The organism is Novosphingobium sp. IK01, from assembly GCF_033242265.1.
Lineage (GTDB): Bacteria > Pseudomonadota > Alphaproteobacteria > Sphingomonadales > Sphingomonadaceae > Novosphingobium > Novosphingobium pituita.
This window is the reverse complement of the sequence record NZ_BTFW01000001.1, coordinates 1-57,040: the sequence shown is the minus strand read 5'-3', so window position 1 is coordinate 57,040 and position 57,040 is coordinate 1. Positions and strand designations below refer to the sequence as shown.

Sequence of the window (57,040 nt, the reverse complement as noted above, 5' to 3'; positions counted from 1 at the left end):
CCCCCGGCGCGTTCAGCCGATCGCCAGCGCCCGCGCCCGCCCGTCCCCGAACCAGCGGGCATTGACCCCCCAGACCTGATGCAGCACCTCGGGCGAAAGTGCGACATGGGGCGCGCCCGAGGCCGCCACTGTCCCGCGCTCCAGCACGATGACATGATCGGCATGGTTCATCGCCAGCGACAGATCGTGCATCACCACGGCCACACCCACACCCTGATCGGCCAGACGGCGGAAATGGGCCATCAGCGCCTGCTGGTGGGCCAGATCGAGCGCGGCAAACGGTTCATCGGCCAGAACCCAGCGCGGCTGTCCGGCCAGAACCCGTGCCAGCAGGGCCCGTGCGCGCTCCCCCCCCGAGAGCGTGCCCACCTCGCGCGCGGCCAGCGACTGGAGATCGAGCGCCCGGATCGCGGCAGCGGCGGCCGCTGCGTCGAGCTTGTCGGACGTGCGATGCGGCAGGCGGCCCAGCCGCACCAGTGTCTCGACCGTCACGTTCCAGGCCACTTCGCCGGCCTGTGGCAGATAGCCCACGGCCATGGCCCGCTCGCGCGGGGTCAGGTCGGTCAGGCGATTGTGGCCGAGCACGACACGGCCCGCATCGGGCGCCTGCAAGCCGGCCAGAACCGCCAGCAGGGTCGATTTGCCCGCCCCGTTGGGCCCACAGACCACCGTGACGCGCCCGGCGGCCAGCCCCACGCTCACCTCGCGCAGGCGCCCCACCACGGTTACAGCTTCGGCCATCAGATCCATATGCGGTTCCCGTCGGGTCAGATCACGCCAGACCGCGCCGCAGGCGCAGCAGGAGATGGAGGAAAAACGGCGCGCCCATCAGGCTGAGCGCAATGCCCAGGCGCAGTTCGCCACCCGCCAGCGGCAGGCTGCGACACAAGGCATCGGCCACCAGCAGCAGCAGGGCCCCGGCCAGCGCGCTGGGCAGGATCAGGCTCGACGGGCGCCGGTCGGTGAACGGGCGCACGATATGGGGCACCATCAGGCCGACAAAGCCGATCACCCCCGCCGCCGAAACCCCGGCGCCGACCACCAGCCCCACGCCCGCCACCATCATCCAGCGCAAGCGCCCCGGATCGAGCCCCATCGAACGCGCCGCCAGTTCGCCCAGCGTCAGCGCATCGAGCGCGGGCCCCGCCCGCCAGAGCACCACCAGCCCGGCCAGCGTCAGCGGCGCGGCCACCGCCACGTCGCGCCACGAGCGATCGGTCAGCGCGCCCATCAGCCATGTCACGATCTCGGTCAGCGCAAACGGGTTGGGGGCAAGGCTGATCGCCAGACTGGTCAGCGCGCCTGCCAGACTCGACAGCATCATGCCCGCCAGCGTGAACAGCGCCACCCCGCCCGCCAGCCCCGTGCGCGGCCCTGAAGCGATCACCGCCAGCAGGACCATCCCCGCCGCCGCCCCCGCCAGCGCCATGGCCGGAAGCGCGAAAGGCTGCACCGCATAGCCGGTGAACAGCGAAAGCACCGCCCCCAGCGCAGCCAGCGGCGCCACCCCGAACAGGCCCGGATCGGCCAGCGGATTGCGCAAGTAGCCCTGCATGGCCGCGCCCGCCGCCCCCAGACCGCCCCCCACCACCACGGCCAGAACCGCGCGCGGCAGGCGCAACTGCGCCAGAATGACCATCGCGTTGTTGCCCGTGTGGCCGAAGGGGTTGATCCACACCTGTCCGGCCATCAGGCTGAGCGGCAGCGCGAACAGGAGGGCCACCCCCAGCACGATCGGGAGGGTTGCGCGGTTCGTGGCGCGGTTCATGGCCTGATGTCCTGTTGATGCTGGTCCAGTTGGTGGCGCACCGCCACCAGCCGCGCCAGCATGCGGGGGATGGTCGGCCCGCCGCAGTAGATGAGATTGGGCGCCAGCGTGGCGCGCGCGGTGTGCCCGAGTGCGGCCAGCGCCGGATGGAACAGCAGGCGGTCGTCTTCGGGAATGGGGCCGCGCGCATGGCCGACTGCCAGAATGACCCTTGGCGGATCGGCCAGCATGCGTTCGAGCGGCAGGCGCTCGGATTGCCCGAGCCCGCGCTGAGCACTGAAATTGGCGAACCCGGCCTGGGCCATCAGTTCGGCCACGAGCGTTGCCTGGCCGGGCACGGTGCCGCCCGGCTCCCACAGCACGGCGGGGATCGGCTTGCTTCCGGGCGCTGGCGCGGCTTCGGCCATGGCACGGTCGATCTGGCGCACGAGGGCTTCGCCGCGATCCACGTGCCCGGCCAGCCGCGCCAGATCGCGCACTTGCGCGCGCGACTGGGCGACCGAATTGGCAATCGCGAACGTCTCGACATGCAGGCCCACCGCGCGCATGGCCGCCAGACTGGCCGGATCGGTATATGTGCTGGCCACCAGCAAATCGGGATGAAGCGCCAGCACGGTTTCGACCGCGCCATTGGTCGCCGGAAACCGCCGCGCCAGCGCCACATCCATCGAGCTTTGTTCAGGATCGCTGCTGTAGGCAGACAAGGCGCGGATCTGGGCCGGATCGGCCACCTGCGCAAGGATCGCATCGGTACACGGGTTGAGCGAGACAATCGTAGGCTGGTGGTGGGGCGTAGGCTGATGGTGTGGGGAACCCTGTTCATGCCCCCCCTTCCCCTCGCCCCCCGGCGCCAGCGCATCCGGGCTACAGGCCGAGAGGACCAGCCCCGCAGCCAGAGCCCCCAAAGCCAGAATCCGGCACACGCGCGACCGCCCGCCCGTCCCGCCCAGACGCGCCGGGAGAGTGGGACAGACTGGGCGGAAGGCCGCGCGCGGGTTCACCGGGATGTCACCCGCCCCATCAGTAGCGGACGCGCAGGCCGCCGAAGACCGACCGGCCCAGCGCCCCATAGCCCGCCGCCGTCACCAGCGGATGATCGAACAGGTTCTCGATCCGCCCGAACAGTTCGACATCGTGGCGAACCGGCAGGCTGGCGCGCAGCGTGGTCACGCCGCCGCCCTTGAGCCTGGTGGTATTGGCTGCATCGTCATAGGTTTCCGACTGGAAGCGCTGGTCGACCCCCAGGGTGAGGCCTGCCCAGGGCGTTGTCCAGTCAAGCACGGCAGTCAGCGCGTTGCGCGGACGGCGGGCGAGCGTCTTGCCATACAGAGCGCCGCCCGGCGTGCGGTCGACCGCCTCGGTATAGGCATAGAGCAGCTGGCCGCTCACCCGCGGGCTGAGCTTGGCGGCCAGTTCGAATTCGGCCCCCTGCGAGCGCGCCTTGCCGACATTGTCGTAGAAGCCATAAGAATGGGTATCGCACAGCGGGCTGGTGACCGAGAAGCACGAGACATAGTTGACGAGATTGCGCGTGTCGCGGCGGAAGAACGTGAGCCCGGCGCGGAACGTGCCCTCGGGGCTGACATAGCTGATCCCCGCGTCATAGCTGCGGCTGCGCTCGGGGCGCAGGTCCGGGTTGCCATAGTCGGGCGAGAGCAGCTGATAGAGCGTGGGCGCGCGGAAGCCTTCGCCATAGCTGGCGTTCAGGCGCACCCCGCGCACGACCTCGACCGTGCCGTTGGCGCCCAGGCTCCAGTTGCCGCCGAACCGGCTGTGGCTGTCGTAACGCCCGCCCACGGCCAGGCTGGCCTTCTTGCCATACCAGCCGAGCAGCGCATGGCCGCTGGTCAGGCTGGCGGTCTGGTGGCTGTCATACGTGCTCGAAAAACTGGTCCATTCGTTGTCGGCGCCGAAATCGAGCGCGAAGTCGGCAGGCAGGTCATAGCGCCCGGTCATTTCGACGCGCTGGCTGCGGCCATTGTAGCCATATTCGAACGTGTCGTCGGCCCCGCCGGTGAACGTGCGGCGGTGAGTGATCGCGGTGCTGTAGCCGCCATCGAGGGTCAGTTTGCTGCCCGCATAGTGAAACCCGGCATGGCCGAAGAACTGCCGCGTGAGCGCATATTCGCTGGTGTCGCCAAAGTTGAAGTTGGCGTCATAGCCGTCGATGTCGGTCCGGCCGTCGGCATAGCGCGCATTGGCGACCAGCGAGAACGTGTCGGTCAGGTTGACGCGGGCCTTGCCGCCCACGCGCCACTGGTTGTAGCCGTCGCGCTCGGTCCCGCTCGACGCGGCCGAGATGCCGTTGGTGCCCACGTAGCCGCCATCGAGCGAGATCGCATAGCCATCGCGCTTCACGCCCGCGATTGCATCGACATCATAGCTCCCGCGCGAGCCTCCTTCGGCAGACACTTCCGCGCCATTGATCTCGCGCGTGGTCAGCGCGATCACGCCGCCCATCGCCGCGCTGCCCCAGATGATCGAGTTCGAGCCGCGCAGAACCTCGACGCGCCCGATCGAGCCGCTCGACAGCGTGCCGAAATCGAACCCGCCCGAAGGCAACGAGGTATCCTCGACGCGTACCCCGTCGACGAGGACCAGCGTGTGCTGGCCTTCATCGCCGCGCAGGCGCACCGCCGTCTGCGAACCCAGCCCGCCCGTGCGCGAGAACGTGAGGCCCGGCACGCGTTCGAGCACACGGGTCAGGTCGGGGCCCTGCACCGACTGGATCGTTTCGAGCGGAACGACAGTGATCGCCTGGCCGGTCTGGTCGAGCGGGCGGTCGCTGCCGGTGCCCAGCACGGTGATCTGCTGGCCGATCTGGCCCGGATCGATCGCAGACGCATCAGGGGCCGGAGCGTCAGGGGCCCCGGCACCGGGAGCAGGCGCCTGCTGGGCGAGCGCGCTTCCCTGTGGCACGGCCTGTGCCAGCGCCAGCCCGCAGGCCAGCGCGATCAGTGATGTCTTCATGTCTTTTCCTCCCGGCCCATGGACTTGTTGCCGTCCATGGCGGGAGGTCCGCCGGGCCAATGGCGGAAAGACTCACCACGCTTGCGTCCGGTACACCCCGCCCGGCCGCGGAACGACCACACACCGGCAGGTTTCCTGGCTCTCCGGGTCATCGCGACACACCGGCCTTCCCGACCCTGTAACCGGGCCAGTGGCACACGAGGGTGCGGCGCTCGTCCGGATACAGTTGCGGGGGCAGCGCCGGTGGTCCGGCTTCCCTCTTAGCCTGCACGCAAAGGCAGGCACCGGTGGCGTCTGTCCGAGCCGATAGCGCCGCGCACCCACCACGGCAAGAAAAAGCCGTTAACCTGCATCGGATAAGCCGTTAACGCCCGGACCGGGGCCTGTGTCTATTCGGGACGCAGGCAATTGTCCGGGTGCATTGCCCGCCCATGGTGCTAGCGGCAGGCAGACCAAGAAGGCTTCTTTCCCGTTTCATGACCCAGCCCTTTCCCCTGCTCCCGCCCGAAGCGCTCGTGCCGCCGCTGGCGCCGCGCGCCCGCGCGGATCAGGCTGCGCTGCGGCAGGAAGCCGGGGAAAGGCTCGCCACGCTGGTCCTGCCCGAAGTACCGCCCCGCGACTTCACCGGGCGCATCCGCCGCCGCGACATGGTCTCGTGGCGCCACCAGCATCGCCGGGCCGGGGTCATCCGCGCCCGCGCGGGGGGCATTGCCGCCATCGGTGCGCTCGGCCTCGTGCTGGGCGCGCTGGGCTGGGGCGAGCCGGGGATCGACCGCGCCGCCGCCGCGCAAAGTCGCGACGACAGGCTGCAAGCCATGGCGGCCCCCGACCAGCCCGCCACGCAACCGAGGCCCACGCGCGATGGCACGCAGGCCGATCCACGCAGCGCGCAGAACAGCCCCGAGGCCTCCGGCAACTGGGCCAGTCGCCTGTGGAACGAACACTTCGCCGCGATCCACTCCGACGCCGCCGCCTCGCCTTTCGCGTCAGGGCCTTTCGCGTCAGGGCCTTCCGCGACAGGTTTTCCCGCAGCGCCGGGCGTCGCCCGTCCGCTGTTCGCCGCGGGCGACGCGCAGGATCGCTGGCGCGCGCTGCAATGCCTGACCGCCGCGATCTATTACGAGGCCGCCTCCGAGCCGGAAAACGGACAGCGCGCGGTCGCCCAGGTCGTCCTCAACCGCGTGGCCCATCCCGCCTTTCCGAAAACCGTGTGCGGCGTGGTCTATCAGGGCTCCGAGCGCCCCGGCTGCCAGTTCAGCTTCGCCTGCGACGGGGCCATGGCCCGGCGCCCGATGCCCGTGGTGTGGGACCGTGTGCGCCGCATCGCCGCACAGGCGCTGGACGGACAGGTCTATGCCCCGGTGGGGCTGGCCACCCACTATCACACCAGCGCGGTCCACCCCGGCTGGGCCGACAGCCTCGCCTTCATCGGCACGATCGGTGCCCATCGCTTCTACCGGTGGTCGGGCGCCGCCGGGCTTCAGGCCGCCTTCCGGGGCATCTATCACGGGGGCGAACCCCTCGCCGCGCCCCATCCGCGCAGCTGGACCTCGGTCGCAGCCGACATCGCCGATCCGCTGACCCTCGAACAGGCCTTCGAACAAGGCCGCATGGCCGCCCTCGACAAGAGCCTTCCGGCCCAACCCGCGCTCGCCCCGTCTCATGCCCCGCTTCATGCCGGCACCGCGCACGAAGGCATGAGCGGACGCAGCCCGGCAGCCTCCGCTCCGCTGCCGCAAGCGGGGCCCGCCGCTCCCGCCCTGCGCCCCGAAGCCAGCGCGATCTACGAGAACGCCGGCAAGTGGATCGCCCAACCCGGCAGTTGACGTGCGCCCTTTCCCGGTGACGCCCCTTTTTGGGGTGACGGCCCTTTTTGGGTAGCTGATCGTCACGAAACGGCAGGGCAACAGTCAACAGGATATTTACCGTCTCGTCTCACGCCCTGTTAGCGCGTGCAAAAGTATCAGGACGGAAGCGGCCGTGCAGATTTCATCCCGATCCGCCCGGCGCTCCACGAAAACAGACCATACAAAAACAAACCATCAGCCGAAAATCGGCGTCGCACACACAATTCGGAGACCCCGCGCATGCTGCGCTTTGCCCCCCGATATGGCATGATCTCGCCCTGTCTCCGCCGCCCTGCCGGCCGGGTGCCGCAGGCCGTCAACGACAATCCGGCTTCCTTGCGCCCCACGACGATGTCCCCCCACACGCTGGGCCCCCGCACGCTGGCCTCGCTGCGGGGCCCCACCCGCCACGCGGCCCCGCGCTCCGAACCGATCGGCCTGCCGGCCCCCACGCGCGAGGATGAAAAGGCCCTGCTGGCCGCCGCGCTGCGCCTGTTTGCCAGCCATGGCCACGCCGCCGCCCGCCAGGCCGCGCGCGCGGCGCGCGCCGCAGCCGACAACGACGACCAGGCGCTGATGCACTGGTGGACGGCCGTGTGCCACACCCTCGACCGCAACCAGGCCCATGCCCTGCGCCGCCATCTGGCCGAACGGGCCTGATCGTCACATTCTTGCGCTACCCTGCCCTCAGGCAGATTGAGGATGGCAGTCAAGACGCTATCAAGAGACCGGAAGAGTCAGAATCAGGCCCTTCCGGTGTCTTGCCGGACACGCACTTGCAGATGCGATTTTCGCGGATTTTCACCCGATCCGCCGCATTCGTATGAACGCCGGATTTACCACGTAATGCTATTGCAAACTGATAGCAAAGAAACCCGGCCATGCGCGTTTTTTTGCGGTTGCAATCGGCCGTCGGCAGGCCTACCTGCGCCCCACTTGCCGGCAACCCTTCCCGTCTCGCGGGCGCGGGGGGGCCTCCATCCGGGGGCTTGAGTCGGCAACGCTTGAACGCTTGTCCCGCGACGACTCCGGGAAAGGACCGTAAAGCACATGGCACGCAAGAAGATCGCGCTCATTGGCGCGGGTAACATTGGTGGCACTCTGGCGCACCTGGCCGCACAGAAGGAACTGGGCGATGTCGTCCTGTTCGACGTCGTGGAAGGCGTGCCCCAGGGCAAGGCTCTCGACCTTTCGCAGTGCGGCCCGGTGGCCGGCTTTGACGCCAAGATCACCGGCACCAACGATTACAAGGACATCGCAGGCGCAGACGTCATCATCGTGACGGCTGGCGTGGCGCGCAAGCCCGGCATGAGCCGCGACGACCTCCTCGGCATCAACCTCAAGGTGATGAAGGCCGTTGGCGAAGGCATCCGCGACAACGCACCCGACGCCTTCGTGATCTGCATCACCAACCCGCTCGACGCGATGGTCTGGGCGCTGCGCGAGTTCTCGGGTCTCCCGGCCAACAAGGTCGTGGGTATGGCCGGCGTGCTCGACTCGGCCCGCTTCAGCACCTTCCTCGCCTGGGAATTCGGCGTTTCGGTGCGCGACGTGAACTCGTTCGTGCTCGGCGGCCATGGCGACACCATGGTTCCGGTCGTCGAATACTCGACCGTTGCCGGCATCCCGGTCACCGACCTGATCAAGATGGGCGCCTCGACCCAGGAAAAGATCGACGCGATCGTGGCCCGCACCCGTTCGGGCGGCGGCGAGATCGTCGGCCTGCTCAAGACCGGTTCGGCGTTCTACGCTCCGGCCACCTCGGGCATCGCCATGGCTGAAGCCTACCTCAACGACCAGAAGCGCATCCTGCCCTGCGCCGCCTATGTCGACGGCGCCTATGGCGTGGACGGCCTCTATGTCGGCGTGCCGGTGGTGATCGGCGCTGGCGGCGTGGAAAAGGTCATCGAGATCTCGCTCGACGACACCGCCAAGGCCAACCTCCAGGTCTCGGTCGACGCCGTGAAGGAACTGCTCGTGGCGTGCAAGGGCATCGACCCCTCGCTCGCCTGACACGGGAAACAGGACCGCGCGGCGGGTTTCCGCCCGCCGCGCGGCTCTCCTTTTTTCCGGTACTGACATGATTGCCTCGCCCCCCTCGGGTTACACCTGATCCAGGGGCAGGCCAGACTATCCGGGCCTCTTGCGCCCGGCACCAAACGCTTTCGCCCAGCACCCGGCTGGCCGACTTTTTTCCGAAGCCCCTCCCCTCCCCACGGGGCACAGGAGTGACCGACGATGGGACAAGAAGTGCACGAGTTCGAAGCCGATCCCTCTCAGGACGGGCCGCAGCAGGGGCCCTCGTGGCAGTCCAAGCGCTGGCCGATCACCGACGCGCTGGCCGGTGACGACCTCACCCGTGCGCTCGATCCCATGGCCCTCAAGGTCGAAGTGCAGAAGGCTGCCAAGAAGGGCGGCGCGCCCGCTCTCGACGAAGCCGCGCTCGAACAGGCCGCCAACGACAGCTATCGCGTCATGCTGCTGGTCCGCACCTATCGCGTGCGTGGCCACCTTGCTGCCGATCTCGATCCGCTCGGCCTTTCCAAGAAGGCCCTGCCCGCCGACATGAGCCCCGAATACTACGGGTTCACCGGCAAGGATCTGGACCGCAAGGTCTATCTGGGTGGCGTGCTGGGCCTCGAATGGGGCACCGTGAGCCAGGTCGTCGAGATCCTCCGCAAGAACTATTGCGGCAAGGTCGGCCTCGAATACATGCACATCGCCGATGTCGAGGAACGCCGCTTCCTCCAGGAACGCATCGAAGGTGGCGACAAGTCGATCGACTTCACGCCGGAAGGCAAGAAGGCGATCCTGGCCGCCGTCGTGCGTGGCGAGCAGTACGAGAAGTTCCTCGGCAAGAAGTACGTCGGCACCAAGCGCTTCGGCCTTGACGGCGGCGAGTCGATGATTCCGGCGCTCGAAGCGGTGATCAAGTATGGCGGCCAGCTGGGCGTCAAGGAGATCATCTACGGCATGGCCCACCGTGGCCGCCTGAACATTCTGGCGAACGTTCTGGCCAAGCCCTATCGCGTGATCTTCCACGAATTCTCGGGCGGCTCGGCCAACCCCGAAGACGTGGGCGGCTCGGGCGACGTGAAGTATCACCTGGGCACCAGCACCGACCGCGAGTTCGACGGCACCAAGGTTCACATGAGCCTTCTGCCCAACCCCTCGCACCTCGAAACGGTCGATCCGGTCGTGCTCGGCAAGACGCTGGCCCAGCAGGTGTTCCGCGACGACGTCGGCCAGGGCAAGCACAAGCAGGTCCTGCCCGTGCTGATCCACGGCGACGCGGCCTTCGCCGGCCAGGGCATCGTGTGGGAATGCTTCGGCTTCTCGGGTGTCAACGGCTACAACACCGGCGGCTGCATCCACTTCATCATCAACAACCAGATCGGCTTCACCACCAGCCCGCAGTTCTCGCGCGGCTCGCCGTACCCCTCGGATGTCGCCAAGGGCGTCCAGGCGCCGATCATCCACGTCAACGGCGATGACCCCGAAGCGGTCACCTTCGCCTGCAAGCTGGCGATCGACTACCGCCAGAAGTTCGGTCGCGACATCGTGATCGACATGTGGTGCTATCGCCGCTTCGGCCACAACGAAGGCGACGAGCCCTCGTTCACGCAGCCGCTGATGTATGGCCAGATCAAGAAGCATCCGGCTGTCTCGGCGCTCTATGCCGAACGTCTTGCCGCCCAGGGCGTGATCGACGGGGGCTGGAAGGGCAACCTCGAAGACACCATCACCGCCACGCTCGAGAACGAGTTCGAGGCCGCCAAGACCTACAAGGCCAACGAGGCCGACTGGTTCGGGGGCCGCTGGGCCGGGCTCAACAAGCCTGCCGACCCGGTCACCGCGCGCCGCAACGTGGCCACCGGCATCGAACAGAAGCTGTTCGACAGCCTGGGCCGCACGCTGACCACCGTTCCCGACGACCTGACCGTCCACAAGACGCTGGGCCGCGTGATCGATGCCAAGCGCGAGATGTTCGCCACCGGCACCGGCTTCGACTGGGCCACGGCCGAAGCGCTCGCCTATGGCAGCCTCGTGACCGAAGGCTACAACGTGCGCCTTTCGGGTCAGGACTGCGGTCGCGGCACGTTCAGCCAGCGTCACGCCGTCTGGGTCGACCAGAAGGACGAGCACAAGTACGTGCCGCTCACCACGCTGCCCCATGGCCGCTTCCAGGTGCTCGACAGCCCGCTGTCGGAATATGGCGTGCTCGGCTTCGAATATGGCTATGCCAGCGCCGACCCCAAGACGCTGGTGCTCTGGGAAGCGCAGTTCGGCGACTTCGCCAACGGTGCCCAGATCGTGATCGACCAGTACGTGGCCGCCGCCGAATCCAAGTGGCTGCGCGCCAACGGCCTCGTCATGCTGCTGCCCCACGGCTATGAAGGCCAGGGGCCGGAGCACTCGTCGGCCCGTCTGGAACGCTATCTTCAGCTCTGCGCCGAAGACAACATCCAGGTCTGCAACATCACCAGCCCGGCCAACTACTTCCACGTGCTGCGCCGGCAGATGCACCGCTCGTTCCGCAAGCCGCTCATCATCATGACGCCCAAGTCGCTCCTGCGCCACCCGCTGGCCAAGTCGACCGCCGCCGATTTCCTTGATGGGGCCCAGTTCAAGCGCATCCTGTCCGACCCTGCCGCACCGCAGGACAAGGACACCCGCCGGGTGGTCCTGTGCACGGGCAAGGTCGCCTACGACCTGATCGAGGCGCGCGACGCGGCTGGCATCACCGACACCCAGATCATCCGCATCGAGCAGATCTACCCGTTCCCGGGTGAACCGCTGGCCCTGCGCCTCTCGCGCATGGCCAACCTCGAAGAAGTGGTCTGGTGTCAGGAAGAACCCAAGAACAACGGTTCCTGGTTCTTCGTCGAGCCGCTGATCGAGGAATCGCTCAAGGCTGCCCAGTGCCCGGTTGCCCGTGCCCGCTATGCCGGCCGTTCCGCTTCCGCCTCGCCCGCCACGGGTCTGGCCAAGCGTCACGCTGCCGAACAGGCTGCCCTGGTCGCCGACGCCCTGTCGCTGTCGGTCCGCGAAGAAATCCGCCGCAAGCAGAAGGCCTGACCGGCCGTTTCGTCCCACTGAATTCTCCCCAAGGAAGACCAAGTCATGTCCATCGAAGTCAAGGTTCCGACGCTCGGTGAAAGCGTCAGCGAAGCGACGGTCGGCCAGTGGCTGAAGAAGCCCGGCGAAACGGTCGCGGTCGACGAACCCATCGTCAGCCTGGAAACCGACAAGGTTGCGGTCGAAGTGCCCTCGCCGGTTGCCGGCGTGCTCGGCCAGATCCTCGTCGCCGAAGGTGAAACCGTCACCGTCGGCGCGCTGCTGGCCACCATCGGCGAAGGCGGCGCCGCCGCTCCGGCAGCAGCGCCCGCCGCTGCTGCCCCGGCTGCGGCTCCTGCCGCCGCTGCCGCGCCCGTCGCTGTCGCCCCCGTGGCGGCAGCCCCCGCCGACGACGAAACGGCGGTCACCGCCCTTTCGCCCGCCGTGCGCCGCGCCGTGCTCGAACACGGGATCGACCCGGCCACCGTCAAGGGCACCGGCAAGGACGGCCGCCTGACCAAGGAAGACGTGCTCGCCGCCGCCCAGGCCAAGGCTGCCTCGCCCGCGCCTGCCGCCAGCGCCCCGGTCCCGGCCACGGTTGCAGCTCCTGGCCGCAACGAAGAGCGCGTCAAGATGACCCGCCTGCGCCAGACGATCGCCAAGCGTCTGAAGAGCGCGCAGGAAAACGCCGCCCTGCTCACGACCTTCAACGACGTCGACATGTCGGCGGTGATGGCCGCGCGCGAAAAGTTCAAGGACAGCTTCGAGAAGAAGCATGGCGTGAAGCTGGGCTTCATGTCGTTCTTCGCCAAGGCTGCCGTCCTTGCGCTCAAGGACATCCCGGCGGTCAACGCCCAGGTCCAGGGCGATGAAATCGTCTATCACGACTATGTCGACATCTCGGTCGCCGTCTCGGCGCCCAACGGTCTGGTCGTGCCGGTCGTGCGCGATTGCGACAAGCTGTCGTTTGCGGGCATCGAAAAGGCCATCGGCGACTTCGGCAAGAAGGCCCGTGAAGGCTCGCTGACGATGGAAGACATGAAGGGCGGCACCTTCACGATCTCCAACGGCGGCGTGTTCGGCGGCCTGATGTCGACCCCGATCATCAACCCGCCCCAGTCGGCCGTGCTCGGCCTTCACCGCATCGAGGACCGTCCGGTCGTTCGCAACGGTGAAATCGTGATCCGCCCGATGATGTACATCGCGCTGTCCTACGATCACCGCATCATCGACGGTCGCGAGGCGGTCACCGCGCTCAAGACCATCAAGGAAGCGATCGAGGAACCCACCCGCCTGCTGATCGACCTCTGATCGGCAGGACCAAGGCGCGCACGGGGCTGAACCACCGTGCGCGCCCCGGCGGAATTTGTGCGTGATTCGCGCGAGGCTCCATCCCGTGGGAGGGGCCGCGAACAGGAGGCCGACATGGCTGAATACGATTATGACGTCCTGGTGATCGGTGCGGGCCCGGGTGGCTATGTGGCCGCGATCCGCGCGGCCCAGCTGGGCCTCAAGACCGCCTGCGCCGAAGGGCGCGAGACCCTGGGCGGCACCTGCCTCAACGTGGGCTGCATCCCCTCCAAGGCCCTGCTCCACGGCTCGGAAAAGTTCGAGGAAGCCGTCAACGGCACCTTCGCGAGCTATGGCATCAAGACCGGCCCGGTCGAACTCGACCTTTCGGTGATGCAGCAGCAGAAGCTCGACTCGGTCAAGGGCCTGACCGGCGGCATCGAATTCCTGTTCAAGAAGAACAAGGTCACCTGGCTCAAGGGCTATGCCACGTTCGAGGACGCCCACAGCGTCACCGTCGCTGGCCAGAAGGTCTCGGCCAAGCACATCGTGATCGCCACCGGTTCGTCGGTCACCCCGCTGCCGGGCGTCACCGTCGACAATGACGCTGGCGTGGTCGTCGATTCGACCGGCGCGCTCGCTCTCGACCGCGTTCCCGAACACCTCGTGGTGATCGGCGGCGGCGTGATCGGCCTCGAACTCGGTTCGGTCTGGCGCCGTCTGGGCGCCAGGGTGACCGTGGTCGAATACCTCGACCAGCTGCTCCCCGGCATGGACGGCGACGTCCGCAAGGAAGCCGCGAAGATCTTCAAGAAGCAGGGCATGGAGCTCAAGCTTTCGACGAAGGTCACCGGCGTTGCCGTCGAAGGCAAGAAGGCCACCATCACGGTCGAACCGGCTGCCGGCGGCGCTGCCGAAGTGATCGAAGCCGATTGCGTGCTCGTGGCCATTGGCCGCAAGCCCAACACCGATGGCCTCGGCCTCGACAAGATCGGCCTTGAGCTGAACAAGCGCGGCCAGATCGAAACCGACCACGACTTCCGCACCAAGGTCGACGGCGTCTGGGCCGTGGGCGACGTGATCCCCGGCCCGATGCTCGCGCACAAGGCCGAGGACGAAGGCATTGCCGTGGCCGAGAACATCGCGGGTCTCACGGGCATCGTGAACCACGACGTGATCCCCGGCGTGGTCTACACCTTCCCCGAGTTCGCGGGCGTGGGCCTGACCCAGGAAGCCGCTCTCGAAAAGGCCGGTGGCGACAAGAATGCCATCAAGGTCAGCAAGTTCCCCATGCTGGCCAACAGCCGCGCCAAGACCAACCACGAGCCCGACGGCTTCGTGAAGATCATCGCGGACGCCAAGACCGACCGCGTGCTCGGCGTCTGGGCGATTGCCTCGGTGGCCGGCACGATGATCGCCGAAGCAGCGCTGGCGCTGGAATTCGGTGCGACTTCGGAAGACATCGCCTATACCTGCCACGCGCATCCGACCCATTCGGAAGCGATCAAGGAAGCGGCGATGGGCATTCGCGAGAAGCCGATCCACACCTGATCAAATACCCCGATACCGGCGCCTTGATCCCCTCGTGATCGGCGCTACGGCGAGGGCCGCGCGGGATTCCCCCCTCCGCGCGGCCCTTTGCATTTGTGGCCCCTTCAAGGCGCCCGCCCCGATGCCTCCATCCCGGCGCTAAAACCGCTATCCCCGGTTCTGTGTCCCGGCGGCGCCATGATGCTCGACATGCCCCCGCCCTCGCGGCAGGATCACATCCATGCCGCTACCCTCCTCGATCCATGCCGCGCTGCCCCATGCCCTTCCCGCGGCGATTCCCGCCGCCCTGCCCAAGGTCGTGCTGCCCGCGATGATCGGGGTGATCGATCTGGGCGGCATTGCCCTGTTCGCGCTCTCGGGTGCGCTGGTGGCCGCGCGCATGCGCCAGACGCTGGTAACGATGTGCTTCTTCGCGGTGATCACCGGGGTCGGCGGCGGGTCGGTGCGCGACCTGATGATCGGCGCGCCGGTGTTCTGGATGCACGATCGCTGGGTCGCGCTGGTCTGCCTGGTCGCGGCGGTGGTATGCTGGGTCACGCCCAACCGCTGGTGGCGGGGCGCCGCGCTCGACTGGGCCGACGCGGTGGGCCTTGGCATCTATGCGGTGATCGGCACGGCCAAGGCGCTGGCCTATGGCATCCCCCCGGTGCCCGCCTTCATCATGGGGGTGATCACCGGCTGCGCGGGCGGGGTCATCCGCGACGTGGTGGCCGGGCGCCCCTCGATCATCATGCGCCCCGAACTCTATGTGACGGCGGGCGCGCTGGCCTCGGCGATGTGCTCGGCCGGGCAGGCGCTCCACCTGCCCAAGCCCTGGGTCTGGACGGTCTCCGCGCTGGCCGGCTTCGCCCTGCGCGCAGCCGCGATCCGCTGGAAGCTGGCGATCCCGGCCTATGGCGGGCGTCTGGCGGGCGAAGGCTCCGGGTCGAGCGTCTGAGTGTCAGAAGCCCGGAGCGATGCCCCCTGCGAATGACGTTGCAGCGCACCATGATTTGCGGCAACCTCCACAACCATGATCAAGGCGGGCCTCCATCACCTCACGCGCTATTCCTATGCCAAGCCGGTCCGTCTGGGGCCGCAGGTGATCCGGTTAAGGCCCGCATCGCACAGTCGAACGGCGGTCCCCAACTATTCGCTGAAGATCAGCCCCGACAATCACTTCATCAACTGGCAGCAGGATCCTTACGGTAACTGGCTGGCGCGGGTGGTTTTTCCCGATCCCATCGACCATTTCCAGATCGAGGTCGACCTGCTCGCCGACCTCGTGGTGATCAACCCGTTCGACTTCTTCGTCGAGGAATACGCCGAGACCTACCCGTTCGCCTATTCCGACGAACTCGCCGCCGATCTGGCCGCCTGCTTCGAGACCGAGCCCCAGGGCCCGCTGTTCGACGAACTGCTGGCGCAGTTCACCGGCCATGAAGGCCGCACGATCGACTTCCTCGTGGCGATCAACCAGGCGGTCAATGCCCGCGTGGGCTATGTGATCCGCATGGAGCCGGGGGTTCAGGCGCCTGAGGAAACGCTCGAAGTGGGCACCGGTTCGTGCCGCGATTCGGCCTGGCTGCTGGTCCACCTGCTGCGCCGCCTCGGCTTTGCCGCGCGCTTCGTCTCGGGCTACTCGATCCAGCTCACCCCGGACGTGGCGGCGGTCGATGGCCCGACCGGCGTCGCGCAGGACGTGTGCGACCTTCACGCCTGGACCGAAGTCTATGTGCCCGGCGCGGGCTGGATCGGCCTCGACGCGACATGGGGGCTCTTTGCGGGCGAAGGCCACATCCCGCTCTGTGCCACGCCCCACTACCGCACCGCCGCCCCGATCGAGGGCGTGGTGATGGAGCCGGTCCATTCCGACTTCCAGTTCGAGATGAAAGTCTCGCGCATTGCCGAGGCGGTGCGCATCACCAAGCCCTTCACCGACGAACGCTGGGCCGCGCTCGATGCGCTGGGCCACAAGGTCGATGCCGATCTGGCCGCCCACGACGTGCGCCTGACCATCGGGGGCGAACCCACCTTCATCGCCGACCGCGATTTCGAGGCGGGCGAGTGGAACGCCGACGCCGTCGGCCCGACCAAGGCCTGGTATGCCGACCGCCTGATCCGCAAGCTGCGCGGCAAGTTCGCGCCCGGCTCGCTGCTCCACCACGGGCAGGGCAAGTGGTATCCGGGCGAAAGCCTGCCGCGCTGGGGCTATTCGATCTACTGGCGCAAGGACGGCGTGCCGATCTGGCAGGACGAAAGCCTGATCGCCGGGGACCGCCTGCCCGAGGATGACACCGTTACCGTCAGCCCCGACGATGCCGGGCATTTCCTGCGCGAAACCGCCACGATGCTGGGCATTCCGGGCGATTATGTCGCCCCGGTCTATGAAGATACGCTCGAATGGATCGTGCGCGAGGCCGAATTGCCCGACAACACCTCGCCCACCGACCCCAAGATCGACAACCCGGAAGAACGCGCGCGCATCGTCCGCGCGTTTCAGGGCGGGCTGACCAAGACGGTCGGCCATGTCCTGCCGATCCAGCGTCAGCAGCCCTGGCAGGCCCGCCGCGCCCATGCCGCGCGCCAGTGGTATTCGGAAAAGTGGCGCTTGCGGCGCGGCGCCCTGTTCGCCGTGCCGGGCGACAGCGCGCTCGGCTATCGCCTGCCGCTCGCCTCGCTGCCCCATGTTTCGCCCGCCGCCTATCCCTATATCCACCCGCGCGACACGAGTGAACCGCGCGAGCCGCTCGCCGACGTGCGCGCGCAAGTGATCGAGCGCGGCACCCAGACGCGCGAGGCGCTGGCACGGGGCGAGGACATCCATTTCCAGCCCGTCCAGCGCACCGAAACAGCAGGCATGGCCCCGCAGGCCCGCGTCGAACAGCAGATCGCCATCGAAGGCGCGGTGCGCACCGCCCTCACGGTCGAGCCCAAGGGCGACCATCTGTGCGTGTTCATCCCCCCGGTCGAAACGCTCGAAGACTATCTCGATCTCGTCGCCTGCGTGGAGGCCGTCGCACAGGATACCGGCCTTCCCGTGCGGATCGAGGGCTATCCCCCGCCACCCGACCCGCGCCTGATGGTCCTCAAGGTCACCCCGGACCCCGGCGTGATCGAGGTCAACATCCAGCCCACGGCAACATGGGCCGAGGCGGTGGACCTGACCGAAACGCTGTATGACTGCGCGCGCGAAGTGGGCCTGACCGCCGACAAGTTCATGGTCGACGGGCGCGCCACCGGCACGGGCGGGGGCAATCACATCGTGCTGGGCGGCCCGACCCTGCTCGACAGCCCGTTCATCCGCCGCCCGGACCTGCTCAAGTCCTTCGTGATCTACTGGCAGCGCCACCCCTCGCTCAGCTACCTGTTCTCAGGCCTGTTCATCGGCCCGACCTGTCAGGCCCCGCGCATCGACGAGGCCCGCCACGACGGGCTCTACGAGCTGGAAATCGCCCTCGCGCAAGTGCCCGGCCCCGACCAGCCCCAGCCGCTGGCCTGGGTGGTCGACCGTCTGTTCCGCAACCTGCTGGTCGACGTGACCGGCAACACCCACCGCACCGAAATCTGCATCGACAAGCTGTTCTCGCCCGACGGGCCGACCGGGCGCCTGGGCCTTGTCGAGTTCCGCGGCTTCGAGATGCCGCCCGACGCGCGGATGTCGCTGGCCCAGCAACTGCTGCTGCGCGCGCTCTGTGCGTGGTTCTGGCGCCAGCCGGTCGAAGGGCCGCTTGTGCGCTGGGGCACCCAGCTTCACGACCGTTTCATGCTGCCCCACTTCGTGTGGAGCGATTTTGCCGAAGTGCTCGCCGACTTGCGCGGCGCGGGCTACGATTTCGATCCCGTCTGGTTCGAGGCGCAGCGCCAGTTCCGCTTCCCCGTCCACGGCACGATCGAGGGCGGCGGGGTCAGCCTCGAAGTGTCCCACGCGCTCGAACCGTGGAACGTGCTGGGCGAAACCGGCGCCATCGGGGGCACCGTGCGCTATGTCGACAGTTCGACCGAACGCCTTCAGGTCCGTGCCAGCGGCCTCGTGCCGGGACGCCATGTGATCACCTGCAATGGCCGCCGCGTGCCGCTCAGCTTCACCGGCACGCCGGGCGAGGCGGTCGGCGGGGTGCGCTACAAGGCCTGGTGGCCCGCCAACTGCCTCCATCCGATGATGCCGCCCCATGCGCCGCTGACCTTCGATATTTTCGACACCTGGAACAATCGCTCGCTGGGCGGTTGTGTCTACCATGTGGCCCATCCGGGCGGGCGCAATTACGATTCGGTACCGGTCAACGGCTATGAAGCCGAAGCGCGGCGCAAGGCGCGGTTTCAGGATCATGGCCATTCGCCCGGCCCCCTGCCGGTTCCGCCCGCCGAACTGCCGGGAGAATTTCCGATGACCCTCGACCTTCGCCGTCCTGCCGGTCTGGCCTGAGCGATGCTGCCCATGGCCATGATCCCGTCATGACCACCGTGACCAAGGAAGACACCCCGGCCCCAACGCCGTCTGCGGCCCCGGCCCCAACCCCGGCTTCGCCCGCGACTCCTGCTCCGGCAGCACCGCCGCAGGGCCTCGCGGCCTATCCGGTCGATGTCGAGGCGGGCGATCTCTATCGCCACGCCGCGCCCGATGTCGCGCAGGCCTGGCAACAGGTCGCCCGGGGGCTCGAAGCGCTGGAGGATGAAGCCGGGGTGCCGGTGCAGGAACTGGTCGGGCGCCAGATCCTCGAACTGGGCATGTCCTTCCGCCTGACCGGCGAGGACGACGAGCGCGACTGGCCGCTCTCGCCCATGCCGCTGATCATCGGCGCACAGGAATGGGCGCAAGTCGAACGCGGGCTGATCCAGCGCGCCCGCCTGCTCGAAGCCGTGGTGGCCGACATCTACGGCCCCGGACGGCTGGTTGCCGAAGGACACCTGCCCGCCGCCCTCGTGGCCGGAAGCCGCTATTTCGCGCGCTCGATGGCGGGCCTGCCACCGCGCAGCGAACCGGCGATCCATGTCTATGCGGTCGATCTCGCACGGGGGCCGCGCGGGCAATGGCGCGTGCTGGGCGACCGCCTGCGGCTGGCCAACGGCATCGGCTATGCGCTGGAAAACCGCCTCGCGCTCAGCCGCGTGACCGGTTCCCTGCTGACCGACATCCGCGCGCGCCGCGTGGCGCAGTTCTTCGCCGACTTGCGCGGGGGCATCGCCCGCGAATGCCAGCGCGAGAACCCGCGCATCGCCCTGCTCACGCCGGGCCGGTTCAACCAGTCCTATCCCGAACAGGCCCACCTCGCCCGCTATCTGGGCTTCCCGCTGGTCGAAGGGCGCGACCTGACGGTGAGCGACGGGCGCGTCTACGTTCGCACCATCGCGGGCCCCAAGCGCGTCGATGCGGTCTGGCGCTGGATCGACACCAATGCGCTCGATCCGCTGCGGTTCGACGCCCGCTCGCAGATCGGCGTGCCCGACCTGTTCGAGGCGCTTTCGCACGGGGGCGTGGCCATGGCCAACCGCCCCGGCGCCGAAGTGCTCGAAGCCCCGGCCTTTGCCGCCTTCATGCCGGGCCTGTTCTCGCGGCTGCTGGGCGAGGAGCCGATCCTCCCCAATGTCGCCACATGGTGGTGCGGCCAGCCGCGCGAGGCACAGGACGTGCGCGCCCGGCTCGACCAGTTGATGATCACCCCGGCCTTCGGACAATCGGTCGAGGGCCTTCCCCATGGCCGCCCGGTGGCCGGGGCCAGCCTCGATGCAGAAGCGCGCGCCGCGCTGCTCGCCGCGATGGAGCGCCGCCCGGTCGACTATTGCGGACAGGAAATCGTCTCGCTCTCGACCACGCCCGCGCTCATCAACGAGGAATTCGTCCCCCGCGCCTTTACCGTCCGCGCCTTTGTCGCGCGCGATGCGCAAGGCCAGTGGACGGTCATGCCCGGCGGCTTTGCCCGCCTTTCCTCCTCGCGCGAGATGCACACGACCCTGATGGGCGAGGGCGACATTTCCGCCGATGTCTGCGTCGTCGATCCCGCGCCCGGCGCCGATACCGTCAGGGGCCCGATGCTCTCCGCGCTGCCGCCCGGAACGGCCCGCATCACGCCGGCCTCGGCCCTCGCCGCGCCGCAGACCGTGCGCCGGGGCGGCGGCATTCTGGCCAGCCAGGCCGCCGACAACCTGTTCTGGTTCGGTCGCTATGTCGAGCGGGCCGAGGCCGGGGTGCGGGTGATCCGTGCGGTTCTGGGCAGCTCGATCGATGTCGATGCCGCCGCCGGGCACAATCCCGAAGTGATCGCCCGCCTCGTCGGCCTGATGGTCAGCCGGGGGGCACTGTCTCCCGATCAGGCCGCCCTGCCGGTGCCCCAGGCCTGCCGGGCCGCGCTCGCCGATCCGGCCCTGCCCGGCTCGCTGGCCTCGCTCATGGCCGCGATCCGCGCCACGGGCCTGACCCTGCGCGACCGCTTCACCACCGATTTCTGGCGCATCGCCAGCCGTCCGCTGCCCATGTTCGACGGCCAGCGCCCCGGCGTCATGCTGCGCGCCGCGCGCGAGTTGCTCGAACGTCTGGCCGCGCTCTCGGGGCTGATGGCGGAAAACTTCACGCTCGGCCCCTCGCGCCTGTTCCTCGACATGGGCCGCCGCCTCGAACGCGCGCTCGCCCTGTGCGAGACCTTGCGTGCGCTTGAGGCCCAGATCGACACGCCCGAGGCGCTCGGTGTCCTGCTCGACCTCACCGACTGCCAGATCACCTATCGCTCGCGCTATCTGGCCGTGCCCACGCGCGCGCCGGTGCTCGACCTGCTGCTGCTCGACCCGCACAATCCGCGCTCGCTGGCGTTTCAGGCCGAACGGCTGGTCGATCACATCGCGCGCCTGCCCGCGCTGGGCGAAGACGCGCTGCCCGAAGCCCCCCTGCTGGAGGCCCGCGCCCTGCTCGCCCCGCTTGCCAGCCTGCCCGTCGCCGCCTGGGATTTCGCACGGGTCGCCGATGTCGAGGCCCGGTTGCTGGCCTTGTCCGACACGATCGCCACCCGCTACTTCCTCCAGTTCGAAAGGGCCGATCTCCCGGCCAAGGGCAGCCTGCTCGCGTGAACTACTCCATCCGCCATACGACTTGCGTCGATTATGCCAGCCCGGTGCGCCTCGCCCGGTTCAACCTGCGGCTGCGCCCGGCGCCCTGGCCCTCGCAGACGGTCAGCGACTTTGCCTTGCGCATCGATCCGCTGCCCTGGACCATCGACGAGGAATCCGGGCCCTTCCTCGTCAACCGCAACCGCCTGTTCATCCGCGAACCGATCGACCGGCTCGAAGTGGAAAGCACGTTCAGGGTCCACGTGCGCCCGCCCGCCTGCGACGAGACCACGCCAAGCCCCTCGCTCGCCCAGATCGGCGCGCAGGCCGCCGCCCACCGCGATCTTTCCGCGCTCGGCCCGGCCAGCTACATCTATCCCTCGCTGATGACCCCGCTCTCGCGCGAGATCGTCGATTGGGCGGGCCACATTCTGGCGGGCCCGGCGCGCGGTGCGGCCGGGCGCAGCGCCCAGCCCTCGGTGATCGATGCCGGGCTCGCGCTGATGCACGCGATCCACGACGAATTCACCTATGACGGCAGCGCCACCACCGCCGAGACTTCACCGCTCGAAGCCTTCCGCGAACGCCACGGCGTGTGTCAGGATTTCGCCCATGTGATGATCGTGGCCGCGCGCGGCCATGGCCTTCCGGCCGCCTATGTGAGCGGCTATCTGCGCACGCTGCCCCCGCCCGGACAGCCCCGGCTGGTCGGCGCGGACGCCACCCATGCCTGGGTCGCGCTGTGGTGTGGCGAGGAACTGGGCTGGGTGGGCTTCGACCCCACCAATGCGATGCTGGCCTCCACCGACCATATCTTCACCGCGATGGGGCGCGACTATGCCGATGTGGCGCCGATGGACGGCGTCTTCCATGGCGGCGGCGGCCAGACGGTGACCGTCGCGGTCGATGTCGCTCCCGAAGAAGAGGCCCCCATCATCCCGGCATCCGTTGCCCCGGCGCCCGAAAAGCCGCTCAAGGAAGCCGGGGCAACAGCCCCCGCTTCCTGAAAACAGATCAGGCCGCGACCACGCCCTTGGCGAGGAACGGGCGCTGCTCGGCCACGACACCCTCGAAGGCGCCGATGGCATCGTTGCGGGCCAGCGTCAGCCCCACTTCGTCGAGGCCGTTGAGCAGGCAGTGCTTGCGGAACGGGTCGATCTCGAAGGTGAAGCGATCCTGGAACGGCGTGGTGACCGTCTGGCTTTCAAGATCGATGGCAATGGGGTCGGTCTTGGCGACTTCGAGCAGGCGGTCAACCTGTTCCTGCGGCAGGACCACGGTCAGGATGCCGTTCTTGAAGGCATTGCCCGAGAAGATGTCAGAGAACGAAGGCGCGATGACCGCCGTGATGCCCAGATCGAGCAGGGCCCAGGCCGCATGCTCACGGCTGGAGCCGCACCCGAAGTTGTCACCCGCGATCAGGATCGGCGCGCCCTTGTAGGCCTCGCTGTCGAACAGGTTGTCCGGGTCCTGGCGCAGGGTTTCAAACGCGCCGCGGCCCATGCCTTCGCGACTGATCGTCTTTAGCCACTTGGCCGGGATGATCACGTCCGTGTCGATGTTCTTGCGGCCAAACGGAATGGCGCGGCCGTCGATGTGGGTTACCGGTTCCATGGCCCCGCTATACCCGCCACCGCGCCGGGCGCAATGCATGAATTGCGCGCAATGCCGCCCCCTGACAAGAATCTGGCGCCGGGAGGAAACGGAACGGACGAAAACTGCGCGACCGGAAAAACCGGAAAAAGAGACAGAAACGGGGCGGAACCATGTGGCCCGCCCCATTGCCTGATCCTCAGTCGGTTTCGGGTGCATCGCCCAGCGGGGTCTTGACGACCACCTTCTGGGCCTTTTCCTTGCGGCGGCTGCTGTAAAGCAGGGCCGCAGCGAGCGCCGCCGAACCGATTGCCGCCGCCCCTGCCAACACGGCCGATCCGGCCCAGTTATCCCTCTTCGACACGCTTTCCTCCATCGCTGCGGGCCGCGAGAATGGACCCTGAACGGGCCACCTTGCAACGCTCAATCCCCCATCGGTTGGTGGAAATCGTCCAGAGCCTCTCCGATGCGGTTCCATGCCTGCTGCTTGGTAGCCACTGAAACCGCACAATAAGCCGCGCTGCTTGACGGCAGTTGAATGAAGGAAAGGCCGCCGAGTTTTTTTGCCTGTACCCGCCCCAGCCGCGCCGCCGTGGCCCCGTTGAAGGCGATCAGGCGCAAGGCGGGCAATGTGCGCGCCAGATCGGCCAGGGGCGTGGGCGCCACCGCGCGAATCGCCGAATCGAGGCTTCCGCTGCGCGTGGCACTGCCCACCGTGTCCCACAGCCCGATCCCCGCCGCGAGCAGGGCTTCAAGCCGTGCGGAATAGTCGAGCACGACCAGATCACGCCCGATCACCCCGCCGACAAGGCGCCAGAACTGGTTGGTCGGATGGGCATAATAGCGCCCCGCCGCCAGCGAGGCCTCCCCCGGCAGACTGCCGCAGACCAGCACGCGGGTCTGCGCGTTGACCACCGGGGCAAAGGCCTGTTTGCGCTCTTCCGTCAGGGTGAAACCCGGCCCTTTTCAGGCCAGTTCACGAACGTCGGTCAGGCGGCCCGTGACGGCAGCGGCAGCGGCCATCGCCGGGCTGACGAGGTGGGTGCGCGCGCCCGGCCCCTGACGGCCCACGAAGTTGCGGTTCGAGGTCGAGGCGCAGCGCTCGCCCGCAGGCACCTTGTCGGGGTTCATGCCCAGACAGGCCGAGCAGCCCGGCTCGCGCCATTCGAGGCCGGCATCCTTGAAGATCGTGTCGAGCCCTTCGGCCTCGGCCATGGCCTTGACCAGGCCCGAACCGGGCACGACAATCGCCCACTTGACGCCCTCGGCCTTCTTGCGGCCCTTGAGGATCGCGGCGGCGGCGCGCAGATCCTCGATCCGGCTGTTGGTGCAGCTGCCGATGAAGACGTTCTGGATCTCGACCTGGCTGAGCGGGGTTCCCGGTTCGAGGCCCATGTATTCGAGCGACTTGCGCGCGGCTTCCTGCTTGGCAGGATCGGCAAAGCTCTCGGGCGCGGGGACCTGTCCGGTGATCGGCAGGACATCCTCGGGGCTGGTGCCCCAGGTGACCGACGGCGCGATGTCGGCCGCATCGATCACCACGACCTTGTCGTAGCGGGCGCCCGCATCGGTGGCGAGGCTTTCCCACCAGGCCACGGCCTTGTCCCAGTCGGCCCCCTTGGGCGCATAGGGACGGCCCTTCACATAGGCGAAGGTCTTTTCGTCAGGCGCGATCAGCCCGGCGCGCGCGCCATGCTCGATCGCCATGTTCGAGATGGTCAGGCGCCCCTCGACCGACAGGCCACGAATGGCCGAACCGGTATATTCGATGACATAGCCGGTGCCGCCAGCAGCACCCAGCACGCCGGTGATGTGGAGCACCACGTCCTTGGCCGAAACGCCCGGCGCCAGTTCGCCCTCGACGCGCACTTCCATCGTCTTCGAGCGCTTGAGCAGCAGGGTCTGCGTGGCCAGAACGTGTTCGACTTCCGAGGTGCCGATGCCGAAGGCCAGCGCGCCAAGCCCGCCGTGGCAGGCGGTATGGCTGTCGCCGCACACGATCGTCGCGCCGGGCAGCGAAAAGCCCTGCTCGGGGCCGACGACATGGACGATGCCCTGCTCGGCATCAGCGTCGCCGATGTAGCGGATGCCGAATTCGGGGGCATTGCGTTCGAGCGCGGCGAGTTGCTGCGCCCCCTCGGGGTCAAGGATGGGAATGCGATGGCCTGCCGCGTCGCGACGCGCGGTCGTGGGCAGGTTGTGATCGGGAACCGCCAGCGTCAGATCGGGGCGGCGGACCTTGCGCCCGGCCACGCGAAGCGCCTCGAACGCCTGCGGGCTCGTCACTTCGTGAACGAGGTGGCGGTCGATATAGAGCAGGCTGGTGCCATCGTCGCGGTTCTCGACGACATGGGCGTCCCAGATCTTTTCATAGAGCGTCTTGGCGCAAGCCGGAGCGGTGCTGGTCATGGAAGTGCGGTTAAGCATGCCCCCGGCGCTTTTCAAGCATGAAACGACAAGAAAGGCCGGGGGCACGCGACATTTTCATCGCGTAGTGAGATATTTTTCTTACCAGCGATCATTGCCCCAATAGGCCCGCTCCATGTGCAGGCGCATGCGCACCGCGTTCACGCGGTCGGCCAGACGGCGCACTTCGCCCCGGCTCAGGCCATTGCGCGAGGCCCATTCATAGTGCCGGGTGATGGCATCGGCCTCGCGGCGCAGGCCCCAGGCATCACGCGGGGAAATCTGGCCCCGCCCCTGCGCGCGGTCGATCGCCATGCGCAGATCGATGATGTCATGGCGGATCGCCGCATCGCGGCGCGGCGTCATCCACCCGCCGGGGCCGCCGGCCTCGTGCCAGTCGTCATGATCCCATCCGCCCCGATCCCATCCCCCACGGTCCCATCCGCCATAAGGGACGGGCTGCGCGCTGGCGCTCCCGGCCATGCCGAACAGGGCCGAAGCGAGGGCGACGGGGGCCAGGACTGCACAAATCTTCGTCTTCACGGGCTTTCTCCCTTTGTCATGGCCAGCCTGCAAACATGTGTCTGCGGCCGGACGATGAGTCAGGTTTGGCACGGCAAAAATGAACGCGGCAGGATCGGACCGTTCGGCAAGCAGAAAGAAACACGTCGCCTGCCCGGCTCGCAAAAGCTATGGCAGCCCCATGGATACCGCGCTTGCAGCCCTGATCCCGGTCGCCCTCGTGCTGGCGGCCACCGCGGCGATGGAACTGGTCGCCTGGGCCAGCCACAAATATGTGATGCACGGGTTCGGCTGGGCCTGGCACCGCGACCACCACGAGCCCCACGACGGTTTCTTAGAACGCAACGACCGCTTCGCCCTTGTCGGTGCGGGCATCTCGATCACCCTGTTCGCACTGGGCAGCCCGATGATCATGGGCCCGCATGTCTGGTGGCCCGGAACATGGCTGGGGCTGGGCGTGCTTGTCTACGGGATCATCTATACCCTGATCCACGACGGGCTGGTCCACCAGCGCTGGTTCCGCTGGGTGCCCCGGCGCGGCTATGCCAGGCGGCTGGTCCAGGCTCACCGCCTCCACCACGCCACCATCGGCAAGGAAGGCGGGGTCAGCTTCGGCTTCGTGATCGCGCGTGATCCGGCCCGCCTTGCGCGCGAGCTTCAGGCCCAGCACGCGGCGGGGCTGGCCACTTTGCGAGGCGACAGTGCAAGCCGGGACGTTCCGGAAGAAATCTAGGCCAGTTCGACAGCCTCACCCAGCGCGATCTCGCCCGCTCCGTCGGGAATGGCGTTCATGCCGAAAACCGGCATCTTCTGCCACACCCGGCCCATCGCGCGCAGGGTCCTGAGCGGTTCAGGCCCCTTGCCTTCGCCGGTCAGCGGGTCCTGCGTGGTGATCACGCAGCGCGTGCAGGGCTTGACCACGCGCAAGGTCAGCCCGCCGATCCGCAAGGTGCGCCAGCCCTCCTCGGCAAAGGCCTCCCCCACGCCCTCGATCACCAGACTGGGCCGGAAGCGGGCCATCGTCACCGGGGTTTCAAGCTGCCGGTTGAGGGCCGCGAGCGAATCCGTCGTGGTCACGAGCAGCGGAAAACCATCGGCAAAACCCACCATGTCGCCGCTCTGGCCATAGGCCGGATCGACCGGACGCACCGTCTCGCGGGCCATGTGGACGAGGCGCACCGGGCGATCGAAGCAATCGGACAGCCAGGCATCAGCCTGCGCGCCTGCCACGCACGCCTCGACCCGCTCGCCCCAGACGGTCACCACTTGCGAGGTCTGCGAAGAGGGTTCGGGCACGACCAGCGAAGGCGCGCCCACGCGGCGCAGTTCGATCCCGCCGGCCTCATGGGGCACGGCCTCGACCTGCGCCATCGCGGGCAATTCGCGGCGGGTGAGAAAGCGCCCTTCCGGGGTCACCATCATCCAGCGCCGGTCCCCCTCGATCCCGCGCGCGGTGATGGTCGCGCGGGCCAGTGCCTGCCCGCCCATCGATTTGACCGGATAGCGAAACAGCCCCGAAACCTTCATGCCCTCTCCCCCTGTTTTCAGCTTATTCCGCGCGTGTCCAGATCCACGCGCCGCTGCCCGCCATGACCGCCACGGGCAAGAGAACCCAGGGCCAACCCGCCGTCAGGCCGGTGATCACCACGCTGACGGCCATGGCCGTGAGCGCGGCCTTCTTGGCCCGGCGCGGAATGGCCCGGCGCTCGCGCCATTCGCGCAGCGGCGGTCCCCAGCGCGGATGGTCGAGCAGGCGCTGCTCCCACGCCGGATTGCCCCGCGCGAAACAGAACAGCGCCAGCAGCAGGAACGGCACCGTGGGCAGCAGCGGCAGGAACGCGCCGACCACGCCGATCCCGACGAAAAACAGCCCCCCGCCGGTCCACAAGTGCCGGCGCATCGCGCCTTACCCTGCCGCGGCCAGCCGGGCCGCATGTTCGCGCACGAGCGCGATCATGTTGGGCAGCCCCTGCGTGCGGTTCGACGAAAGCTGGTTCTTGAGGTTGAAGGGTTCGAGCAGCGCGGCAATGTCGGCCCTGGCCACCACGTCGGCGGGCTGGTCCTGCACGGCGGCCAGCACGAGGGCGATGATGCCCTTGGTGATCGCGGCATTGCTGTCGGCCAGGAAGTGCAGCTGCCTGCCCCCTCCTGTGGCAGCGCCCTCGGTTGGATAGACCCAGACCGCCGCCGAACAACCGCGGACGAGCGTGGCATCGGTCTTGAGCGCGTCGGGCATGGGCTCCAGCTCGCGGCCCAGCTCGATCAGCAGGCGATAGCGTTCGTCGCCATCGCAGAATTCATATTCGTCGAGAATGTCCTGAAGCGTGCGCATGCATCGGCCTTAGAGCGGGCAGGCCCCATCCTCAAGCCCGAACGGCCCTTTGCAGTTCGACTTAGAGCCCGACCCAAAAGTCGGGCGGCGGAGGTTTGGCGAGGGATTTTGGGTCACCACAAGGAGGCTGAGAGCCCAGCGATGCTGGAAGCATCGTGGCGAACAGCCGACGCCGTGGTGGCACAAAAGACCCGCCAAACCGACCCGAAGGACTTTTGGGTCGGGCTCTTACAAATCAACCCCGGCGGCAATCGCCTCCAGCCGCCGCAACCGTTCGCGCAGGGCGGCCAGCTCGATCCGCGAACCGGCATCGAGCCCGCCCCGCTCGACCTCCCAGCGCCGGAAAGCCAGCCAGCCATGCCAGGCGCGCAAGGCAGCAAAGGTCACGATGCCAAGGCCCGCCAGAGCCGCCAGAGACACCGCCATCATTTCGAGGATCATGATTACGTCCCTCCTCCGCAGCCGGCCTCCGGTCAGTCCCGAAGCGCCTCGATCTCGCGGGCAAGGCTGCTGCTCGAATCGCGGCGGTCGGTCAGGATGCGTTCGAGCACCTCGACCCGCTCGCGCAAGCCCGCCACTTCGCGCGCCAGCGCCGCATTGGCGACCCTATCCGCCCCCGCCTGATCCTCGTTCGGGGCGGCATGGCGGCGGTGGCGCAGGCTGGCCCATGCCAGGATCGCGACAATGGCGACAAGAGTGGCTCCAAAGCTCACGGGATCGTTTCCTTTCAACGAGAAAGCGCAAGGAATGAAGACGTTCAGATCAAGTGCGGATCGGCCTGCGCCACATTGGCCAGCTCTCCACCGGCCAGCCCCCGATTTTTGACAGGATCACCGCCGATCGCAAGGCCTTCGAGGATGCGCACGCGCTGTTCGAGGCGGGCGTTCTGGGCCGCATTCTGGGCGGCCTGCTCGGCAGCGACACGGGCCAGAACCTGCAATTCCTGCTCGCGCAGGGCCATCCGGCCCGAGGCCGAACGCATCCCCACGAAGACCCCGACAAGGCCGGTCGTCAGCATCGGCACGCCCAGCACCAGCATGGCCCCCAGAACGCTCATTGCACCGTGCCCGCTTTCACCGCGTCCGCTGCACCGGAACGCTCGACACGCGAGGCATCGCGCAGGGCGTCGATCTGCAAGGCCACGTCATAGCCGCGATCGGTCACGATGCGTTCGAGCACCCGTACCCGATCTTCGAGTTCCTTATTGTGGGCGGCATATTGCGCAGCCTTCTCGGCGGTCGCGGCGGCGTGAATTTCAGCCATCTTGCGGTTATGCCGTGCCCAGATCGCAAAACCTCCCAGCAGGAAGGGCGCGAGCGGCACCAGCAGGGCCAGCGTTCCATGGTCCATGACAATCATCCCCTTTGATGCGCATGTGGTATTGGCGTGCTTTAGCGCAGGCTTTCGATTTCCTGGGCCAGACGCGGATTGCTCGACACGTAGAAGTGTTCGACTTCGGCCAGGCGGCGGTCGATGTCGCGCAAGGACGCGCGCACTTCGCGGGCCGAACGGGCGGGCGACTGGCGCACCCCCTGCCAGAACTTCTGCTCCTGACGGTCGGCATAGAGCGCGGCGGGCTTGGCTTCGGCCAGAAAACCGAGCGCGAGATAGACAATCGGCAGGAAGCCGAGGCCGCACAGCGTCCCCACCACCACGGCCAGACGCACCCACAGCACATCCACCCCGGTATAGTCGGCAATCCCGGCGCACACGCCCATGAACTTGCCGTTGGCCTTGTCGCGATAGAAACGCGTTCTCGTGCTGGTCACTTCGTAGTCCCCCGGTTTTGCGCCATCAGGCGGTCAAGTTCGGACAAGTCGGCTTCATGGGCGCTGCGCTCTGCCCCCAGGCGCGCAGGGCGGAATTGCGGATTTTCGGCAGCCACCAGGCGCTCGACGGTGTCCATGCGCTCTTCAAGGCGGCGTGCCAGCGTGTAGAGTTCCTCCAGCAGCCGCTCGTCGCCGCTGGTCAGCGTGGCGGCGGTCTTCCACTTGGTGATGTAGTGGAGGATGACCCACGGCAGGCCGATGAACAGCGCGCAGACGACCAGAAACGGTGTGAGATCCATGATGGTCAGCCCTCCCCGTGCTGATTGTTCGGGCCCAGACCGTTCTGGCCCAGACCGTTTTGACCCAGCGCACGCTTCATCGCGGCCAGTTCCTCGTCGATCTTGTCCTGTCCGGCCAGTGCCGCGATCTCGTCGGCGAGGCTCGCCGGGCCGGTTTCGGCAATGCTGAGCGCATCGGCGCGGCCTTCGGCATAGTCGACCCGGCGTTCGAGCTGGTCGAAGCGGGCGAGCGCCTCGTCCACGCGCTCGTTGGTCATCAGGCTGCGCAGGCGCACGCGGTTTTCCGCGCTTTCGAGACGGGCGGCAATCGCGGTCTGGCGGCTGCGCGCCTCGCGCAGGCGGGTCTGGAGCTTGTCGATGTCCTGTTCATAGGCGCGCATCGAATCGTCGAGCACGGCGATTTCGGACCGAAGCTGGTCGGCCATGTCCACCGCCTTCTTGCGCTCGACGAGGGCCGCACGGGCGAGATCCTCGCGGTCCTTCGACAGGGCGAGCTGGGCCTTGTCCGACCAGTCGGCGGCAAGGCGGTCGAGCTTGACGACGTGGCGCTGCATTTCCTTCTGGTCGGCGATGGTGCGGGCCGCCGAGGCGCGCACTTCGACCAGGGTTTCCTCCATTTCGAGGATGATCATGCGGATCATCTTCGAGGGATCGTCCGCCTTGTCCAACAGGTCGTTGAAGTTGGCGGCAATGATGTCGCGCGTCCGCGAGAAAATGCCCATCAGGTTACCTCCATGTGAAAATTGCCGCGAAGAATCAGCCAGGCGTTCCGGTGCAGCACCAGCATAAGTCCTGCCCGCCCGCGCTGTCTCCAGCGCTGTGGCAAAGCGTGAACCTTCCACCGGCTTGAGGGTACGGGGATCGAAAGCCTGGCTCATGCCACCCCGCCCGTGATCGCCGCAACCGACGCGGTGATGCCCCCGGCATGCCCGGCAAGCGGGCCAGAAACCGCCGCATGGGGCGCGAGGTCGGTCAGGTCGGGAAAGTCGGGCATGTGCCGAGAGACGACCACCACGTTCATCGCCGCCATCGCGGCGATGCTGACAAGGGCGGCGCGTCCAAGGCGGGTGGTGAAGAACGGGGCGGTGGTCATCGAGGCTCTCCAAAAGGGTTGCCAAGGGAATAGCAACAGGCGTGCCAAACTTGAAAAAGCCCTGAAATCCTCGCTTCTTGCCGAAAACCGCCCCCTGCAACATAGCGTATCTTGCCCAGTCTTGGGAAAATATGCCAAACCTTGGGCCATGGAACGCGATGTTCAATTCATCGGCCAGTCCGGCGCCTTTCTCGACGCGGTCGAGCGCGCCAGCCGCGCCGCCCCCATGCGCCGCCCGGTGCTGGTCATCGGCGAGCGCGGAACCGGCAAGGAACTGATCGCCGAGCGTCTCCACCGCCTGTCGGCCCGCTGGCAGGAACCGCTCGTCACGATGAACTGCGCAGCCCTGCCCGAAACCCTGATCGAGGCCGAGCTTTTCGGGCACGAGGCCGGGGCCTTCACCGGCGCCACCCGCGCCCGCGCGGGCCGCTTCGAGGAAGCCGACAAGGGCACGCTGTTCCTCGACGAACTCGGCACGCTCTCGATGGGCGCGCAGGAACGCCTGCTGCGCGCGGTCGAATATGGCGAAGTCACCCGCATCGGCGCCAGCCGCCCGATCCGGGTCGACGTGCGCATCGTGGCGGCCACCAACGAAGACCTGCCGCGCATGGCCGCGCAAGGCCGCTTCCGCGCCGACCTGCTCGACCGCCTGAGCTTCGAGGTGATTACCCTGCCCCCGTTGCGCGTGCGCGAGGGCGACGTGACCGTGCTGGCCGACCATTTCGGCCGCCGCATGGCCGCCGAGCTGCAATGGGACATCTGGCCCGGCTTTGCCCCCCACTGCGCCGAGCAGCTCGAAACATACCCCTGGCCGGGCAACGTGCGCGAATTGCGCAACGTGGTCGAACGCGCGGTCTACCGCTGGGACGATCCCGACAGCCCGATCGCCCACATCCAGTTCAACCCGTTCGACAGCCCGTGGAAACCGGCTGGCACGCCCCAGCCTGCCCCCGCCATCTCACCCGAATCCCCCGAGCCACCAGCCGCCCCCCTCCACACGGGCTTCGACACGATCGAAGACTTGCGCGCCGCGGTCGACGCCCACGAACGCGCAATCCTCGAACACCACCTTGGCCGCCACCGCTACAACCAGCGCCAGACCGCCAAGGCCCTGGGCCTGACCTATGACCAGCTCCGCCACTGCCTGAAAAAACACGGCCTCCTCGAACGCACCCAAGGCTAACCGCCATAGTTCCTCCCCGCTTGCGGGGAGGGGGACCGCCGGAACGGCGGTGGAGGGGAGATAGCGCAGCATTGAAAGGCAATCCCCTCCACCACGCCGCTTCGCGACGCGGTCCCCCTCCCCGCGAGCGGGGAGGAACTGCCCTGCCCCAACCTTCTGCCTAGCGATGCATGCGTTTTTTGATGTCGCATCGCTGGATGCGAAAAACCGGTTCCCACTTTTTCGCGCGATGCTCTAACGCACCCCGGCCATGGCCCTTACCCGCCTCACCTTGCGCCAGTTCCGCAACCACGATGCCACCCGGCTCGATGGCCTTGCGCGTTTCAACGTGCTGGTGGGCGAGAACGGCGCAGGCAAGACCAATGTGCTCGAAGCGATTTCGCTGCTCGCGCCCGGACGCGGCCTGCGCCGCGCGCAACCGGCCGACATGGCCGCGCGCGGGGGCGATGGCAGCTTTGCCGTGGCCGCCGAACTCGAAGACGGCGCACTCGTGCTGGCTACGCATACCGAGCCGCGCGCGCCGGGCCGCCGCCTCGTGCGGATCAACGGCGCGCAAGGGCCGGCCACGCGGCTGGCCGAGTGGCTCTCGCTCACCTGGCTGACCCCGGCGATGGACCGGATCTTTGCCGAAAGCGCAGGGGGCCGCCGCCGATTTCTCGACCGTCTGGTGCTCGCCCGCCTGCCCGGCCATGCCCGACAAAGCGCCCGCTATGAAACCGCCCTGCGCGAGCGCAACCGCCTTCTGGCCGAACCGTTCGAACCCGATCCGGCCTGGCTCGACGCGCTCGAAGTCCAGCTCGCGCAGAGCGGCGCGGCGATTGCCCATGCCCGCGCCGAACTGGTCGCCGATCTTTCGCGCGTGCTCGATGCCCTGCCCGAGGCGCCCTTTGCCCGCCCGGCCCTCGCCTATCTGTCAGAAAATCCCGCCGACGAAGAAGCGCTGGCCCGCGCCCTGCGCGAAGGCCGCCGCCGCGACCGCGCCGCCGGGCGCACGCTCACCGGCCCCCATCGCGACGATCTCTCGGTGCGGCTGGCGGCCAAGGACGCGCCTGCCGCCGCCTGCTCCACCGGCGAACAGAAGGCCATGCTGATCGCCATCGTGCTGGCGCATGCGGAACTGGCCCACCTCCAGACCGGCGAACCCAGGCGCCCGCGCCTCCTCCTGCTCGACGAAATCGCCGCTCACCTCGACCCGCTGCGCCGCGCCGCGCTCTATGAACGGCTGGCCGCCTCGGGCGCGCAAGTGTGGATGACCGGCACCGAAATGGCCCCCTTTGCCGAGATTGCAGGGCAGGCCGCGCTGTGGGACGTGCGCGACGGGATCGCCAGCCGAATCTGAGGTTTAGCGCGCGGTCTTGAGAGCCTGTGCCAAAGCCCTGGCCACTTGCGGTTCGGTCGCGGCGACCAGAACATCAACCCCTTGCGCATTGGGGTGCATGTGATCGGGCAATTGCAGCGCGGGCTTGTCGAAGATCGGCTGAAGGAAGAACGGCACCAGCGGCACGTCGTATTTCTTCGCCAGTGACGGCCAGATCGGGTTGAACGCGGCGACATACTCAGCCCCGAGGTTGGGCGCGGCCAACATGCCCGTCAGCATCGCGGGAATGCCGCGCTTCTTCAGTTCGGCCAGGATCGCGTCGAGGTTCGCGCGCGTCTGCGCCGGGGGCAGGCCCCGCAACATGTCGTTGCCGCCCAGCCCGACCATCACCAGCGCCGGCTTGACCGGCTGGTTGTCGAGCGTGAAGGCCAGCCGCCCAAGCGCCGCGGCGGTCGTATCGCCCGAGACCCCGGCATTGACCACCCGCACCTTGATGCCGCCCGCGCGCATCGCCGCTTCGAGCCGGGGCGGATAGCCCTGCCCTTGATCGAGCTGATACCCGGCATAGAGGCTGTCCCCAAAGGCAAGGATCACCGGCGCATCATCGACCACCGAAGACGAGGCCTGCGGCGCATCGCTGCGCCGTTCAAGCGGCTCGGGCGCCTTCTGGCCAGAACAGCCGCTGGCCAACAGGGCCACGGAAACAAGAGGCAGAAAGGCACGCGCGCGCATGGATGCTCCGGGGAAAACCGTCGTCGGGCCTCTCATGTCGTTGATGGAATGGCCTGTTGCAAGGGGCTGGCTGCCTGTGCCACCCCTGCACCGTGACCCAACAGCCCCCGCTCATCGCCGCCCGCGCCCTCACCCTGTCGCTGGGCCAGGACAGTGCCCGCGTCGACATTCTCAAGGGGATCGACCTGACCGTCATGCCCGGCGAGACCGTCGCCCTGCTCGGCCCCTCCGGCTCGGGCAAGTCGTCGTTGCTGGCCGTGCTTTCCGGGCTGGAGCGCGCAACCGGGGGCGCCCTGATGGTTGCGGGCCAGGATTTTGCCACGCTCGACGAGGATGGCCTCGCCACCGCGCGGCGCGGGCGGATCGGCATTGTCCTGCAAGCATTCCACCTGCTGCCCACGATGACCGCGCGCGAAAATGTCGCCACGCCGATGGAACTGGCGGGCATGGCCGATGCCCTTCCCCGCGCCGAAGCGGAACTGGCCGCCGTGGGCCTCGCCCACCGGCTCGATCACTATCCGGGCCAGCTTTCGGGCGGGGAGCAGCAGCGCGTGGCGATTGCCCGCGCGCTCGCCCCGCGCCCGGCGCTGCTGTTTGCCGACGAACCGACCGGCAACCTCGACGCGGCCACCGGCGCCGTCATCGCCGACCTGCTGTTTGCCCGCGCCCGCGAGGCCGGGGCCAGCCTGCTGATGGTCACCCACGACGAGGCGCTCGCCACGCGCTGTGCACGCATCCTGCGGCTGGCCGACGGGCGCATCGTGTCCGACACGCTGCAATCGCTTGCAACAGGGGATCCGCAATCGGTTGCAGCAGGCCAGCCGCGATGAGCGGCGCGCGGCTGGGATGGGCGGGGGCATGGCGGCTCGCCCGGCGCGGGCTCGACTGGAAGTTTCGCGGCCTGCGCCTGCTGGTGGTCTGCCTCGTGCTCGGCACGGCGGCGCTGGCCGCCATCGGCACGTTGACGCAATCGATTGGCAGCGAACTGGCCCAGCGCGGGCAGGCCATGCTGGGCGGCGATGTTGAAATCGAGATCGCCGGACGCGAGGCCTTCGCCCCCGAGCGCGCTGCCTTCGCACAAGCCGGAACGCTCTCCAGCGGCGCGCGCATGCGGGCCATGGCCACGCTCGTCGGCCGGGATGAAACGGCGGTTCCCATCGCGCTCAAGGCCGTCGATGCCGCCTGGCCGCTCTATGGCACGTTCACCCTCGCCACCGGCCAGAGCGCCCATGCACCTTCCGCGCAAGAGGCCTGGATCGCCCCCGATCTTGCCAGCCGCCTCGACGCCCATGTCGGGCAAAGCCTGCGCGTGGGCGGCGCCGCATTCCGCATCGCGGGCGTGATCGGCGAAGAACCGGATCGGCTGGGCGAAGGCTTTGCCCTTGGCCCCACGGTGATCATCAGCCGCGAAGGGCTCGACCGCACGGGGCTGGTCCAGCCCGGCGCGATGGTCCGCTGGAAATATCGCCTGCGCCTGCCCTCCGGCAGCGCCATGGCGCAGACGCCGCAACGTCTGGCCGACAGCCTCACCCACCGTTTCCCCGCCGCCGGGTTCGAAATCCGCACCCGCGACACGGCCTCGCCCGGTCTCGACCGCTTCGTCTCGCGCATGGGCCAGTTTCTGGGCCTCGTGGCGCTGGCCGCGCTGCTGATCGCGGGGATCGGCATCGGCAATGGGGTATCCTCTTACCTTGAAGCGCGGCGCGGGGCGATTGCCACGTTCAAGATTCTGGGCGCGACGGGCGCCGATGTCGCGCGCGTGTTCCTGCTGCAACTGGGCGTGGCGGCGGGGATCGCGATTGTCCTCGGCCTCGTGCTGGGGGTGGCGACGACGCCGCTGATCGGGCTGGCGCTCAAGGGGCTTCTGCCCGTCCGGCAAGGGCTGGTGCTGGCCCCCGGCGCGCTGGCGCTCGCCGGTGTGCAGGGCCTGCTGATCGCGCTGACCTTTGCCGCGCCGCCGCTGCTGCGCGCCCGCGCGGTTCCGGCCATGGCGCTGATGCGCGGGGCGCTGGTTTCCTCTGGCGGGAACAGGGGGCGCAGGGTGCGCGCAAGTCAGGCTCTTGCGCTGGCCACCGGGCTGGGGCTGATCGCCGCGCTGGCGATCCTGACCGCCGGGCAGCCCCTGCTCGCCGCCGGATTCCTGGCCGCCTCGGGCGGGGTCATGGGGGTTCTGGCGCTGCTGGGCTGGGCGATCACCCGCCTTGCAGCCCGCCTGCCCCGCCCGCGCGCGCCAATTGCGCGCATGGCGCTGGCCAACCTTCACCGCCCCGGCGCGCAGACCGGCGCGCTGGTTACCGCGCTGGGCTTTGGCCTTGCCGCCTTCGTCCTGCTGGCGGGCGTGGAGACCAGCCTCGACGCCAATATCGCCGCGCGGGTTCCAGCCCGTGCGCCCGACTATTTCGTGCTCGACGTGCCCGCCGCCGACCTGTCCACGTTCGAGAAGATCGTCCACGATGCCGCGCCCGCTGCGCGGCTGCGCACGGTGCCCGCCCTGCGCGGCGCCATCGTCGCCTTCGGCCCAGAACACGCGATGACCCGCGTGGCCGATCTGGCCCGTATCCCCGACGATGCCTGGGCCTTGCGTGGCGACCGGGGCCTGACCTTTGCCGAGACCCTGCCCGAAAGCAACGTGCTGACCGCCGGGCACTGGTGGCCCGCCCGGTACAGCGGCGAACCGCTGGTTTCGGTCGACGAGAAACTGGCGCAGGCCATCGGCCTCAGGCTGGGCGACCGGCTCACCGTCTCGCTCCTCGGGGTCGAACGCAGCGCGCGGGTGGCCTCGTTCCGGCGGATCGACTGGGACACTTATGGCTTCAACTATGTCCTCGTGTTCAGCCCCAATGCGCTGGCCGATGCGCCCTATACCCTCGCCGCGACCATCGAACTGCCCCCGCAGGAGAAAACCCCGAAGACCGCCCGTGCGATCCTTTCAGGCCTCGTCCATGCCCTGCCCTCAAGCTCGGTGATCGAAGTCGGCCCGGTGCTGGCGCAGGCGCGCGACATTCTGGGCCAGATGGCCGTGGCGATCTTTGCGGCGGCCAGCGTGGCGATTCTGGCCGAGATGGCGGTTCTGGCCGGGGCCATCGCCGCTGCGCGCGAACGCCGCCATTATGATGCGGTCGTCCTGCGCGTGCTGGGCGCCGGATCGCGGCAATTGCTGGGGCTGGTTCTGGCCGAACAGCTGATTCTGGCGGGCCTGCTGGCGATTGTCTCGCTTGGCCTTGGTACGCTGGGGGCCTGGGCGGTGGTGACGCAAGTGTTCGATTTTGCCTGGATGCCGAACTGGGGCACGATGCTTGCCGTGCTGGCCGGGGCCACCGCGCTGGTGCTGGCCATGGCCGTGGGCGGATCGCTCAGCGTCCTGCGCACCCGCCCCGCGCAGGCCTTGCGCGAACTCTAAACGGCGGGCCGGTGCGGGGCCTTTCCCCGCACCCGAAAAGTCAGCCTTCAGAGGAAGACATCGACATCGTTGGGGTTTTTCGGGTCCAGCCCAAAGCGGTTGGGGCCGCGCGTGCCGTCAAGGCAGGTGAAAATGAACAACACGAACCAACCGAGGATCGGCAGGAAGACCAGCAGGAGCCACCAGCCCGAGCGGTCCACGTCGTGCAGGCGCCGGACCAGCACCGCGAGCGAGGGGATCAGGTTGAACAGCGCGAACAGGCCCGAGACAATGTCCCCCACGACATTGAGTTGGGTATTGACCCCGACATACCACCCCATCGACGTGTAGGCCGTGCGCCCGAAGACCACCGTGATCGCCGCGTTCACCAGAATGCCGAACAGGGTGAACATCCAGTATTCCATGCGCCGCGACCGCCCCGAAAATTCGAAATAACGGCGATAGGGCAACAGCATCCATTGCATCGGCACACTCCATGGCAATCACCGGCCACAAGGAGCCAGAAAAATGGGCTCAGGGCCAGAAAAATGCGTTCAGAACAAAAGAAAAAGGGGGCCCAGCAAGGAGCCCCCCTCAAGTCTTGCGCTTCGCGTCCGGGTTAGAAGCGACAGCACACCGATGCACCCTAGGTGCGCGGCTGGTTGGTGCAACCCGAGACCTGACGGAAACGGACCACCGATTCGAATGTTTTCAGGCTTCAAGCCTGCTCGCGCGCTTGCGCCGGGCCTTGCCCGCGAACGCTTCTCTCTCCGCGATGAAAGAGCCGCCCCGCGATCAACAGCCTGTGATGAACAGCAGGCCTGCGATGAAGTGTGAACCGCTTCGCCGTTCAGCCTGGCTGCATGCATTTCCCATTCTGGCCAAGGGGCCCGGTTGGCAGGCCCGCTATCCTGAATGCCGTTGTCCTGATCTGCTCATGCCCCCCCTCCGGTCATGCAGCAGCCTTGAATGACTTCGTAACGTGGTTGTCGCCAGCGCTCAAATCGCAATTGGTCCAATTGACGCCCAAACCTCTCGTGACGAAGACCTTTTGATCGCACTGTGGCACCTGCGCCACAAAAACCCATGGCCCCGGACAGGGCCAGGACGCGCCTTTTCGCCGGGCGTGAAACGGCGCACCCTTGTGGCAAGAGCCAATGTCGAGTAAGCGCGCGGCCAAGTGCGGCCCGGACCGGGAATGCCCGGACAGGAAAATGCGGACTGCAAAGACCGGTTTTTCCGCCACCGTGGCTGCCGCCAAGATCCATCGCCGGGGCATCCCGGCTTGCGAAGAAAGCCCTTCATGTCCTTGCCCTTGCGCAATATTGCGATCATCGCCCACGTTGACCACGGCAAAACCACCCTGGTCGACCAGCTGTTCCGCCAATCCGGCACCTTCCGCGACAACCAGCGCGTGGAAGAGCGCGCGATGGACTCCAACGACCTGGAAAAGGAACGCGGGATCACCATTCTGGCCAAGTGCACCTCGGTCGAATGGACGAACCCCGCTTCGGGCGAAACCACCCGAATCAACATCGTCGACACCCCCGGCCACGCCGACTTCGGCGCCGAGGTGGAACGCATCCTGAGCATGGTCGACGGCGTGATCCTGCTGGTCGACAGCTCGGAAGGCGCGATGCCGCAGACCAAGTTCGTCACCGGCAAGGCGCTCGCGCTCGGCCTCAAGCCGATCGTGGTCGTCAACAAGATCGACCGTCCCGATGGCCGCGCGCAGGAAGTGCTCGACGAAGTGTTCGACCTCTTCGTCAGCCTCGATGCCAACGACGAACAGCTCGAATTCCCCGTGCTCTACGCTTCGGGCCGCAACGGCTATGCCGGCACCGGTGAAGATGTGCGCGAAGGCACCCTCCAGCCGCTGTTCGAAAAGATCGTCTCGCACGTTCCGGCGCCCTCGCTCGACACCGAAGGGCCGTTCAGCTTCCTCGCGACGCTGCTCGACCGCGACAACTTCATGGGCCGCGTGCTGACCGGCCGCGTCCAGTCGGGCACGATCAAGATCAACCAGCCGATCCACGCCATCGACCGCGACGGCAAGGTGCTGGAAGTGGGCCGCGCCTCGAAGATCCTCTCGTTCCGCGGCCTTGAGCGCGTGCCGGTCGAAGAAGCCCGCGCGGGCGACATCATCGCGCTGGCCGGCCTTGAAAAGGCGACCGTGGCCAACACCGTGGCCGATCCTTCGGTCACCGTTCCGATCGAAGCCCAGCCGATCGATCCGCCGACCCTCGCCATGCGCTTTTCCGTCAACGACAGCCCGTTTGCGGGCCGTGAAGGCGACAAGGTGACCAGCCGCATGATCCGCGACCGCCTGATGCGCGAAGCGGAAACCAATGTCGCCATCCGCGTCACCGAAAGCGCCGACAAGGACAGCTTCGAGGTTGCCGGTCGCGGCGAACTCCAGCTGGGCGTGCTCATCGAAACGATGCGCCGCGAAGGCTTCGAACTGGGCATCAGCCGTCCGCGCGTGCTGTTCGGCACCGACGAGAACGGTGCCCGCACCGAGCCTTATGAAACCGTCATGATCGACGTCGACGACGAATTCTCGGGCACGGTCGTGGAAAAGATGCAGCGCCGCAAGGCCGAGCTGACCGACATGCGCCCCTCGGGCGCGGGCAAGACCCGCATCACCTTCTCGGCGCCCTCGCGCGGCCTGATCGGCTATCATGGCGAATTCCTGTCCGACACGCGCGGCACGGGCATCATGAACCGCCTGTTCGAGAAGTATGGCCCCCACAAGGGCCCGATCGAAGGCCGCCCCAACGGCGTGCTGATCTCGAACGCGACCGGTGAAGCGGTGGCCTATGCCCTCAACAGCCTTGAAGATCGCGGCGTGCTGTTCGTGCGCCCGCAGGACAAGGTCTATGAAGGCATGATCATCGGCGAAAACGCCAAGCCGGACGACCTCGAAGTCAACCCGATGAAGTCCAAGCAACTCACGAACTTCCGTTCGACGGGCAAGGACGACGCGATCCGCCTGACCCCGCCGCGCGTGATGACGCTCGAGCAGGCCATCGCCTACATCGACGACGACGAAATGGTCGAAGTGACCCCGCAGACCGTGCGTCTGCGCAAGGCGATCCTCGATCCCAACGAACGCAAGAAGGCGAGCCGCAAGAAGGAAAGCGCCTGATCCCGCCCGCCATCGGGCGGACCTGACGCGATGACATGAAAGGGGCGCTTCCTGCCGGGAAGCGCCCCTTTTTTCGTGTCCTGTCATTCCCTGAACGAAGGTTTCATCGCCGGTTCAGAGCCTGTTGCATAAAGTTGCCGCAATGAAACCCGACGGGGGCACATCGCTCACGGGACAAAGCCGCCGGGTTGGAGACGAACCATGAACCTGTTTAACAAGATCGTTCTGGGGGGCGTCATGGGAGCGACCGCGCTGGCCGCAGCAGCCCCTGCGCAGGCCCATGGCTATTATGGCCGGGGTGGCAATGGCGCTGCGCTGGCTGTCGGGGCTGGCATTCTGGGCATTGCTGTCGGCGCGGCTCTGGCCGACCGCCCGCACGGGTATTACGTCGAAGAGCGGTATGCTCCGCCGCCGCCCCCGCCGCCGCCGCCCGCCTACTATTATGAAGGCCCGGCCTATTATGGCGGGTATTACAGCGCCCCCGTCTATCCGCGCGGCTATGTCTATCGCGAGTACTACAACGGTGGTGGCTATTATCATGGCGGCTGGCGCCATGGCTACTGGCGCCACGGGTACTGACGCCATGCCTCAATCCGGTTAGGTCAGCGACGCATCTGACCTCCCCTGCGGGAGGGGCGCTTCACGGCTCCCCTCCCGTTTGTGCATGCAAACCTTATGGACAGGTGCCGCCCATGCGTCATCCCGACACCGACTTTCCGCGATCCCTCTCGCCTTCGGGCGATCCGCTCGCTATGGGGCGGCAGATGATCACTTCCCCCCCGGTCACCCATCCGCGCCACGAGAACGCGCCAGCAGGTGACATGCCTGCCCTGTCTGGCCATCCGGCGGACAACACCCGGCTCGATGGCTTGCGCATCGCGCTGTTCAGCGGCAATTACAATTACGTACGCGATGGTGCCAACCAGGCGCTCAACCGGCTGGTCGACTATCTGCTGCGTCAGGGTGCGCAAGTGCGCGTCTATTCGCCCAAGGTGGACAAGCCCGCCTTTCCGGCCACCGGCACGCTGATCGGCATTCCCGCCATCCCCGTTCCGGGCCGCGCCGAATATCGCGTGCCGGTCGCGCTCTCGCCGCGCGTGCGCCGCGATCTGGCCCGCTTTGCGCCCCATGTGGTCCATGTGTCCTCGCCCGATCTGGCCGCCCATCGCGCGGTAAGCTGGGCGCGCGCGCGCAAGCTGCCGGTGCTGGCTTCGGTCCACACGCGGTTCGAGACATACCTGCGCTATTACAACATGGCCTGGCTCGAACCGGCGATGGTCGCCGTCCTGCGCCGGTTCTATCGTCGCTGCGACGCGCTGGTGGCCCCGTCGGAATCGATGGCCCAGGTCCTGCGCCAGCAGCGGATGAACTACGACATCGGCATCTGGTCGCGCGGGGTGGATCGCACGATCTTCAACCCCGAGTTGCGCAGCCTCGAATGGCGCCGCTCGCTCGGCATTGCCGACGACGAGGTGGTCGTGGGCATCTTCAGCCGGCTGGTCATGGAAAAGGGGCTCGATGTCTTTTCCGACGCCATCGACGAGCTCAAGGCGAAGCTGAAGGACGGGGGCACGAAATTCCGCATCCTCGTGATCGGCGAGGGCCCCGCGCGCGAATGGCTGGAAAACCGCCTGCCCGACGCGGTCTTCGCCGGGTTCCTGGCCGGTCAGGAACTGGGCCGGGGCGTGGCGAGCATGGACGTGCTGTTCTTTCCCTCGGTCACCGAAACCTTCGGCAATGTCACGCTCGAAGCGATGGCCTGCGGGCTTCCGGTCGTGGCCTCGGCGGCCACCGGCAGCCAGAGCCTGGTCGACGATCATGTCTCGGGCCGCCTGATCGCGCCGGGCGCGGTCCACCAGTTCGCCGAGGCCTTGCGCGCCTATGTCGAGAACCCCGCCCTGCGCGCCGCCCATGGTGCCGCGGGCGAGGCACGCGCCCGCGAATTCAGCTGGGACAAGATCAACCAGGCCGTGGCGGCCACGTATGTCCGCCTCGTCCGCCAGCGTCAGGCCAACACCCCCGCCTGACAGGGAAAAATGGGGCAGGAGCCGCCTTGCGGCACGCATCCTGCCCCGTTTCCCCCAGCGTCACAACCTTACAGGCCTCACAGGCGCTCGATCTTGCGCGCCGCTTCGTCGAGGATGTCGGCAACCTTGAGCGCGGTTTCGGCGTCGAAATCGCCGCCGGTCACGCGCTGCCTCAGGGCCGTTCCCAGATTGGCGAACGCGCGCCGCACCGGCGGGCTCGCCTCGCGCGCGCTGGCCTGGGCCAGACCGGTCAACCGCGCAATGATCGGCGCGAGGTCTTCGGCCCGCTGCGCCAGTTCGTCTTGCCCGGCAGGCGTGATCGAAAAGGCCTTGCGCGTGCCTTCCCCGGCGACTTCGGCGATCAGGCCTTCGTCCACCAGCAGGGCCAGCGTCGGATAGACCACGCCGGGGCTTGGCGCATAGTGCCCGCCGGTCAGTTCCTCGATGGCCTTGATCAGGTCATAGCCATGGCGGCGTTCCTGCTGGCTCACGAGGCTGAGCAGCAGCAAACGCAATTCGCCCGCCGCGAACATCCGCCCCCGGCCACCGCCACGCCCGCCACCAAACCGGCCACCGCCTCCGAAGCCGCCGCCAAAACCGCCTCCCCCGAAGCCACCGAATGGCCCGCCAAAGCCACCTTCATCGCCAAAGCGCGAGGCCATTGCGCCGAACCAGCCGCCATGGCGACCTTCCCCCCGGCCTTCCCGGCCTTCGCGACCACCATGGTGTCCATGGTGGCCAAACATGCCCCGTCCGGGGCGGCATCCTTCAAATCGCATCGGTGTTCCTTTCATCACGATGTCACTAAGATATATCTTAGCAGCATCTTCACAAGGCCCTTGCAAAAATTTTCGGGAATTTTTCCGCCAAGGCTCCTATCTCACCGCCAATGGCCGATCTTTTCGCCCCGCCCCCGTCCGAGACACCCCGCCACACGCCCCAGACCGGCGGCCCGCTGGCCGACCGCCTGCGCCCGCGCGCGCTGTCCGAGGTGATCGGCCAGAGCCACCTGACCGGCCCGGACGGCGCGATCGGGCGCATGGTGGCCGCTGGCAAACTCTCCTCGATGATCCTCTGGGGGCCGCCGGGCACGGGCAAGACCTCGATCGCGCGTCTGCTGGCCGATGCGGTGGGCATGCGCTTCATCGCCATCAGCGCGATCTTCTCGGGCGTGGCCGACCTCAAGAAAGTCTTCGCCGAGGCCGAGGCCATGGCCCTGACCGGACGGCGCACGCTGCTGTTCGTGGACGAGATCCACCGCTTCAACCGCGCCCAGCAGGACGGCTTCCTGCCCGTGGTCGAGAACGGCACGATCACGCTGGTGGGGGCCACCACCGAAAACCCCAGCTTCGCGCTCAACGCCGCGCTGCTCAGCCGCGCGCAAGTGCTGATCCTGCACCGGCTCGACGCGGGCGCGCTGGGCGAACTGCTGCGCCGCGCCGAAGAGGAAACCGGCCTTGCCCTTCCCCTCACGCCGCCTGCGCGCGAGGCGCTGGTTGCTTCGGCCGATGGCGACGGGCGGTTCCTGCTCAACCAGGTCGAGATGCTGCTCGACGTGGACCTTCCCGCCCCGCTCGATCCCGAGGCGCTCTCGAAATTCCTGATGCGGCGCGTGGCGGTCTACGACAAGGACCGCGACGGGCACTACAACCTGATTTCCGCGCTCCACAAGAGCCTGCGCGGCTCGGACCCGCAGGCCGCGCTCTATTATCTGGCGCGGATGCTGGTGGCGGGCGAAGACCCGATGTACGTGCTGCGCCGCCTCGTGCGCTTTGCCAGCGAGGATATCGGCCTGGCCGACCCGCAAGCGCTGATCCAGTGCCTGGCGGCCAAGGATTCCTACGAATTCCTCGGCTCGCCCGAAGGCGAACTGGCCATCGTCCAGGCCTGCCTCTATTGCGCCAGCGCGCCCAAGTCGAACGCGGCCTATGCCGCGATGAAGGCGGCGTGGAAGGCCGCGCGCGAGACCGGTTCGCTCAGCCCGCCGCCCTCGATCCTCAACGCCCCGACCAAGCTGATGAAGGACATCGGCTATGGCAAGGACTATGCCTACGACCACGACGCCCCCGACGGCTTCTCGGGCGCGGACTACTGGCCCGAGGAGATGGGCGCACGCACCTTTTACCGCCCGGTCGAACGCGGCTTCGAGCGCGAGATCGCCAAGCGCCTCGACTGGTGGGACCGCAAGCGCCGCGAACGCCGCGGCGAAAGCTGACCCCACTTTCCCCGATCTTGCCCCGCATCAGGGCTGGACGACGGGCCCGCGCTCCGGCTATGCGCGCACAGACCATTCGCGCCCCGCGCGACAGGCCGGCTTAGCTCAGTTGGTAGAGCACCTGATTTGTAATCAGGGGGCCACGGGTTCGAATCCTGTAGCCGGCACCATTTTTGCACGCCCCTCGCGTTCGCCCAGGCCTGGCATCGTTCCCCCGTTACGCCCCGTTGGACGCTTGCGCCTTGCGCTTGCCGCATGGGCGCGGCGCGCAACGGCCCATATTCTGCCTCCGGCCTAAACCATCGTCCTAGCCTGATTGACGCCCTTTCCGGGCGGGCGCGACTTGCCATACCACAGGGCAACCGGCCCATTCCAAGGCCGGGACCGGGCGAAATCATGGCACAGCTTTTCACGCCAGTTCGATGAGCGGGACGCGCGCGCCCCTTTGGCGCCCGGCCCGGCAACATGGCGCTTGCACGATTGTGCCGGACCAGGAGAATGAAAATGGAAATTGGTGTTTTCTTGCCCATCGGCAACAATGGCTGGCTGATCTCCGAAAACGCGCCCCAGTACATGCCCACGTTCGATCTCAACAAGGAAATCGCGCTCAAGGCCGAAAAGTACGGACTCGATTTCATCCTGACGATGATCAAGCTGCGCGGGTTTGGCGGCAAGACCCAGTTCTGGGAACACAACCTGGAGAGCTTTACCCTCATGGCCGGGCTGGCGGCGGTGACCGAACGGGTGAAGATCTATGCAACAGCCGCCACGCTGGTGATGCCGCCCGCGATTGTTGCGCGCATGGCCTCCACCATCGATTCGATCAGCCATGGCCGCTTCGGGCTCAACCTCGTGACGGGCTGGCAGAAGGCCGAATACGCCCAGATGAACATGTGGCCGGGCGACGAGCACTATGCCCGCCGCTACGACATGCTCGGTGAATATGCCCGGATCCTGCGCGACCTGTTCGAGACCGGCGTGTCGAATTTCAAGGGCGACTACTTCGAAATGACCGACTGTCGCGTCAGCCCCCGCCCCCAGGCGGACATGAAGATCATCTGCGCCGGATCGTCGGACGAGGGGCTGGCCTTTGCCGCCGAATATGCCGATTATTCGTTCTGCTTCGGCAAGGGCGTCAACACGCCGACCGCGTTCCGGCCGGTCAACGAACGGCTGGCCCGCGCAACTGCCAAAACCGGGCGCAAGGTCGACACCTTCGTGCTGATGATGATCATCGCCGATGAAACCGACGAGGCAGCCGAAGCCAAGTGGCTCAGCTATTGCGCGGGGGCCGATCAGGAGGCGCTCAAGTGGCTGACCAACCAGTCGGCGGCCAACAATGTCTCGGCCACGACCAATACCCGCCAGATGAGCGACGCGACCTCGGCGGTGAACATCAACATGGGGACGCTCGTGGGGTCCTATGCGAAAGTGGCCGGGATGCTCGACGAGATGGCGCAAGTCGAGGGGACGGGCGGCGTGCTGCTGACGTTCGACGATTTCCTCAAGGGCGTCGAGGACTTCGGCACGCGGATCCAGCCGCTGATGAAGACCCGCGCCGGCGTGCAGGTCACCGAGGCGGCCTGATCTTTCCCGCGCGCGCCGGGCGGGCCACTCTTGCCGAATCATCGGGTGGGGATAAGGGGTTATCCGGGAATGTCCGAATGCCCCGCCCCTTGGCGGCGGCAGGCATCCATCGATGGGACCCGTGCGGCATGGCCACCGAGATCAGCGATTTCTGGACCGATCCCCACGACGACGGGCGTTCGCTGCTCGAACTGGTCGCGCTCAAGGCCAATGACGGCATCTGGGGCTGGGACGTGCCGACGGGCCGTTCCTTCTATTCGGCCCGCTGGTGGGATCTGGTCGGATTGCCTGCCGATCACCGCGATGCCGATATCGATGTCTTCTTTTCCCTGCTCCATCCCGATGATCGCGCCCCCGTGCGCGCGATGCTTGCCGATTTCATCGCCAACGCGCGCAGCGATTACCGGGCCCAGTTCCGCCTCCGGCACAGTTCGGGGGAGTGGCGATGGGTCCTTTCAAGCGGGTCAGCCCAGCGCGATGCCTCGGGCCATGCGGTCCGCATCGCGGGCACCCACACCGACATCACCGACCGGGTCGAGGCCGCCAACCGCCTCGAGCATCTGGTCGCCCAGCGCACCAGCGACCTGGCCGCCGCGCGCGACCGGGCCGAAATCGCTGCGGCCTCGACCGCCCGGTTCCTTTCGGCCACCAGCCACGACATCCGCCAGCCGCTCCAGGCGATGGCGCTGTTGCTGCGCAACCTCCAGCAGGAAGTGCACAGCAAGGCCGCGCTCGACACCATCGCGAGCATTCGCCGCTCGCTGGGATCGAGCATGGAACTGCTCGACGACCTGCTGGAATTCAGCCGCCTCGATGCGGGGGCCTTGCGCCCCGAAATGGGGCCGATCAAGATCCAGTCGCTGTTTCGCGGCGTGCTCGACAGTTTTTCCGCCGAAGGGCAGGAGCGCGGATTGCGGCTGGTCGTGCGCGACACCCCGCTGGTCGGGCGTTCCGACCCTCGCCTGCTCACGCGCATCTTGCGCAATCTGGTCAGCAACAGCTTCAAGTTCACCCAGCGCGGAACGATCCTCGTGGCCGCACGCCCGCGCGGGGACAGGATCCGTATCGAGATCTGGGACACCGGCCGGGGCATTCCCGAAGGAATGCAGCGCCAGATTTTCTGGGAGTTCACCCAGGCCGGGCCTGCGTCGAGCGACCGCACCGTCAATGGCCTGGGACTGGGGCTGGCCATCGTCGAGCGGCTGGCCCGCCTGATGCGCCACGAAATCGGCGTGCGCTCGGTGGTCGATCGTGGTTCGGTGTTCTGGATCGATCTTCCCCGCCTCCCCCTCGACGCTGCCGAGGATCACCACGAACCGGCCGAACCGCCCGACCATCCGCTGGGATGCCGGGTGGCCGTCGCGGAAAACGATCCGCAAGTCGCAGAGGCCTATCTGCGCGTGCTGCGGGCCTGGGGCTGCAAGGTGCTGGTCGCCCGCTCGGGCGCGGAGTTGCTGTCACGGATCGCCAACCAGCCACCCGACCTGCTGATCGCCGATTGCCATCTCGATGGCCAGATGAACGGCTTCGAGCTGTTCGATGCCCTCGAACAGCGTTTCGGGCGACCGTTTGCCGGTGTGGTGATTTCGGGCGATCACAATTTCGAATGGATGCGGACGATCAACCGGGCGCGCCGGCGCATCCTCAACAAGCCGATCCTGCCCGATGTGCTCAATGCCGTGCTTCATGCCGAACTCGAACGGCCCGAACTCCAGCGGTATCGCCAAACCTAGGCGGCTTGGACACAGTCCGCCCGGCCTGAAAGCGCGCTAGCTGCGATAGCCCAGACGCTCGACCGCGCGCAGCAACTGAACGCGGTTGTTGACGCCATAGAGGCGCATGACGGCAGAGAGATGGGTTTTGACCGTCCCCTCGCTCATCGACAGGTTGTGGGCAATGACCTTGTTGGCCTGCCCCTGGAGCGTGAGCGACAACACCTCGTGCTGGCGGCGGGTGAGGCGCGGGACCGCCGGGGACGACAGGGCATCGGGAGCAGGCGGGCTGAGCGGCTCGCCCCGCCTGCTCCCGATGCCCTGTCGCCCGATACCCTGCCCTCCGATACCCTGCCCCCCGATGCCTCCGATCCCGCCGATGATGCCATCGGGCAGGAACACGCCGCCATCGAGAATGACCTGCACCGCGCCCAGCAGCTCGGACACTTCCGAAGCCTTGGTGATGTAGCCCGAGGCCCCCGCGCGCAAGGTGTCGATCACGTCCTCGGCATCGCCCGAAGCCGACAGGATCAGCACCGGCAGGCGGCCATGGTTCTGGCGCAGCAGGCGCAGACTTTCAGGCGCGCTCAGCGTGGGCATGTGGAGATCGAGAATGACGATGTCGGGCATCCATTCGGGGAGCACGGCCATGAGATCCTCGAAGGTGCTCGCAACGCGCACTTCGGCCACCTCGTCGAATTGCTCCAGCGCCCATTGCAGGCCGCTGCGGAAGATCGGGTGATCGTCGGCAATCAGGAGGCGCAGGGCAGCCGATGCTACCCCGACACGGGACAACGAACGCGGCATGCAGTCCGCACCGGACCGCTCCTGGGGGCTATCGAGCATGGCATTATTCTCTACCGATCATGGGCCATGTCAACCGCTTATGCCGCGATGCAGCATGCCCGGCCCGGCTCCCTCGCCACGCGCGATGCCACCTCAACCAAGGGAATAGTCAGCAAGTTTAGAAGCATGGTTCCCTGACCGGTGTTACCCAGACCGGGCACTTGCGAACAGAGACAGCCGGCCACGACAAGGACCGCCCCGAAAGCGGCCTGTCATGGTGCCTGCCACGTTGACCGCCACGTTGACCGCCACGTTGGCCGCCACCTTGTCCATCACGTTGTCTGTCACAGGGCAAGCGCGCCGATACCGCATCAGATTTACGCCTGTTTTTCTTGTCTCGACAAAACAAGCGCCTGCAAAAGGCCTAGTGGGGAAATCGTCGTCATGCGTGCAATCCGACTTCACAGATCCGTCTCCGTTCCTGCTCCCGTTCCGGTCTGGACGCTCGTGGCATGGGCAGGCGCGGCGGCCTTTGCCACGCCGGCATGGGCCGCCGACGCGGATACCACGACCGGATCCCTGACCGAGATCACCGTCACCGCGCAGAAGGTGAACACCAAGCTGCAAAAGACGCCGATCGCCATCACCGCGCTCTCGCCCGAGCAAATGGCCAATGCCAATATCCGCTCGATCCAGGATCTCGACAAGCAGATCCCCGGCATGACCGCCACCAATGCCGGCCCCTATCCGATGAATGTTACCATTCGCGGGGTCGGCTATGACGGGGTCCAGAACAACAGCGCCCAGCCCGGTGTCGCCTTCGTCGAGAACGGGGTCTATGTCGCCAGTCCGGTCGCGCTGACAGCCGGGTTCATCGATCTGGGCCAGCTGGAAGTCCTGCGCGGACCGCAAGGAACCGTGAACGGCCAGAACGCCGATGGCGGGGCCATCAACGTCACCACCATCGCTCCGGCGCTGGGCCAGCTCACGGGCGCGGCCGAAGCGAGCTATGGCAGCTACAACTACAATCGCGAACGGGCGGTCATCAACCTGCCGGTGGGCGATACTTTCGCCTTGCGCGCCGCCTTCCAGCACGACGCGCACGATGGCTGGTACAAGGCCCCCAACCAGCCCGCCGCAGGGGGCAACGTGGGCAGCCAGAACAGCTTACCGGCCGTATCAGCGCCCTGTGGCAGCCCACGGACAGGTTCAGCCTCAATCTCTGGGCTGAATTCTTCAACAACGATTCGAATGGCCTGGCCATTCGCAACATGTACGACACGACCGCCGATATCCGCTCGACCAGCAACGACTACCCCACCCCGCAGGCCGTGCGCAGCCGCATCGTGGCCGGCACCGCCGCCTATGACCTGGGCTTTGCGACGATCAAGTCGATCACCAGCTTCCAGTATGTCTCGATGCAGGCCGCCAATTCGGGCGACATGGTCAACCGTCCGCTCGCCCTCGCGCTCTATGGCTACAAGGACGAGGAACCGGTCAAGCTGACGCAGAACCACTCGGTGACCGAAGAGATCAACATCTCGCACTCAGGCGGCAAGGTCGACTGGATCGCCGGCGCGTTCTTCCTGCACACCTGGGGCATCGAGCACTATTTCGAGACCCAGCAATCCTCGACCGACCGGATCGACTACACGCCCAGTTTCTCCGCCAATGCCGGGGAACAGGCCGCGCTCTATGCCGCCGGGCTGGCCTTCGAGAGCAACTCCAGCTCCAGGCGTACCTCGGTGGCGGGGTATGGCCAGGCCACGCTGCATCTGGGCAGCCACATGCGCCTGACCGGCGGCCTGCGCTACAGCTGGGACAAGTACACCGCCAATACCTCGACCTTCTACATCATCCCGGTGCCGATGCTCAGCCAGTTCAGCAAGGTGACCGGCAAAGTCTCCGCCGAATACGACTTTGCCCGCAGCTCGACGGTCTATGCCAGCTTCTCGACCGGGGTGAAGCCGGGCGGCACCAACCTCAATCCCAATGCCACCGTGGTGCCCAGTTCATTCAGCCACGAGTTCGTGCGCGCCTACGAGATCGGCGCCAAGAACGAGTTCTTCAACCGCACCGTGCGCCTCAACGTTTCGGCGTTCTATAACGATTACCGCAATCTCCAGGCAGATTCGGAAGATCCCATCCCCTATCAGGGCGGCATGACCAACGTGCCCAAGAGCCATGTCTGGGGCGTGGAAGGCGAAGCGGCAATCAAGCTTCCCTACGGCTTGCGCATCGATGCCAATGCCACCGGGATGTGGAGCAAGGTCGACAGCAATTTCGAGGTGATCGATCCCTACACCGCCCAGATCATCAACCGCGACACCGGCGGACCGAACCTGGGCAACAACCTGGCCCTGCGCGCGCAGGCCTTCACCAATATCAAGGGCAACGAACTGGGCCGGGTGCCGCATTTCTCGACATCCGCCTCGATCAGCAAGACCACCGACATTCGCGATCTGGGCACGCTCGATCTCTTCATCCAGGCCAATTACCGCTCGGCGTTCTGGTATCGCGTGTTCAACAATCCGCTGGTGGACCGCGTGCCGCATCAGTTCCTGATGAACCTCAACGCCCGCTTCCAGCCCCGGCACGGGCCCTGGTACGTCGAACTCAATGTCACCAACCTGCTGGGCAGCGACGCGATCGATGCCCGCTATGCCGAGAATTTCGGCGTGGGCGGCGTGTTTGAATCGATCGTTCCGCCCCGGCAGGTTATCGGGAGGCTGGGGATCAGGTTCTGATCTTCCTCTTGTCCAGGCCGTCTAATCTTTTGGCTTATGCCGATGGGATGGCTTGGCACCGGCGCTGCCCGCCATACAAGTTTGATCCAGATCAAATCGGTTTGATGATGCGGGCGGCGGGGCGGGCGGCGGGCACGGTCGCAGACCAGCGCCCATGCCCGCCCCGTCCTCGCCCCACTCTGGTTCAACCGCCTGTTTTCAAGGACAAGCAAAGGTTCCCTCATGTCCTCCCTCCCTCCCCTTCCCGCCAGGCCTGAACCGCTGGGCGTCGATCCGGCGACAACGGCGGTTATCGTGATCGACATGCAGAATGCCTATGCCTCGCCCGGCGGTTATGTCGATCTGGCCGGGTTCGACATTACCGGCGCTGCCCAAACGATCACGAAGATCGCCAAAGTGCTCGACGTGGCACGGGGCGCCGGCATCCCGGTGGTCTACCTCCAGAACGGCTGGGATCCCGACTATGTCGAGGCTGGCGGTCCCGGATCGCCCAACTGGCACAAGTCCAACGCCCTCAAGACCATGCGCCAGCGCCCGGACCTTGCAGGTACACTGCTGGCACGCGGAACGTGGGACTATGACATCGTCGATGCGCTCCAGCCCCAACCCGGCGACATCCGTGTCGCCAAGCCCCGCTACAGCGCCTTCTTCAATTCCCAGCTCGACAGCATCTTGCGCGCACGCGGCATCCGCACGCTCGTCTTCGTGGGAATCGCCACCAATGTCTGTGTCGAATCCACGCTGCGCGACGGATTCCACCTCGAATACTTCGGCGTCATGCTCGAAGATGCCACGCATCAACTTGGCGAAGACTTCATCCAGCGCGCCAGCGTTTACAACATCGAGAAGTTTTTCGGTTGGGTGACGGGCGTGGATGCGTTCTGCGACTGGGTCGGCGCCCTCGACACCCCGACCGACAAGGAAGAAACCAATGCCCTTTGAACCGATCAATCCCCCCCAGTTTCCCACGCCCATCGCGCCCTATTCGGCCGGGGCCAAGGCCAATGGCATGGTCTTCGTCTCGGGCATGCTCGCGCTGGGCGAAGGGGGCGTCGTGCTCCATCCCGGTGATGCGGCCGCCCAGGCCCGCCACATCCTCGAAGCCATCCGCATCACCCTTGAGGCCGCAAGCGCCACGATGGCCGACATAACCTTCAATCACATCTTCGTGCGCGACTGGGCCGACTATGCTGCCGTCAACGCCGTCTATGCCGAATATTTCCCCGGCAACAAGCCGGCCCGCTATTGCATCCAGTGCTCGCTGGTCAAACCCGACTGCCTGGTAGAAATCGCCTCGATCGCCTGCACGGCGCCCGAGCCAGCCGTATGACCGGCCCCTCGGGGCTCTACTGGGAAGCCCATGGCGCCACGGAGGGGCCCGCGCTGATCCTCTCGGCGGGTCTGGGTGGCCATGGGGCCTACTGGAAACCGCATGTCGAGGCGCTGGGCCGCAAGGCCCGGATCATCCTCTACGACCATCGCGGAACCGGGCACAGCGCGCCGGAAACCCGCGAGGGCCTGACCGCCGACGGACTGGGCGAGGATATCGAACGGCTGATGGACGAAATCGGCCTCGATCGCGCCGTGGTCATCGGCCATGCCGCCGGGGCGATTGCCGCGCTGGCGCTGGCGCTGCGCGCGCCCGGGCGGGTGTCGGGCATTGTCTCGGTCAATGGCTGGGCACGCACCGACCCGCATTTCCGCCGCTGCATTGCCATGCGCATGGCGGTTCTGGAAGCCGGGGGCGCACAGGCCTATCTGCGCGCGCAGCCGGTCTTCCTGTTCCCGCCCAACTGGATTTCCAGCCACGATGCCGAACTGGAGGCACAGCTGCCAAGGCAGGTGGCCGAGTTCCAGGGCGAGGAAACCTTGCGCCGCCGGGCCCATGCCCTGCTCAATTTCGACATCCTCGACCGCCTGGGCGAAATCGCCACGCCCACGCTGCTGGTGGTGGCCGATGACGACATGCTGGTGCCTCCGGCCTGCTCGGACGTGCTCGCGCAAGGGCTCTCCCATGCCACGCTCGCCCGCATGCCGACCGGCGGCCATGCCTGCAACATCATCTACCCCGATGCCTTCAACCAGGCCGTGCTCGACTGGCTGGCAACCCTGCCTGCCTGACGGGAAACGGCCATGACACAGCCCGACAGGACCGGACGCATGAGCGACACCAGCTCGGCACTGAGCAACGACGACCTGATCCCCTCGCCTCCGGGCGAGCGGGACTGGGTCTGGGGCCATTACACGTTCCTGTGGCTGGGCATGGTCATCTGCATCCCGGCCTACCTGCTGGCGGGCGGACTGATGGATCAGGGCCTGTCGCCACTGGCGGCCATCGCGGCCATCCTGCTGGGCAATCTCATCGTCCTGATCCCGATGGCGCTGATCGGCCATGCCGGCGCGCGCTATGGCATTCCCTTTGCCGTGCTGGCGCGGGCCTCGTTCGGCACGAGCGGGGCCAAGATCGCCGCCTTCGCCCGCGCGATCGTGGCCTGTGGCTGGTATGGCATCCAGACCTGGGTCGGCGGCAACACGCTGCTGGTGCTGGGGCGGCGGATCGGCCTGGGCGATCTCAAAGGCCCCCCTTTGCCGGTGGCGGGCATTTCGGCGTTCGAACTGCTCGCATTCCTGCTGTTCTGGGCGCTGCAACTGGTGGTGGTCACCAAAGGCATGCGCGCAGTGCGCCGGTTCGAGACATGGACCGCCCCGGCCAAAGTCGCCCTGCTGCTGGCGCTGTTCGTCTGGGCGATCGATCGGCTGGGCGGAATCGGCGCCACGGTTTCGCGGATCATCATGGCCGGGGGGAGTGCGGCAGGCGGTCAGTCGTTCTGGGCGCTGTTCGTGCCGGGGGTAACGGCGATGGTCGGCTTCTGGGCCACGCTGTCGCTCAACATCCCCGACTTCACCCGCTTTGCCCGCTCCCCGCGCGACCAGATGGTGGGGCAGGCGCTCGGCCTGCCGGTGCCGATGGCCCTGCTCGGCCTGGTGAGCATCGTGACCGGCTTTGCGACGACGACCGTCTATGGCTTGGCGATCCACGATCCGCTCGTGCTGGCCGACCGGATGACCGGATGGCCGGTGCTGGTGGGGCTGCTGATCATTTCGATCGACACTGTCTCGTGCAACATCGCCGCCAATCTGGTCGGCCCGGCCTATGATTTTTCCGCGATCTGGCCGCGCCATGTCAGCTATCGCGGCGGCGCGATGATCACGGCGGTGATCGGCGTGGTGATCATGCCGTGGAAGCTGGTGGCGACGAGTTCGGGCTATATCTTCACCTGGTTGATCGGCTACTCGGCGCTGCTCGGGCCGATCGGCAGCATCATCCTGATCGACTACTGGGTGGTTCGCCGCGGCCGCATCGACACCCATGCGCTCTACGACGAACATGGCGAATATACCTATCGCGGCGGCCTGAACCCGGCGGCCCTGGCTGCCCTGCTGATCGGGATCGCTCCCAGCCTGCCCGGTTTCCTCGCAGCCGTGGCCCCGGCCATGGCCCCGGCCATTCCCGCCCCGCTTACCGCGCTCTATCCCTATGCCTGGTTTGTCGGCTTTGCGGTGAGCGGCACGGTCTATGCCCTGCTTTCGACCAGGGCCCTCCCCGCACAGCAGCCAGAGCTCTGTTCCCGCTGATCGCATCCGGCCTGCTGATCGCATCCGGCCCACTGATCGCATCCAGGTTGCCTCCGACATTCCAGAATGCAAAACGGGGGCCCCAGACGATCAGCCAGGAGACAGCGTGCACAGGGCCGGCCATTCGATTACCGCATTGGGATTGCTTGCTGTTTGGACGGGGCAGGCACACGGGCAGGACGCAGGGAGCACCGCAGGCGATGCCTGCACAGCCCCCTACAGCGCAGGCCCCCGCACCATGGCCGAGCCCTTGCGCAAGATGATCGAGGCCGCGCTGGCCAGCGGCAATGCCGGGGACATCGCCACCGTGGCCCGCTACATCAAGCAGGCCAGCCCCGAAGATGCCGCGCAAATCGACTGCATGGTCGGCGAAAACACCAAGGCAGTGGCCGCCGCGCGCGTGGAAAAGCTGCGCAGGCAGCCCTGGCTGCGCGGGTGGAAGGGCGAAGGACAGATCGGGGGCACGCAATCTTCGGGCAATACCGATACTGTCTCGCTGACCGTGGGGCTCAAGCTGAGCAAGGAAGGCTGGCGCTGGACGCACAAGCTTTCGGCGCTGGTCGATTATGACAAGACCGACGGCGCGACCGACAAGAACCAGATGCAACTGGGGGTCGAATCCGACTATCGCCTCAACCAGCGCCTGTTCGTCTACGGCAGCGCGCAAGTCCTGCGCGACCGGTTTGCCGGGTTCACCTCGCAAGTCTCGCTCTCGGGCGGCGCGGGCTTCAAGCTGGTCCGCACCCCGCGCCTCACGCTCGACCTCAAGGCGGGCCCGGCCTGGCGGCGCACCGACTATATCGACCAGCCCACCGCCGATACCCTGACCGTGCTGACCGCGCTGTCGGGCAGCTGGAAGATCGCGCCCTACCTCACCTTCAGCGAGGACGCCTCGGCCCTTTCGGGCGACGGGAATGTCAACGTCACGACGCTGAGCGCGCTTTCGTTTCAGGTGAGCAAGAAGCTTTCCACGCGGGTTTCGTACCAGATCCTCTACAACACCAATCCCCCCACCGACTACAAGCCGCTCGACCGGTTGACCCGTTTCACGCTCG

51 protein-coding genes, 1 tRNA gene, 1 pseudogene and 1 riboswitch are annotated in these 57,040 nt (G+C 67.1%); of the genes and pseudogenes, 29 read left to right on the top strand and 24 right to left on the bottom strand.

Features of this window, described 5'->3' with window-relative positions:
• Positions 1-12: 12 nt before the first annotated feature.
• From SBI20_RS00265 to SBI20_RS00250, 4 genes are read right to left on the bottom strand one after another with little or no spacing between them, the layout of a single operon-like run.
• On the bottom strand, positions 13-741 hold the full coding sequence (locus SBI20_RS00265; protein ID WP_317973136.1) for an ABC transporter ATP-binding protein: 729 nt from the start codon (positions 739-741) through the stop codon (positions 13-15).
• A gap of 31 nt (positions 742-772) precedes the next feature.
• Positions 773-1,768 (bottom strand): FecCD family ABC transporter permease, encoded by a 996-nt coding sequence (locus SBI20_RS00260; protein ID WP_317973135.1) that lies wholly within the window; start codon positions 1,766-1,768, stop codon positions 773-775.
• A complete protein-coding gene (locus SBI20_RS00255) occupies positions 1,765-2,769 on the bottom strand; it encodes an ABC transporter substrate-binding protein (RefSeq protein WP_317973134.1) in 1,005 nt (334 codons plus the stop codon). Before SBI20_RS00255 ends, SBI20_RS00260 begins: the two co-directional genes overlap by 4 nt.
• Before the next feature lie 19 nt (positions 2,770-2,788).
• On the bottom strand, positions 2,789-4,738 hold the full coding sequence (locus SBI20_RS00250) for a TonB-dependent receptor plug domain-containing protein (RefSeq protein WP_317973133.1): 1,950 nt from the start codon (positions 4,736-4,738) through the stop codon (positions 2,789-2,791).
• Between the two features lie 108 nt (positions 4,739-4,846).
• Positions 4,847-5,042, bottom strand: a riboswitch (cobalamin riboswitch).
• 172 nt (positions 5,043-5,214) lie between these two features.
• On the opposite strand from SBI20_RS00250, the gene SBI20_RS00245 reads away from it, so the two are divergent.
• The 10 genes from SBI20_RS00245 (at position 5,215) to SBI20_RS00200 (ending at position 22,508) form a co-directional block, all read left to right on the top strand.
• Positions 5,215-6,564 carry a cell wall hydrolase gene (locus tag SBI20_RS00245; RefSeq protein ID WP_317973132.1) on the top strand — a complete coding sequence of 450 codons (1,350 nt, stop codon included), beginning with the start codon at positions 5,215-5,217 and terminating at the stop codon, positions 6,562-6,564.
• Positions 6,565-6,825: 261 nt separating this feature from the next.
• Entirely contained in the window at positions 6,826-7,245 is a 420-nt protein-coding gene (locus SBI20_RS00240) for a hypothetical protein (RefSeq protein ID WP_317973131.1), read from the top strand.
• A gap of 390 nt (positions 7,246-7,635) precedes the next feature.
• Positions 7,636-8,598 carry a malate dehydrogenase gene (mdh, locus tag SBI20_RS00235; RefSeq protein ID WP_317973130.1) on the top strand — a complete coding sequence of 321 codons (963 nt, stop codon included), beginning with the start codon at positions 7,636-7,638 and terminating at the stop codon, positions 8,596-8,598.
• Positions 8,599-8,823: 225 nt separating this feature from the next.
• Positions 8,824-11,664 carry a 2-oxoglutarate dehydrogenase E1 component gene (locus tag SBI20_RS00230; RefSeq protein ID WP_317973129.1) on the top strand — a complete coding sequence of 947 codons (2,841 nt, stop codon included), beginning with the start codon at positions 8,824-8,826 and terminating at the stop codon, positions 11,662-11,664.
• A 45-nt stretch (positions 11,665-11,709) separates the two neighbouring features.
• The gene (gene odhB, locus SBI20_RS00225; protein WP_317973128.1) at positions 11,710-12,954 is read left to right on the top strand and encodes a 2-oxoglutarate dehydrogenase complex dihydrolipoyllysine-residue succinyltransferase; all 1,245 of its coding nucleotides are present in this window, start codon (positions 11,710-11,712) and stop codon (positions 12,952-12,954) included.
• A 114-nt stretch (positions 12,955-13,068) separates the two neighbouring features.
• Entirely contained in the window at positions 13,069-14,484 is a 1,416-nt protein-coding gene (lpdA, locus tag SBI20_RS00220) for a dihydrolipoyl dehydrogenase (RefSeq protein ID WP_317973127.1), read from the top strand.
• 220 nt (positions 14,485-14,704) lie between these two features.
• Positions 14,705-15,421, top strand: a complete 717-nt coding sequence (locus SBI20_RS00215; protein WP_411911480.1) for a trimeric intracellular cation channel family protein — start codon at positions 14,705-14,707, stop codon at positions 15,419-15,421.
• A gap of 75 nt (positions 15,422-15,496) precedes the next feature.
• Positions 15,497-18,889, top strand: coding sequence for a transglutaminase family protein (locus SBI20_RS00210; RefSeq protein ID WP_317973126.1), 3,393 nt, complete (start codon positions 15,497-15,499; stop codon positions 18,887-18,889).
• Positions 18,890-18,918: 29 nt separating this feature from the next.
• Entirely contained in the window at positions 18,919-21,522 is a 2,604-nt protein-coding gene (locus SBI20_RS00205) for a circularly permuted type 2 ATP-grasp protein (protein ID WP_317973125.1), read from the top strand.
• Complete coding sequence (locus SBI20_RS00200) at positions 21,519-22,508, top strand: transglutaminase family protein (RefSeq protein ID WP_317973124.1); 990 nt, start codon at positions 21,519-21,521, stop codon at positions 22,506-22,508. Before SBI20_RS00205 ends, SBI20_RS00200 begins: the two co-directional genes overlap by 4 nt.
• Before the next feature lie 7 nt (positions 22,509-22,515).
• On the opposite strand, the gene leuD is transcribed toward SBI20_RS00200, so the two are convergent.
• From leuD to SBI20_RS00175, 5 genes are all read right to left on the bottom strand, one after another.
• Positions 22,516-23,115 carry a 3-isopropylmalate dehydratase small subunit gene (gene leuD / locus SBI20_RS00195; RefSeq protein WP_317973123.1) on the bottom strand — a complete coding sequence of 200 codons (600 nt, stop codon included), beginning with the start codon at positions 23,113-23,115 and terminating at the stop codon, positions 22,516-22,518.
• Positions 23,116-23,293: 178 nt separating this feature from the next.
• Positions 23,294-23,458: an isopropylmalate isomerase gene (locus SBI20_RS00190; protein ID WP_317973122.1), complete on the bottom strand. Its 165-nt coding sequence runs from the start codon at positions 23,456-23,458 to the stop codon at positions 23,294-23,296.
• Positions 23,459-23,517: 59 nt separating this feature from the next.
• The gene (locus tag SBI20_RS00185; RefSeq protein WP_317973121.1) at positions 23,518-24,009 is read right to left on the bottom strand and encodes a DNA-deoxyinosine glycosylase; all 492 of its coding nucleotides are present in this window, start codon (positions 24,007-24,009) and stop codon (positions 23,518-23,520) included.
• A 51-nt stretch (positions 24,010-24,060) separates the two neighbouring features.
• On the bottom strand, positions 24,061-25,503 hold the full coding sequence (gene leuC, locus SBI20_RS00180) for a 3-isopropylmalate dehydratase large subunit (RefSeq protein WP_317976005.1): 1,443 nt from the start codon (positions 25,501-25,503) through the stop codon (positions 24,061-24,063).
• A 99-nt stretch (positions 25,504-25,602) separates the two neighbouring features.
• A complete protein-coding gene (locus tag SBI20_RS00175; protein WP_317973120.1) occupies positions 25,603-26,043 on the bottom strand; it encodes a hypothetical protein in 441 nt (146 codons plus the stop codon).
• A 160-nt stretch (positions 26,044-26,203) separates the two neighbouring features.
• Between SBI20_RS00175 and SBI20_RS00170 the strand changes: the two genes are divergently transcribed.
• The gene (locus SBI20_RS00170; protein ID WP_317973119.1) at positions 26,204-26,755 is read left to right on the top strand and encodes a sterol desaturase family protein; all 552 of its coding nucleotides are present in this window, start codon (positions 26,204-26,206) and stop codon (positions 26,753-26,755) included.
• Here SBI20_RS00170 and SBI20_RS00165 read toward each other — a convergent pair.
• The 11 genes from SBI20_RS00165 to SBI20_RS00115 all read right to left on the bottom strand — a co-directional run bounded on the left by SBI20_RS00165 (position 26,752) and on the right by SBI20_RS00115 (position 31,515).
• A complete protein-coding gene (locus SBI20_RS00165) occupies positions 26,752-27,549 on the bottom strand; it encodes an MOSC domain-containing protein (RefSeq protein WP_317973118.1) in 798 nt (265 codons plus the stop codon). The two genes, SBI20_RS00170 and SBI20_RS00165, sit on opposite strands and share 4 nt — an antisense overlap.
• A 22-nt stretch (positions 27,550-27,571) precedes the next feature.
• Positions 27,572-27,922: a YbaN family protein gene (locus SBI20_RS00160; RefSeq protein ID WP_317973117.1), complete on the bottom strand. Its 351-nt coding sequence runs from the start codon at positions 27,920-27,922 to the stop codon at positions 27,572-27,574.
• 6 nt (positions 27,923-27,928) lie between these two features.
• On the bottom strand, positions 27,929-28,354 hold the full coding sequence (locus SBI20_RS00155) for a SufE family protein (protein WP_317973116.1): 426 nt from the start codon (positions 28,352-28,354) through the stop codon (positions 27,929-27,931).
• Positions 28,355-28,582: 228 nt separating this feature from the next.
• Complete coding sequence (locus SBI20_RS00150; RefSeq protein ID WP_317973115.1) at positions 28,583-28,795, bottom strand: hypothetical protein; 213 nt, start codon at positions 28,793-28,795, stop codon at positions 28,583-28,585.
• A gap of 32 nt (positions 28,796-28,827) precedes the next feature.
• Positions 28,828-29,067: a hypothetical protein gene (locus SBI20_RS00145; protein ID WP_317973114.1), complete on the bottom strand. Its 240-nt coding sequence runs from the start codon at positions 29,065-29,067 to the stop codon at positions 28,828-28,830.
• A gap of 44 nt (positions 29,068-29,111) precedes the next feature.
• Positions 29,112-29,411: a hypothetical protein gene (locus SBI20_RS00140; protein ID WP_317973113.1), complete on the bottom strand. Its 300-nt coding sequence runs from the start codon at positions 29,409-29,411 to the stop codon at positions 29,112-29,114.
• Positions 29,408-29,704 carry a hypothetical protein gene (locus tag SBI20_RS00135; RefSeq protein WP_317973112.1) on the bottom strand — a complete coding sequence of 99 codons (297 nt, stop codon included), beginning with the start codon at positions 29,702-29,704 and terminating at the stop codon, positions 29,408-29,410. Before SBI20_RS00135 ends, SBI20_RS00140 begins: the two co-directional genes overlap by 4 nt.
• A 41-nt stretch (positions 29,705-29,745) precedes the next feature.
• Positions 29,746-30,123: an envelope stress response membrane protein PspC gene (gene pspC, locus SBI20_RS00130; protein WP_317973111.1), complete on the bottom strand. Its 378-nt coding sequence runs from the start codon at positions 30,121-30,123 to the stop codon at positions 29,746-29,748.
• A complete protein-coding gene (gene pspB / locus SBI20_RS00125; RefSeq protein ID WP_317973110.1) occupies positions 30,120-30,422 on the bottom strand; it encodes an envelope stress response membrane protein PspB in 303 nt (100 codons plus the stop codon). The genes pspC and pspB overlap by 4 nt, the downstream gene beginning before the upstream one ends.
• Positions 30,423-30,427: 5 nt before the next feature.
• Positions 30,428-31,300 (bottom strand): phage shock protein PspA, encoded by an 873-nt coding sequence (gene pspA, locus SBI20_RS00120; RefSeq protein WP_411911479.1) that lies wholly within the window; start codon positions 31,298-31,300, stop codon positions 30,428-30,430.
• Entirely contained in the window at positions 31,297-31,515 is a 219-nt protein-coding gene (locus SBI20_RS00115) for a hypothetical protein (RefSeq protein WP_317973108.1), read from the bottom strand. The genes pspA and SBI20_RS00115 overlap by 4 nt, the downstream gene beginning before the upstream one ends.
• 148 nt (positions 31,516-31,663) lie before the next feature.
• Here SBI20_RS00115 and pspF point away from each other — a divergent pair, with 148 nt between their 5' ends.
• Both pspF and recF read left to right on the top strand, forming a co-directional pair.
• A complete protein-coding gene (gene pspF / locus SBI20_RS00110; protein WP_317973107.1) occupies positions 31,664-32,698 on the top strand; it encodes a phage shock protein operon transcriptional activator in 1,035 nt (344 codons plus the stop codon).
• 250 nt (positions 32,699-32,948) lie between these two features.
• Positions 32,949-34,037, top strand: a complete 1,089-nt coding sequence (gene recF / locus SBI20_RS00105; protein WP_317973106.1) for a DNA replication/repair protein RecF — start codon at positions 32,949-32,951, stop codon at positions 34,035-34,037.
• A 3-nt stretch (positions 34,038-34,040) separates the two neighbouring features.
• Here the strand turns inward: recF and SBI20_RS00100 are convergent, their stop codons facing one another.
• Positions 34,041-34,748, bottom strand: a complete 708-nt coding sequence (locus tag SBI20_RS00100) for an arylesterase (RefSeq protein WP_317973105.1) — start codon at positions 34,746-34,748, stop codon at positions 34,041-34,043.
• A gap of 92 nt (positions 34,749-34,840) precedes the next feature.
• On the opposite strand from SBI20_RS00100, the gene SBI20_RS00095 reads away from it, so the two are divergent.
• Positions 34,841-35,578, top strand: a complete 738-nt coding sequence (locus SBI20_RS00095) for an ABC transporter ATP-binding protein (RefSeq protein ID WP_317973104.1) — start codon at positions 34,841-34,843, stop codon at positions 35,576-35,578.
• Positions 35,575-38,148 (top strand): ABC transporter permease, encoded by a 2,574-nt coding sequence (locus tag SBI20_RS00090; RefSeq protein ID WP_317973103.1) that lies wholly within the window; start codon positions 35,575-35,577, stop codon positions 38,146-38,148. Before SBI20_RS00095 ends, SBI20_RS00090 begins: the two co-directional genes overlap by 4 nt.
• Positions 38,149-38,195: 47 nt before the next feature.
• Here SBI20_RS00090 and SBI20_RS00085 read toward each other — a convergent pair whose 3' ends face one another.
• Positions 38,196-38,612: a DUF805 domain-containing protein gene (locus tag SBI20_RS00085; protein ID WP_317973102.1), complete on the bottom strand. Its 417-nt coding sequence runs from the start codon at positions 38,610-38,612 to the stop codon at positions 38,196-38,198.
• Positions 38,613-39,430: 818 nt separating this feature from the next.
• Between SBI20_RS00085 and typA the strand changes: the two genes are divergently transcribed.
• From typA to SBI20_RS00070, 3 genes are all read left to right on the top strand, one after another.
• On the top strand, positions 39,431-41,275 hold the full coding sequence (gene typA / locus SBI20_RS00080; RefSeq protein WP_317973101.1) for a translational GTPase TypA: 1,845 nt from the start codon (positions 39,431-39,433) through the stop codon (positions 41,273-41,275).
• A gap of 201 nt (positions 41,276-41,476) precedes the next feature.
• On the top strand, positions 41,477-41,854 hold the full coding sequence (locus SBI20_RS00075; protein ID WP_317973100.1) for a hypothetical protein: 378 nt from the start codon (positions 41,477-41,479) through the stop codon (positions 41,852-41,854).
• Between the two features lie 242 nt (positions 41,855-42,096).
• Positions 42,097-43,302, top strand: coding sequence for a glycosyltransferase family 4 protein (locus SBI20_RS00070; RefSeq protein ID WP_317976004.1), 1,206 nt, complete (start codon positions 42,097-42,099; stop codon positions 43,300-43,302).
• Between the two features lie 77 nt (positions 43,303-43,379).
• Here the strand turns inward: SBI20_RS00070 and SBI20_RS00065 are convergent, their stop codons facing one another.
• The gene (locus SBI20_RS00065; protein WP_317973099.1) at positions 43,380-44,081 is read right to left on the bottom strand and encodes a PadR family transcriptional regulator; all 702 of its coding nucleotides are present in this window, start codon (positions 44,079-44,081) and stop codon (positions 43,380-43,382) included.
• A 110-nt stretch (positions 44,082-44,191) separates the two neighbouring features.
• Between SBI20_RS00065 and SBI20_RS00060 the strand changes: the two genes are divergently transcribed.
• From SBI20_RS00060 to SBI20_RS00045, 4 genes are all read left to right on the top strand, one after another.
• Positions 44,192-45,517 carry a replication-associated recombination protein A gene (locus tag SBI20_RS00060; protein WP_317973098.1) on the top strand — a complete coding sequence of 442 codons (1,326 nt, stop codon included), beginning with the start codon at positions 44,192-44,194 and terminating at the stop codon, positions 45,515-45,517.
• A 94-nt stretch (positions 45,518-45,611) separates the two neighbouring features.
• Positions 45,612-45,687, top strand: a tRNA-Thr gene (locus tag SBI20_RS00055).
• A gap of 334 nt (positions 45,688-46,021) precedes the next feature.
• Positions 46,022-47,104: a pyrimidine utilization protein A gene (gene rutA / locus SBI20_RS00050; protein WP_317973097.1), complete on the top strand. Its 1,083-nt coding sequence runs from the start codon at positions 46,022-46,024 to the stop codon at positions 47,102-47,104.
• A gap of 128 nt (positions 47,105-47,232) precedes the next feature.
• Positions 47,233-48,837 (top strand): ATP-binding response regulator, encoded by a 1,605-nt coding sequence (locus tag SBI20_RS00045; RefSeq protein WP_317973096.1) that lies wholly within the window; start codon positions 47,233-47,235, stop codon positions 48,835-48,837.
• Positions 48,838-48,873: 36 nt separating this feature from the next.
• On the opposite strand, the gene SBI20_RS00040 is transcribed toward SBI20_RS00045, so the two are convergent.
• Positions 48,874-49,662 (bottom strand): response regulator transcription factor, encoded by a 789-nt coding sequence (locus SBI20_RS00040; RefSeq protein ID WP_317973095.1) that lies wholly within the window; start codon positions 49,660-49,662, stop codon positions 48,874-48,876.
• Positions 49,663-50,046: 384 nt separating this feature from the next.
• Here SBI20_RS00040 and SBI20_RS00035 point away from each other — a divergent pair.
• From SBI20_RS00035 to SBI20_RS00005, 7 genes and pseudogenes are all read left to right on the top strand, one after another.
• A pseudogene (locus SBI20_RS00035) lies at positions 50,047-50,490 on the top strand (TonB-dependent receptor plug domain-containing protein); the annotation flags it as partial.
• 383 nt (positions 50,491-50,873) lie between these two features.
• Positions 50,874-52,349, top strand: coding sequence for a TonB-dependent receptor domain-containing protein (locus tag SBI20_RS00030; protein ID WP_317973094.1), 1,476 nt, complete (start codon positions 50,874-50,876; stop codon positions 52,347-52,349).
• Between the two features lie 222 nt (positions 52,350-52,571).
• The gene (gene rutB / locus SBI20_RS00025) at positions 52,572-53,291 is read left to right on the top strand and encodes a pyrimidine utilization protein B (protein WP_317973093.1); all 720 of its coding nucleotides are present in this window, start codon (positions 52,572-52,574) and stop codon (positions 53,289-53,291) included.
• Positions 53,281-53,679 (top strand): pyrimidine utilization protein C, encoded by a 399-nt coding sequence (rutC, locus tag SBI20_RS00020; RefSeq protein ID WP_317973092.1) that lies wholly within the window; start codon positions 53,281-53,283, stop codon positions 53,677-53,679. The genes rutB and rutC overlap by 11 nt, the downstream gene beginning before the upstream one ends.
• Complete coding sequence (gene rutD, locus SBI20_RS00015; RefSeq protein WP_317973091.1) at positions 53,676-54,470, top strand: pyrimidine utilization protein D; 795 nt, start codon at positions 53,676-53,678, stop codon at positions 54,468-54,470. The genes rutC and rutD overlap by 4 nt, the downstream gene beginning before the upstream one ends.
• A 39-nt stretch (positions 54,471-54,509) precedes the next feature.
• Entirely contained in the window at positions 54,510-55,985 is a 1,476-nt protein-coding gene (locus SBI20_RS00010; RefSeq protein ID WP_317973090.1) for an NCS1 family nucleobase:cation symporter-1, read from the top strand.
• A gap of 238 nt (positions 55,986-56,223) precedes the next feature.
• Positions 56,224-57,040, top strand: an 817-nt coding sequence (locus tag SBI20_RS00005; RefSeq protein WP_317973089.1) for a DUF481 domain-containing protein, incomplete at its 3' end; no start/stop codon positions are given.

Bases quoted from the DNA above. Each gene is read 5' to 3' on its own strand.
- SBI20_RS00265 (WP_317973136.1), bottom strand. From the start codon at position 741: ATGGCCGAAGCTGTAACCGTGGTGGGGCGCCTGCGCGAGGTGAGCGTG.
- SBI20_RS00260 (WP_317973135.1), bottom strand. From the start codon at position 1,768: ATGAACCGCGCCACGAACCGCGCAACCCTCCCGATCGTGCTGGGGGTG.
- SBI20_RS00250 (WP_317973133.1), bottom strand. From the start codon at position 4,738: ATGAAGACATCACTGATCGCGCTGGCCTGCGGGCTGGCGCTGGCACAG.
- SBI20_RS00245 (WP_317973132.1), top strand. From the start codon at position 5,215: ATGACCCAGCCCTTTCCCCTGCTCCCGCCCGAAGCGCTCGTGCCGCCG.
- SBI20_RS00240 (WP_317973131.1), top strand. From the start codon at position 6,826: ATGCTGCGCTTTGCCCCCCGATATGGCATGATCTCGCCCTGTCTCCGC.
- mdh (WP_317973130.1), top strand. From the start codon at position 7,636: ATGGCACGCAAGAAGATCGCGCTCATTGGCGCGGGTAACATTGGTGGC.
- SBI20_RS00230 (WP_317973129.1), top strand. From the start codon at position 8,824: ATGGGACAAGAAGTGCACGAGTTCGAAGCCGATCCCTCTCAGGACGGG.
- odhB (WP_317973128.1), top strand. From the start codon at position 11,710: ATGTCCATCGAAGTCAAGGTTCCGACGCTCGGTGAAAGCGTCAGCGAA.
- lpdA (WP_317973127.1), top strand. From the start codon at position 13,069: ATGGCTGAATACGATTATGACGTCCTGGTGATCGGTGCGGGCCCGGGT.
- SBI20_RS00215 (WP_411911480.1), top strand. From the start codon at position 14,705: ATGCCGCTACCCTCCTCGATCCATGCCGCGCTGCCCCATGCCCTTCCC.
- SBI20_RS00210 (WP_317973126.1), top strand. From the start codon at position 15,497: ATGATCAAGGCGGGCCTCCATCACCTCACGCGCTATTCCTATGCCAAG.
- SBI20_RS00205 (WP_317973125.1), top strand. From the start codon at position 18,919: ATGACCACCGTGACCAAGGAAGACACCCCGGCCCCAACGCCGTCTGCG.
- leuD (WP_317973123.1), bottom strand. From the start codon at position 23,115: ATGGAACCGGTAACCCACATCGACGGCCGCGCCATTCCGTTTGGCCGC.
- leuC (WP_317976005.1), bottom strand. From the start codon at position 25,503: ATGACCAGCACCGCTCCGGCTTGCGCCAAGACGCTCTATGAAAAGATC.
- SBI20_RS00170 (WP_317973119.1), top strand. From the start codon at position 26,204: ATGGATACCGCGCTTGCAGCCCTGATCCCGGTCGCCCTCGTGCTGGCG.
- SBI20_RS00165 (WP_317973118.1), bottom strand. From the start codon at position 27,549: ATGAAGGTTTCGGGGCTGTTTCGCTATCCGGTCAAATCGATGGGCGGG.
- SBI20_RS00160 (WP_317973117.1), bottom strand. From the start codon at position 27,922: ATGCGCCGGCACTTGTGGACCGGCGGGGGGCTGTTTTTCGTCGGGATC.
- SBI20_RS00155 (WP_317973116.1), bottom strand. From the start codon at position 28,354: ATGCGCACGCTTCAGGACATTCTCGACGAATATGAATTCTGCGATGGC.
- SBI20_RS00150 (WP_317973115.1), bottom strand. From the start codon at position 28,795: ATGATCCTCGAAATGATGGCGGTGTCTCTGGCGGCTCTGGCGGGCCTT.
- SBI20_RS00140 (WP_317973113.1), bottom strand. From the start codon at position 29,411: ATGAGCGTTCTGGGGGCCATGCTGGTGCTGGGCGTGCCGATGCTGACG.
- SBI20_RS00135 (WP_317973112.1), bottom strand. From the start codon at position 29,704: ATGGACCATGGAACGCTGGCCCTGCTGGTGCCGCTCGCGCCCTTCCTG.
- pspB (WP_317973110.1), bottom strand. From the start codon at position 30,422: ATGGATCTCACACCGTTTCTGGTCGTCTGCGCGCTGTTCATCGGCCTG.
- pspA (WP_411911479.1), bottom strand. From the start codon at position 31,300: ATGAGCCAGGCTTTCGATCCCCGTACCCTCAAGCCGGTGGAAGGTTCA.
- SBI20_RS00115 (WP_317973108.1), bottom strand. From the start codon at position 31,515: ATGACCACCGCCCCGTTCTTCACCACCCGCCTTGGACGCGCCGCCCTT.
- pspF (WP_317973107.1), top strand. From the start codon at position 31,664: ATGGAACGCGATGTTCAATTCATCGGCCAGTCCGGCGCCTTTCTCGAC.
- recF (WP_317973106.1), top strand. From the start codon at position 32,949: ATGGCCCTTACCCGCCTCACCTTGCGCCAGTTCCGCAACCACGATGCC.
- SBI20_RS00100 (WP_317973105.1), bottom strand. From the start codon at position 34,748: ATGCGCGCGCGTGCCTTTCTGCCTCTTGTTTCCGTGGCCCTGTTGGCC.
- SBI20_RS00090 (WP_317973103.1), top strand. From the start codon at position 35,575: ATGAGCGGCGCGCGGCTGGGATGGGCGGGGGCATGGCGGCTCGCCCGG.
- SBI20_RS00085 (WP_317973102.1), bottom strand. From the start codon at position 38,612: ATGCAATGGATGCTGTTGCCCTATCGCCGTTATTTCGAATTTTCGGGG.
- typA (WP_317973101.1), top strand. From the start codon at position 39,431: ATGTCCTTGCCCTTGCGCAATATTGCGATCATCGCCCACGTTGACCAC.
- SBI20_RS00075 (WP_317973100.1), top strand. From the start codon at position 41,477: ATGAACCTGTTTAACAAGATCGTTCTGGGGGGCGTCATGGGAGCGACC.
- SBI20_RS00070 (WP_317976004.1), top strand. From the start codon at position 42,097: ATGCCTGCCCTGTCTGGCCATCCGGCGGACAACACCCGGCTCGATGGC.
- SBI20_RS00065 (WP_317973099.1), bottom strand. From the start codon at position 44,081: ATGCGATTTGAAGGATGCCGCCCCGGACGGGGCATGTTTGGCCACCAT.
- SBI20_RS00060 (WP_317973098.1), top strand. From the start codon at position 44,192: ATGGCCGATCTTTTCGCCCCGCCCCCGTCCGAGACACCCCGCCACACG.
- rutA (WP_317973097.1), top strand. From the start codon at position 46,022: ATGGAAATTGGTGTTTTCTTGCCCATCGGCAACAATGGCTGGCTGATC.
- SBI20_RS00045 (WP_317973096.1), top strand. From the start codon at position 47,233: ATGGCCACCGAGATCAGCGATTTCTGGACCGATCCCCACGACGACGGG.
- SBI20_RS00040 (WP_317973095.1), bottom strand. From the start codon at position 49,662: ATGCTCGATAGCCCCCAGGAGCGGTCCGGTGCGGACTGCATGCCGCGT.
- SBI20_RS00030 (WP_317973094.1), top strand. From the start codon at position 50,874: ATGTACGACACGACCGCCGATATCCGCTCGACCAGCAACGACTACCCC.
- rutB (WP_317973093.1), top strand. From the start codon at position 52,572: ATGTCCTCCCTCCCTCCCCTTCCCGCCAGGCCTGAACCGCTGGGCGTC.
- rutC (WP_317973092.1), top strand. From the start codon at position 53,281: ATGCCCTTTGAACCGATCAATCCCCCCCAGTTTCCCACGCCCATCGCG.
- rutD (WP_317973091.1), top strand. From the start codon at position 53,676: ATGACCGGCCCCTCGGGGCTCTACTGGGAAGCCCATGGCGCCACGGAG.
- SBI20_RS00010 (WP_317973090.1), top strand. From the start codon at position 54,510: ATGAGCGACACCAGCTCGGCACTGAGCAACGACGACCTGATCCCCTCG.